Origin of the sequence: Mesorhizobium sp. B2-5-11 (assembly GCF_006440835.1) — a bacterium.
Lineage (GTDB): Bacteria > Pseudomonadota > Alphaproteobacteria > Rhizobiales > Rhizobiaceae > Mesorhizobium.
The window spans coordinates 388,737-445,750 of record NZ_VFUK01000004.1 but is presented as its reverse complement, the minus strand read 5'-3'; the positions used below and the strand labels follow the sequence as shown (position 1 = coordinate 445,750).

The 57,014-nt window shown below is 61.2% G+C and carries 53 protein-coding genes and 1 pseudogene (2 of these 54 cut by a window edge); 25 read left to right on the top strand and 29 right to left on the bottom strand.

The genetic code is table 11. From position 1 onward, the window contains the following. The 7 genes from FJ490_RS16060 to FJ490_RS16030 all read right to left on the bottom strand — a co-directional run. Nucleotides 1–600, bottom strand: the 5' portion of a protein-coding gene (locus FJ490_RS16060) for an alpha/beta fold hydrolase (RefSeq protein WP_140499415.1). The gene continues 582 nt to the left of window position 1, outside the view; the window shows 600 of its 1,182 coding nt (coding positions 1–600); its start codon is at nt 598–600; its stop codon lies off the left edge, out of view. An 18-nt stretch (nt 601–618) separates the two neighbouring features. After that, nucleotides 619–1,326, bottom strand: coding sequence for an META domain-containing protein (locus tag FJ490_RS16055; RefSeq protein ID WP_181171690.1), 708 nt, complete (start codon nt 1,324–1,326; stop codon nt 619–621). A gap of 238 nt (nt 1,327–1,564) precedes the next feature. Next, on the bottom strand, nt 1,565–4,726 hold the full coding sequence (locus FJ490_RS16050) for an efflux RND transporter permease subunit (protein ID WP_140728361.1): 3,162 nt from the start codon (nt 4,724–4,726) through the stop codon (nt 1,565–1,567). Next, nucleotides 4,723–5,796, bottom strand: coding sequence for an efflux RND transporter periplasmic adaptor subunit (locus FJ490_RS16045; protein ID WP_246676713.1), 1,074 nt, complete (start codon nt 5,794–5,796; stop codon nt 4,723–4,725). Before FJ490_RS16045 ends, FJ490_RS16050 begins: the two co-directional genes overlap by 4 nt. A gap of 75 nt (nt 5,797–5,871) precedes the next feature. After that, on the bottom strand, nt 5,872–6,453 hold the full coding sequence (locus FJ490_RS16040) for an HdeD family acid-resistance protein (protein WP_140521317.1): 582 nt from the start codon (nt 6,451–6,453) through the stop codon (nt 5,872–5,874). Between the two features lie 266 nt (nt 6,454–6,719). Beyond that, nucleotides 6,720–8,162, bottom strand: coding sequence for an amidohydrolase family protein (locus FJ490_RS16035; RefSeq protein ID WP_140728363.1), 1,443 nt, complete (start codon nt 8,160–8,162; stop codon nt 6,720–6,722). A gap of 79 nt (nt 8,163–8,241) precedes the next feature. Then, entirely contained in the window at nt 8,242–9,435 is a 1,194-nt protein-coding gene (locus tag FJ490_RS16030; protein ID WP_140728494.1) for a succinylglutamate desuccinylase/aspartoacylase family protein, read from the bottom strand. Between the two features lie 472 nt (nt 9,436–9,907). Between FJ490_RS16030 and FJ490_RS16025 the strand changes: the two genes are divergently transcribed. Continuing rightward, nucleotides 9,908–10,963 (top strand): helix-turn-helix domain-containing protein, encoded by a 1,056-nt coding sequence (locus tag FJ490_RS16025; RefSeq protein ID WP_140499403.1) that lies wholly within the window; start codon nt 9,908–9,910, stop codon nt 10,961–10,963. Here FJ490_RS16025 and FJ490_RS16020 read toward each other — a convergent pair. Beyond that, a complete protein-coding gene (locus FJ490_RS16020; protein ID WP_140556218.1) occupies nt 10,960–12,390 on the bottom strand; it encodes a basic amino acid/polyamine antiporter in 1,431 nt (476 codons plus the stop codon). The two genes, FJ490_RS16025 and FJ490_RS16020, sit on opposite strands and share 4 nt — an antisense overlap. 265 nt (nt 12,391–12,655) lie before the next feature. On the opposite strand from FJ490_RS16020, the gene FJ490_RS16015 reads away from it, so the two are divergent. From FJ490_RS16015 to FJ490_RS16000, 4 genes are all read left to right on the top strand, one after another. Then, nucleotides 12,656–14,089 carry a basic amino acid/polyamine antiporter gene (locus FJ490_RS16015; RefSeq protein WP_140499399.1) on the top strand — a complete coding sequence of 478 codons (1,434 nt, stop codon included), beginning with the start codon at nt 12,656–12,658 and terminating at the stop codon, nt 14,087–14,089. A gap of 18 nt (nt 14,090–14,107) precedes the next feature. Beyond that, on the top strand, nt 14,108–15,352 hold the full coding sequence (arcA, locus tag FJ490_RS16010) for an arginine deiminase (RefSeq protein ID WP_140499398.1): 1,245 nt from the start codon (nt 14,108–14,110) through the stop codon (nt 15,350–15,352). Between the two features lie 198 nt (nt 15,353–15,550). Continuing rightward, a complete protein-coding gene (locus FJ490_RS33625; RefSeq protein WP_348641017.1) occupies nt 15,551–15,865 on the top strand; it encodes a YMGG-like glycine zipper-containing protein in 315 nt (104 codons plus the stop codon). A gap of 57 nt (nt 15,866–15,922) precedes the next feature. Continuing rightward, nucleotides 15,923–17,041, top strand: a complete 1,119-nt coding sequence (locus FJ490_RS16000; RefSeq protein WP_348640076.1) for an AI-2E family transporter — start codon at nt 15,923–15,925, stop codon at nt 17,039–17,041. Nucleotides 17,042–17,072: 31 nt separating this feature from the next. Here FJ490_RS16000 and FJ490_RS15995 read toward each other — a convergent pair whose 3' ends face one another. The 5 genes from FJ490_RS15995 to FJ490_RS33110 all read right to left on the bottom strand — a co-directional run bounded on the left by FJ490_RS15995 (nt 17,073) and on the right by FJ490_RS33110 (nt 20,559). After that, nucleotides 17,073–17,417 carry a hypothetical protein gene (locus FJ490_RS15995; protein WP_140728364.1) on the bottom strand — a complete coding sequence of 115 codons (345 nt, stop codon included), beginning with the start codon at nt 17,415–17,417 and terminating at the stop codon, nt 17,073–17,075. A gap of 85 nt (nt 17,418–17,502) precedes the next feature. Then, nucleotides 17,503–18,024, bottom strand: coding sequence for a DUF1269 domain-containing protein (locus FJ490_RS15990; protein ID WP_140499392.1), 522 nt, complete (start codon nt 18,022–18,024; stop codon nt 17,503–17,505). Nucleotides 18,025–18,438: 414 nt separating this feature from the next. Then, nucleotides 18,439–18,984 carry a DUF308 domain-containing protein gene (locus tag FJ490_RS15985; RefSeq protein WP_181165256.1) on the bottom strand — a complete coding sequence of 182 codons (546 nt, stop codon included), beginning with the start codon at nt 18,982–18,984 and terminating at the stop codon, nt 18,439–18,441. Between the two features lie 807 nt (nt 18,985–19,791). After that, complete coding sequence (locus FJ490_RS33115) at nt 19,792–20,352, bottom strand: hypothetical protein (protein WP_246672648.1); 561 nt, start codon at nt 20,350–20,352, stop codon at nt 19,792–19,794. A gap of 57 nt (nt 20,353–20,409) precedes the next feature. Then, nucleotides 20,410–20,559 carry a BA14K family protein gene (locus FJ490_RS33110; protein WP_224618859.1) on the bottom strand — a complete coding sequence of 50 codons (150 nt, stop codon included), beginning with the start codon at nt 20,557–20,559 and terminating at the stop codon, nt 20,410–20,412. Between the two features lie 166 nt (nt 20,560–20,725). On the opposite strand from FJ490_RS33110, the gene FJ490_RS33105 reads away from it, so the two are divergent. From FJ490_RS33105 to FJ490_RS15960, 3 genes and pseudogenes are all read left to right on the top strand, one after another. Then, a complete protein-coding gene (locus tag FJ490_RS33105) occupies nt 20,726–20,980 on the top strand; it encodes a hypothetical protein (RefSeq protein ID WP_246672650.1) in 255 nt (84 codons plus the stop codon). Between the two features lie 656 nt (nt 20,981–21,636). Continuing rightward, on the top strand, nt 21,637–23,112 hold the full coding sequence (locus tag FJ490_RS15965) for a Do family serine endopeptidase (protein WP_140521321.1): 1,476 nt from the start codon (nt 21,637–21,639) through the stop codon (nt 23,110–23,112). Nucleotides 23,113–23,370: 258 nt separating this feature from the next. Further along, nucleotides 23,371–23,496 (top strand): annotated as a pseudogene (locus FJ490_RS15960) (ionic transporter y4hA); the annotation flags it as partial. Between the two features lie 8 nt (nt 23,497–23,504). On the opposite strand, the gene FJ490_RS15955 reads toward FJ490_RS15960, so the two are convergent. From FJ490_RS15955 to FJ490_RS15945, 3 genes are all read right to left on the bottom strand, one after another. Continuing rightward, complete coding sequence (locus FJ490_RS15955) at nt 23,505–25,127, bottom strand: alpha/beta-hydrolase family protein (protein ID WP_140517423.1); 1,623 nt, start codon at nt 25,125–25,127, stop codon at nt 23,505–23,507. Nucleotides 25,128–25,797: 670 nt separating this feature from the next. Continuing rightward, nucleotides 25,798–26,694 carry an NAD(P)-dependent oxidoreductase gene (locus FJ490_RS15950; protein WP_140521322.1) on the bottom strand — a complete coding sequence of 299 codons (897 nt, stop codon included), beginning with the start codon at nt 26,692–26,694 and terminating at the stop codon, nt 25,798–25,800. Nucleotides 26,695–26,748: 54 nt separating this feature from the next. Continuing rightward, a complete protein-coding gene (locus tag FJ490_RS15945) occupies nt 26,749–27,906 on the bottom strand; it encodes a mandelate racemase/muconate lactonizing enzyme family protein (protein ID WP_140521323.1) in 1,158 nt (385 codons plus the stop codon). A gap of 287 nt (nt 27,907–28,193) precedes the next feature. On the opposite strand from FJ490_RS15945, the gene FJ490_RS15940 reads away from it, so the two are divergent. Beyond that, nucleotides 28,194–29,180: an aldo/keto reductase gene (locus FJ490_RS15940; protein ID WP_140521324.1), complete on the top strand. Its 987-nt coding sequence runs from the start codon at nt 28,194–28,196 to the stop codon at nt 29,178–29,180. Between the two features lie 84 nt (nt 29,181–29,264). On the opposite strand, the gene FJ490_RS15935 is transcribed toward FJ490_RS15940, so the two are convergent. After that, complete coding sequence (locus tag FJ490_RS15935; RefSeq protein WP_224671538.1) at nt 29,265–29,951, bottom strand: FCD domain-containing protein; 687 nt, start codon at nt 29,949–29,951, stop codon at nt 29,265–29,267. A gap of 272 nt (nt 29,952–30,223) precedes the next feature. Here FJ490_RS15935 and FJ490_RS15930 point away from each other — a divergent pair, with 272 nt between their 5' ends. The 6 genes from FJ490_RS15930 to FJ490_RS15905 all read left to right on the top strand — a co-directional run bounded on the left by FJ490_RS15930 (nt 30,224) and on the right by FJ490_RS15905 (nt 35,739). Next, nucleotides 30,224–31,504 carry a sugar ABC transporter substrate-binding protein gene (locus FJ490_RS15930; protein ID WP_181166215.1) on the top strand — a complete coding sequence of 427 codons (1,281 nt, stop codon included), beginning with the start codon at nt 30,224–30,226 and terminating at the stop codon, nt 31,502–31,504. 2 nt (nt 31,505–31,506) lie between these two features. Next, nucleotides 31,507–32,430, top strand: a complete 924-nt coding sequence (locus FJ490_RS15925) for a sugar ABC transporter permease (protein ID WP_224618856.1) — start codon at nt 31,507–31,509, stop codon at nt 32,428–32,430. Beyond that, nucleotides 32,427–33,305 carry a carbohydrate ABC transporter permease gene (locus tag FJ490_RS15920; protein WP_140728365.1) on the top strand — a complete coding sequence of 293 codons (879 nt, stop codon included), beginning with the start codon at nt 32,427–32,429 and terminating at the stop codon, nt 33,303–33,305. Before FJ490_RS15925 ends, FJ490_RS15920 begins: the two co-directional genes overlap by 4 nt. 106 nt (nt 33,306–33,411) lie before the next feature. After that, a complete protein-coding gene (locus tag FJ490_RS15915; protein WP_140521326.1) occupies nt 33,412–34,167 on the top strand; it encodes a ribonuclease activity regulator RraA in 756 nt (251 codons plus the stop codon). 25 nt (nt 34,168–34,192) lie between these two features. Beyond that, nucleotides 34,193–35,248 (top strand): sn-glycerol-3-phosphate ABC transporter ATP-binding protein UgpC, encoded by a 1,056-nt coding sequence (ugpC, locus tag FJ490_RS15910; RefSeq protein ID WP_140630400.1) that lies wholly within the window; start codon nt 34,193–34,195, stop codon nt 35,246–35,248. A 284-nt stretch (nt 35,249–35,532) separates the two neighbouring features. Then, a complete protein-coding gene (locus tag FJ490_RS15905; RefSeq protein WP_140499366.1) occupies nt 35,533–35,739 on the top strand; it encodes a DUF6494 family protein in 207 nt (68 codons plus the stop codon). A gap of 27 nt (nt 35,740–35,766) precedes the next feature. Here FJ490_RS15905 and FJ490_RS15900 read toward each other — a convergent pair whose 3' ends face one another. Beyond that, nucleotides 35,767–36,642, bottom strand: a complete 876-nt coding sequence (locus FJ490_RS15900) for a helix-turn-helix transcriptional regulator (RefSeq protein WP_140728498.1) — start codon at nt 36,640–36,642, stop codon at nt 35,767–35,769. Between the two features lie 95 nt (nt 36,643–36,737). Between FJ490_RS15900 and FJ490_RS15895 the strand changes: the two genes are divergently transcribed. The 5 genes from FJ490_RS15895 (at nt 36,738) to FJ490_RS15875 (ending at nt 42,137) form a co-directional block, all read left to right on the top strand. Further along, nucleotides 36,738–37,430, top strand: a complete 693-nt coding sequence (locus FJ490_RS15895) for an ABC transporter permease (protein WP_140499362.1) — start codon at nt 36,738–36,740, stop codon at nt 37,428–37,430. 2 nt (nt 37,431–37,432) lie between these two features. Next, the gene (locus FJ490_RS15890) at nt 37,433–38,155 is read left to right on the top strand and encodes an ATP-binding cassette domain-containing protein (RefSeq protein WP_140728366.1); all 723 of its coding nucleotides are present in this window, start codon (nt 37,433–37,435) and stop codon (nt 38,153–38,155) included. A gap of 62 nt (nt 38,156–38,217) precedes the next feature. Next, nucleotides 38,218–39,003 carry an extracellular solute-binding protein gene (locus FJ490_RS15885; protein ID WP_224519050.1) on the top strand — a complete coding sequence of 262 codons (786 nt, stop codon included), beginning with the start codon at nt 38,218–38,220 and terminating at the stop codon, nt 39,001–39,003. Nucleotides 39,004–39,045: 42 nt separating this feature from the next. Then, complete coding sequence (locus FJ490_RS15880) at nt 39,046–40,173, top strand: molybdopterin-binding protein (protein WP_140565616.1); 1,128 nt, start codon at nt 39,046–39,048, stop codon at nt 40,171–40,173. 14 nt (nt 40,174–40,187) lie between these two features. Beyond that, nucleotides 40,188–42,137: a molybdopterin biosynthesis protein gene (locus FJ490_RS15875; protein WP_140728367.1), complete on the top strand. Its 1,950-nt coding sequence runs from the start codon at nt 40,188–40,190 to the stop codon at nt 42,135–42,137. On the opposite strand, the gene mobA is transcribed toward FJ490_RS15875, so the two are convergent. Both mobA and FJ490_RS15865 read right to left on the bottom strand, forming a co-directional pair. Continuing rightward, nucleotides 42,121–42,762 carry a molybdenum cofactor guanylyltransferase MobA gene (gene mobA, locus FJ490_RS15870; protein ID WP_181165257.1) on the bottom strand — a complete coding sequence of 214 codons (642 nt, stop codon included), beginning with the start codon at nt 42,760–42,762 and terminating at the stop codon, nt 42,121–42,123. The two genes, FJ490_RS15875 and mobA, sit on opposite strands and share 17 nt — an antisense overlap. After that, the gene (locus tag FJ490_RS15865; protein WP_140499459.1) at nt 42,752–43,636 is read right to left on the bottom strand and encodes a formate dehydrogenase accessory sulfurtransferase FdhD; all 885 of its coding nucleotides are present in this window, start codon (nt 43,634–43,636) and stop codon (nt 42,752–42,754) included. The genes mobA and FJ490_RS15865 overlap by 11 nt, the downstream gene beginning before the upstream one ends. Before the next feature lie 150 nt (nt 43,637–43,786). Between FJ490_RS15865 and glp the strand changes: the two genes are divergently transcribed. The 4 genes from glp to fdhF all read left to right on the top strand — a co-directional run bounded on the left by glp (nt 43,787) and on the right by fdhF (nt 49,986). After that, entirely contained in the window at nt 43,787–45,043 is a 1,257-nt protein-coding gene (gene glp, locus FJ490_RS15860) for a gephyrin-like molybdotransferase Glp (RefSeq protein WP_140728368.1), read from the top strand. Nucleotides 45,044–45,119: 76 nt separating this feature from the next. After that, on the top strand, nt 45,120–45,371 hold the full coding sequence (locus FJ490_RS15855; protein ID WP_224624179.1) for a sulfurtransferase TusA family protein: 252 nt from the start codon (nt 45,120–45,122) through the stop codon (nt 45,369–45,371). A gap of 149 nt (nt 45,372–45,520) precedes the next feature. Then, entirely contained in the window at nt 45,521–47,194 is a 1,674-nt protein-coding gene (locus FJ490_RS15850) for an NAD(P)H-dependent oxidoreductase subunit E (RefSeq protein WP_140728369.1), read from the top strand. After that, nucleotides 47,194–49,986: a formate dehydrogenase subunit alpha gene (gene fdhF / locus FJ490_RS15845; RefSeq protein WP_140728370.1), complete on the top strand. Its 2,793-nt coding sequence runs from the start codon at nt 47,194–47,196 to the stop codon at nt 49,984–49,986. Before FJ490_RS15850 ends, fdhF begins: the two co-directional genes overlap by 1 nt. Before the next feature lie 263 nt (nt 49,987–50,249). Here the strand turns inward: fdhF and FJ490_RS33100 are convergent, their stop codons facing one another. Both FJ490_RS33100 and FJ490_RS15835 read right to left on the bottom strand, forming a co-directional pair. Beyond that, entirely contained in the window at nt 50,250–50,624 is a 375-nt protein-coding gene (locus tag FJ490_RS33100; RefSeq protein ID WP_281405101.1) for an SH3 domain-containing protein, read from the bottom strand. Between the two features lie 327 nt (nt 50,625–50,951). After that, entirely contained in the window at nt 50,952–52,151 is a 1,200-nt protein-coding gene (locus FJ490_RS15835; RefSeq protein WP_246676746.1) for a D-alanyl-D-alanine carboxypeptidase, read from the bottom strand. Between FJ490_RS15835 and FJ490_RS33095 the strand changes: the two genes are divergently transcribed. Beyond that, entirely contained in the window at nt 52,123–52,323 is a 201-nt protein-coding gene (locus FJ490_RS33095) for a hypothetical protein (RefSeq protein WP_246676715.1), read from the top strand. The two genes, FJ490_RS15835 and FJ490_RS33095, sit on opposite strands and share 29 nt — an antisense overlap. A 213-nt stretch (nt 52,324–52,536) precedes the next feature. On the opposite strand, the gene FJ490_RS15830 is transcribed toward FJ490_RS33095, so the two are convergent. The 7 genes from FJ490_RS15830 to FJ490_RS15800 form a co-directional block, all read right to left on the bottom strand. Further along, nucleotides 52,537–53,229: an amino acid ABC transporter permease gene (locus FJ490_RS15830; protein WP_140728373.1), complete on the bottom strand. Its 693-nt coding sequence runs from the start codon at nt 53,227–53,229 to the stop codon at nt 52,537–52,539. A 20-nt stretch (nt 53,230–53,249) separates the two neighbouring features. Then, nucleotides 53,250–53,966, bottom strand: coding sequence for an amino acid ABC transporter permease (locus FJ490_RS15825; RefSeq protein ID WP_140565605.1), 717 nt, complete (start codon nt 53,964–53,966; stop codon nt 53,250–53,252). Between the two features lie 66 nt (nt 53,967–54,032). Next, nucleotides 54,033–54,860 (bottom strand): transporter substrate-binding domain-containing protein, encoded by an 828-nt coding sequence (locus FJ490_RS15820; protein WP_140565603.1) that lies wholly within the window; start codon nt 54,858–54,860, stop codon nt 54,033–54,035. Nucleotides 54,861–54,884: 24 nt separating this feature from the next. Next, entirely contained in the window at nt 54,885–55,625 is a 741-nt protein-coding gene (locus FJ490_RS15815) for an amino acid ABC transporter ATP-binding protein (protein WP_140728374.1), read from the bottom strand. Between the two features lie 57 nt (nt 55,626–55,682). Next, the gene (locus FJ490_RS15810) at nt 55,683–56,246 is read right to left on the bottom strand and encodes a peroxidase-related enzyme (RefSeq protein ID WP_140622763.1); all 564 of its coding nucleotides are present in this window, start codon (nt 56,244–56,246) and stop codon (nt 55,683–55,685) included. Continuing rightward, the gene (locus FJ490_RS15805; RefSeq protein ID WP_140728375.1) at nt 56,243–56,725 is read right to left on the bottom strand and encodes a hypothetical protein; all 483 of its coding nucleotides are present in this window, start codon (nt 56,723–56,725) and stop codon (nt 56,243–56,245) included. Before FJ490_RS15805 ends, FJ490_RS15810 begins: the two co-directional genes overlap by 4 nt. Then, nucleotides 56,722–57,014: the end of an NAD(P)/FAD-dependent oxidoreductase gene (locus FJ490_RS15800; RefSeq protein WP_140728376.1), read on the bottom strand. Its footprint extends 1,177 nt past the window's final position; the window shows 293 of its 1,470 coding nt (coding positions 1,178–1,470); the start codon falls outside the window, past its right edge; its stop codon occupies nt 56,722–56,724. Before FJ490_RS15800 ends, FJ490_RS15805 begins: the two co-directional genes overlap by 4 nt.

Genomic DNA, 57,014 nt, shown 5'->3' with positions numbered 1-57,014 from the left:
TCGAGCTGCGATTTCGATCGTTTCGGCCAAGCCGTCCCGCGCCTGGAGAGCGCTATCGCGATCGAAAAGATAGGCGCCGATAGATCCCGCCGACGCCCAGGAGAAATGAACCGGAACCGAGGAGATGCGGTAGTCGTGGACGACTTGGGCATTACGAAACAGGCCTTCGGCAAAATTGTTGTTGTAGCCGTGCACGAAGATAAACACCTCGCGCTCCGAAGGCGGACGCTTCGCCAGCATCCCGTTCAACCGACCTGCGAAGGATGCTCTGTTCTCGAAGCGGACAAGATCACGAGCGGAAAAATGGCGCTTCGGATCGGGTGATGTCGATGACGTCTCGACGACGCCCGGCCGGTGTGTGGCCGGCACGACGACAGTCAACTGCGAAAAACTCAACGTCGGGGAACGATCCCGCGAATAGGGCGGTTCGGAGGTGGGGAACCTTGTGCGCGTGGTGGCAATCAGGAAGGAAATAGCCGACATTTCGTTGCTAATTTGTACAGGCGAGGCAAGGCCCGTCACGGCTCTTGGACCGGCGCAGCTTTGCACCAGCAACGCCAGCGAGATAACCAACACAAATCGTCCTGCGGGGTTCTGCATGCTGCTGGCCGCGCCGGCTTATCTTCGTAAACTCACCAGCCTTTGGCCATCCTTGTCCAACAGTTGCACTCGTCCTGTCTGTGGGGCTTCAAAGCGACGGACGGACCCGAGTGCCTCCAGAAGATTGCGCTCTTGATCCATGAGGGGCTGATCGCAGATCATCCTGGACGAGCCGGTTTCCGAGATCGTCAGCGCTTCTCCGGTCAAGGCGAAGCCGCCAAAGAACCGATTGCACGAACCATTCCCATGGATGCGTCCATCCGGCTCGAAGGCAAGGGTGGGTTTCGAACTCGCGACCGTGGTTTCTTCTCGAATCTCGTCCACGAGCCAATCTCCGCGAAGGAGGTCGCCCGGCTCTCCGGCGCAGCCTTCAAATTTCCGGTCGCCAAGGATGACGGTCGCGGTTTGGGGGTATGGCATTCCGCTCATCGTATCGACGCATATTTTGGCAGCGATGGTCAGCGCGAGTTGCCGGCCGTCGACCGTCGCCAGATAGGTGTCGGCGTCGCCTTGCCTTGTGGGACGCGGAGCCGGCTGAACTGTGAAGGTCTCGCCCCCTAAGGCGTTAAAGCTGAGCGCGGTGTCCGAGATGCTGATTTGCCAGCCGGGTTCGTTGCCGCGTGCAGCCAACGGGGCAGCCTCCGCATTGCTCGTTGCGGTGGCGTACAGCGACAACACCGCGAGCAAAGCGGCCAACGGCAAGGATGAGCAGGACTCTGGACTCACGGTTGCAGCCTCCAGACGATGCGTCACTGAATTCGAAAGCCGCCCGGAAACCGGCCTCTGGGGGCAACTTCGCCAAATATTGCGCCGAATGTACCTACATCCGGTCGTCAGTCCATCGCCGCGTTTCGGAGAAGGAGTCCGTTCGGCGAAAAAATGGACGCAAAGCCAAGAATTGAGATTCCAAGAATATAAATGGTTGCCGCGGGCCATTTCGACCGCCCTTTGGCGAGGACGAACCTCAATGTGATGGTTCGATCGTATCGAGGCGTTCCGTACGATCTCCCCGACGCCGGGACGACAGATACTCGGTTGCTTTCTGGACGACAAAATAGACGGAGGGGATGATCAACAGGCCAATAGTCGTAGCCGCGGCCATGCCCCCGAAAATTGTGACGCCAACAGCCCGCCGCGCGCCCGCACCGGCACCAGTCGACACGACAAGAGGAATGATCCCGAGGATGAAGGAAACCGCGGTCATCATGACGGCCCGGAAGCGCTGCTCGGCCCCGATCCGCGCCGCCTCCATTATGCTTAGTCCCTCATCGCGCCGCTCCTTGGCGAATTCCACGATCAGGATGGCATTCTTCGCCGCCAGTCCGATCAGCAGCACGATGGCGATCTGCACGTAGAGGCTGTTCTGCAACCCGAAGACCTTCAATGCCGCTATGGCGCCGAAGAGAGCCGCTCCGAGCGAAAGGATGACGATCAACGGAAGCGACCAGCTCTCGTATTGGGCGACAAGGAAGAGATAGGCAAAGAGGAACGCCAGCGCAAAGACCAGCCCCTCCTGGCCACTGCCGCGGCGCTCTTGAAACGACAGGCCTGACCACTCGAAGCCATAGCCATTCGGCAACAGCTGGGCCACTGTCTTCTCCATCGCGTCCATGGCGCCGCCGCTGCTGCTTCCAGGTGCGGTAATGGCGTTTATGGGAGCGGCGACCGAGAGATTGTAACGCTGGATGGCGAATGGCGACAGGATCGTCGTCAACGACGCCAGATTGTTCAAGGGCACCATGGTGCCGTTCCGGCTACGCACATGCAGGTTCAAGATGTCTTCCGCATGGGCACGGAAATCGGCATCGGCCTGCAGATTGACCTGGAACACGCGGCCATTGAGCGTGAAATCATTTACGTAGCGCGATCCGAAGGCCGCGCCGATGGTGGAATAGACGTCCGACACGCTTACCCCAAGCGCTTCGGCGCGCGTTCTGTCGACGTCGACATAGACCTGCGGGACATTGGCGCTGAAGGTGGTGGCGGCCCCGCCGAGCTCCGGCAGATGATTGAAGGCGCCAAGCAGGGCGCCGACGACCTGCGCGATCTCTTGTGGCGGCTGTCCTTCAAGCGCTTGCAGGCGGAAGTCCAGGCCACCGACCGAGCCGATGCCGGCAATCGCCGGCGGCGCGAACACGGCGACGTTCGCGCCCGGAATTTGGGAGAACTTCACCCGCAGCGCCTGCAGGATGCCGGCGAGCTGCAGTTCGCTGGACCTGCGCTCGTCCCAGGGCTTCAGCGCCGCGACCGCCATTGCGCCGCTCGGCGAACTCGTCGACTGAAGGATGCTGAACCCCGCAACCGTGATGACGTCTTGCACGCCTCCGGTGTCGGTCAGAATCTTGCGCACGTCCTCCACGATGGCTTTCGTGCGGTCGAGCGAAGCGGCATTGGGCAACTGGATGTCGACGAACAGCGCGCCTTGGTCCTCGTCGGGCAGGAAAGTCGACGGTAGCCCGGTGAAGATCAGATAGGCGATGGCAAAACAGGCAAGCAATCCCGCCACCGGCACGTACCAATGCCGCACCAGAAACCCGACGAGGCGTCCATAGCCGTCTCGCGTCTCGTTCATGAATGCCGTGAACCAGGCCAACGGGCCACGCTTGAAATGGCCCATATCGCGCCGCAAAAGCAGTGCGGCCAGCGCCGGGCTCAGGGTCAATCCGACAAAGGAAGAAATCACCAGGGCCGAAGACAGCGTCACGGCGAACTGCCGGTAGAGCTGGCCGCCTATGCCGCCGAGAAACGCAGTCGGCGTCACCACGGCAAGCAGCACCAAGGTCGTGGAAATGATCGGCCCAGTGATCTGGTGCATCGCCTTGCGCGTGGCGTCGGCGACCGCGATGTCAGGGGTATCCTCCAGCACATGCTTGACGTTCTCGACGACAAGGATGGCATCGTCCACCACCAGGCCGATCGCCAGCACCAGCGCCAAAAGAGAAATCATGTTCAGCGAATAGCCGGCGGCAAACAGCACCGCCAAGGCGCCGAGCATGGAAACCGGGATGGCAAGCGCCGAGATGAACATGGCGCGCCAATCCTGCAGGAAGACATAGGTGACTGCGAGAACGATCAGGAACGCCTCAAGCAGGGTTCTGGCCGTCAGCGAGATGCTGGCATTCACGAAGCGGGTCGCGTCGTAGACGATGTGATACTGCATGCCTTTGGGAAAGCGTGACGAGAGGCGCTCCAGTTCGGCGCGGACCGACGCCGCGGTCTGGATGGCGTTGGCGCCGGGCGACTGGTTGATCTGCATCATCGCCGAGGCGTGTCCGGCGAAGCTGGCGCTCGAAGCATAGCTTAGCGCGCCAAGCTCGAGCCGCGCGATATCGCGCAGGTAGACCTTGGCCCCCGCCGAGCCCGTGCGCACGACGATGTCCCCGAATTCCTCGACGCTTCTCAGCCGCCCCTGCGCGACCAGAGTGTATTGCAGCTCCGAGCCCTGCGCCTGCGGGGGGGCGCCGGCCTGTCCGAGCGTCGCCTGGATGTTTTGCCGCTGGATGGCGGCCGAGACATCGTCGGGCGTCAGGCCAAGCGCGTCCATGCGCTGCGGGTTGAGCCACACCCTCATCGAGTATTCCGAAGCCCCGGCGACCGAAGCCTCGCCGACGCCCCGCACGCGCGATATCGTGTCGGCGACGGTCGTGGTGATGAAATTCGTGATCGCCAGCGCATCGAGGCTGTCGTCCGGCGAATAGAAAGCGATGCCGAGGATAAAATCCGGCGAGCGGGCACGCACGGAGACACCTTGCTGCGCGACCGCTGCCGGCAGGCGCGAGATCGCCAGCTGAGCGCGGTTCTGCACGTTGATCTGTGCTGTCTCGGGATCGGTTCCGACCTCGAAGGTCACCGATAGCGTGTATTGGCCGGCATTGGAGCTGGTGGACGACATGTACATCATGTGGTCCACGCCATTGATGGCCGTCTCCAGCGGGCCGCCCACCACGTCGGCGATGACTTCCGCGCTTGCTCCCGGATAGGAGGCCGACACCGTCACCGTTGGAGGGGTGATCTGCGGATACTGCTGTATGGGAAGGGAAAACACCGCGATCCCGCCGGCGATCGAAATGATGATCGAGACGACGATCGCGAGCCGGGTGCGGCTGATGAAGAGGTCCGAGATCATGGCGTATCCTCCGCTTCGCGGGGGTTGACCTGCTGACCATCGGAAACGCGTTGCAGGCCCTCGACGACGATCGTTTCGCCGCCTTCCAATCCGCTCGTCGCCGCCCAGCGATTGTCGATGCGCGCACCGGTCGTGATCGCCTGCCTGGTCACGCTATTGTTGTCGTTGAGCACGAAGACGAACTTGCCCTGGCGGTCCTGAAGAACGGACGCCATCGGCACCATCGGCAATTTCCTGGCTTCTTCGTCGACGATTGTTAGCCGGACGAACTGGCCAGGCGCCAAAATGTGGTCGGGGTTGGGGAACAGCGCGCGGACAGCGACGGTACCGGTCTGCTGATTGACCTCGTTGTCGATGAACTGCACCCGCCCCGGCAAAGCAAATTGTGTGCCGTTGGCGAGAGACAGACTCAGGTGGAATTTGTTCGCATCGATCTTCTGGCCACCGGCAAGTTTCTGCCTGATGTCGACCAAAGTGCTGTCAGCGATCGAGAATGCGACGCGGATAGGATCGAGTTGTACGACGCGCGCCAATGATCCGGAGCCGGGCCCCACGAGATTACCGCGCGTCGCCAGGGAGCGGCCGATGGTGCCATTGATGGGAGACCTGATCTGAGCATAGGAAAGATTGAGTTCGGCCGTATTGAGGGCTGCATTGGCGCTTTGAACATCCGCCGCGGCGACATCGAATGCAGCCTGAGCGTCATCCAACGTGGCCTGAGAAATAGTCCTGCGGCTGAGCAGGTCCCTGGCGCGTGAGAGGCTTTGTCGCGCGGCGTTGCGGGTGGCTTCGGTCCTGGCCACTTGCGCCTGTGCGGACATTACCGCCGCCGACAGTTGATCCGGCTCGATTTCGAAAAGCAGATCGCCCTCCTTCACGCGCTGGCCTTCGGAGAACCTGATCTCCTTGAGCAGGCCGGACGCGCGCGCCTGAATGTCGACCGCATCGATCGCCTCGACCTGCGCGTTGTATGTCAGCGGCGCGTTTGCCGGACCGGACTGGACCTTCTGCACGACCACTGGCACCGTCGCCGCGGTCTGCGCACGTGCCGCTCCCGCGAAGCCGCCCACGCCGACTAGCAATGCGGCCGCCACGACCCTGGCTCGAAAGTCAAAATTGCTTTTCATCATCGTCGGATCCTGCTCTCAAGACAAAATCTTCGTCCTGCGCACGCTCAGGGCAATGACGAGATACGCCAGTCCAGCAATCATCATGGAAAATCCGGCCACCAAGCCAGTCGGCATCTCCCTGACGATCGGCCACTTCAGCAGTATGGAGAAAGCAGCGAATATGGCCACGATTCCGGAAACGGCGAACCAATACCAGCCGCCGACTTTCCTGACTTCAGCGGCGATGATTAATTGAAGAACGCCGTGGACAAATAGTACAAACGCTATGAACAGTGATATTGCGGCCGATGCTTTGATAGGATTGAAGTAAATCATGATGCCGCCGATGAGCTCGAAGAAGCCGGTCAGTTCCTGCCACACGAAGCCCACCCAACTTTTGATCCAGAGCGATTGGATGACCTTGATGACGCCGACTGCCATCAGGGCCACGGCGAACACGACGTTGGATGCGAAATTGGAAACGCTGGGAACTGCGACTGAAAACACGCCGCCCGCAAGCAGGAGGAGCCCAAAGAGCAGAAACCTGCGCCACTTGCCCTGCTCGATTTCGGCCCGTTCATATGGCGTTGCAGGTAGGTGATCCGATTTTTCTGGCATGTCCCCGTTCCATGCAGGTTCTAAATATCGATCTCGCACCCTGCGGGCAGAGAAGAGAGCCGAGAGCGCTCAATGGAAAGTATCAGGAAGAAGTCTGCCGGACGGAGCGTCAGGAGCCTGTCTGGTTGCCTCGCGGCGAGATTTCCCGATGACGACGACTGCCTAGTCGAGATTTTCTCGCGGCCTTGCTTCGTCAGGACCATGAGGCCGTGTCGGATTAACTGATTGCTGGGAAGTGAAGGCGGCATACGGTTTTCCGCTGACTCTCAAAGGGTGCTCTTGTGAAGCCGGCCGTCCTTCATGATGACGACGAAGTTCTTATGCGGATCCTCGATCAGCCGGATGTCGTCGAGCGGGTTGCCGTCCACGACTAAGAGGTCCGCGAAAGCTCCTTCTTCGATGACGCCGAGCTTGCCCGGATAAGGGTTGCGCAGATTGGAGAGTGCGAGCAGTTCGGCATTGCCGGAGGTGGCCATCTGCAGGACTTCGGCGTTCTTGTACCAGTTGGCCAAATGCGTGAGCATCATGCTCTGGCGCGGACCCAACGCAGGCGAGAACAGCACGTCGGAACCCCAGGCCGTCTTGATGCCATGCTTGCGAGCAAAGGCATATATCCTCGGCGTCCCTGAGAAAAGCTCCTGGGCGCGGTCGGCGCTAGGTCCCGTCAGCGGGCCGGTGTCCTCCGCCGTCAGGAAGGGCTGGGTGCTTAGCCATGTGCCCTTCTCGGCGATCATCGCCGCCGTGTCCTCGTCCATCAGATGCGCGTGCTCGATCGACTGCACCCCAGCTGCCAGCGCGCGTCGTATCGCGCGAGACGTATAGGCGTGCACGGTAACGTAGGTGCTCCAATCCTGAGCCACCTCGACGCCTGCCCGCAGCTCTTCTTCGCTGAAGGTGACGATGTCCAGCGGACTGCGGGGCGATGATACGCCACCGCCGCCCACCAACTTTATCTGTGACGCGCCTTGGAGAAGCTGCTCCCGGATCCGCATCTTCAGGTCGCCGATATCGTCGACGATGGCCGCTCCCCCCAGGAGTTCACCTTTGCTGAGCTTGCCGCCGTCGCGCGGAATCTCGCTTGGCAGGCGAAGATCGGCGTGGCCCCCGGAGGTCGTGATCATCGCGCCGGAGGGATAGATGCGCGGGCCAGGGATCAGCCCGGTGTCGATAGCCTGCTTGAAGGAGAAGGAGGGACCTCCCAGATCGCGTATGGTGGTGAAGCCGCGACTGAGCGTGCGATCCGCCTCGGCGGTGGACGCTGCGAAGATAATCCCCGGGTCGCCGTTAAGCAGGATGTTGACCGGGACCGCCGCGAAGATCGCATGCCAATGCGCGTCGATGAGCCCTGGCATGAGAACGCCATTGCGGCATTTGATGACGGTGGCGTCCTCCGGGGGAGGGGCGTTCGTCATATCGATTCCGGAAATCCTGCCGCCCTCCACCAGGATTTGCGCTCCGTCCTTCACCGTACCCGACTTGCCGTCGAATAGCCGGACTTCGCGAAACAGGATCTTGGAAGGGGGCGCGACCGTCTGCGCGAAGGACGGCTTTGTCAGCACCCCGGCGATGGCGGCAGCCCCGAAACCGGAGAGAAAACTACGCCTGGAAAAGGCCTCCAGACGACGAGAGACTCGTTGAAGATCGGGATTGAGACAACCGCAACCAGAACTGTGAACGAGGTGACCGTACTTCGAGCCTAGCCGCAGCATGTCTTTTGCTTTCGGTTGAGCGACACTGACACCTGCCGGACGGCGCTTCGTGTCGCGGTTCTTGTCGTTTCAGGTCCCGTTACTCGACCAACACATCGCCGCCGACAGGATTGGCGCTGTCAAAGATGAGGAATACGATCGGAGTCCCCGACTCCGCTGTTGCATCGGTCCGCCTGGCGCCGACTTCGCCGCCGAGAGGCACGGAGTATTCCGCGACGATTTCCCCGAAGGTGTTCCTTTGGACTGCAACTTTCTGTCCGGGCCGAACGGTCTCATTGAGTTCGACCAACAATTCGATGAAACCGCCATGCGTCGCGGTGACGGGAAACATGCCGTCCGCGACGAAAACGCTCGAATCCTTGCTGGTTCTGCCGATAGCGCCTGAAATTATTCCGTGGTGCTTGATGACGTTCATCGTTCCTTCGACGAACAGGGCGATCATGTCGTGATCGAAGATCCGCGGCTTGCCGATCTCGGGCGTGAAGGCGGGAATGCCGGCATCGATGAGGGCATTGGCGAGAAGACCTCGCTCGCCAAAGTTGTCGAAAATCTGATCGACCGGATAGAGTTCCGCCATCGCCCGCACTTCGGGGAGATCCATGCGCGCAAGGTGGAACGCCGTCGCGTCCATGCCCGTGGCGGCTGTATGAAAATCGATCCCGTAGTCGAGGTTTGACCGCAGAAGCCGGTTGAATATCAGGCCGGCGTGGCGCGTCGGCGCGTCGGGAGCGTCCTCGTTGCCAGGGAACAACCGATTGATGTCGATCAGGTCGATCCCGCGCCCCGAATTCGGCCATCTCCGTTCCATGCCTTCCATTGCGGGGCGCGAAATGTCGAGTACCGCCATCACCGATCCCGACATCGCGGCCGGATCGAGCTCACGCATTACGGATTGCACGGTTTGAATGGGGCTCATTTCATCGCCATGCACGCCGCTCATCAGCCCCAGTCGTTTGCCTGGGGCTGCCCCCTTGGCGACCATCACCGAGACGTACCAGTGCTGGCCCGTCGGCATCTGTACGCCCTGGAAATAAAAGCTGTGCTTGCCTGGTTTCAGATCCGAGATGTCAAGCGAACTGATGACCTTCTTTCCGTCGATGACATCGCCGGTATAGACGGTCCCCGACGTCCCTGCGGGAGACGCGCTTGCAGGTGCCGAGCCCGTTTGCGCCTGCGCCGGCCCGGCCATGAGCGCAGCGGCAGCGCCGATGGTAGCGACCGATGCGATCATGAAGTCGCGACGTCCGAGGCCCTCGCTGGTTTCATGCGCCATGGCTGTGTGGTCCCTGCCGATGAGGATCATGCTGCAGATCTCGCGGTGACGCCTGCGAGGGCGGCTAGATCGTCCTTACCGATTCCCGTTGTGCGCGTGGTATCCGGGCATTAGTCCCACAAGACATTTCAGGGAGTACAGCCTCCAACAAGAAAAATGGACTGGTGGTCTATGATTGGGATGCCTTGCATACTGAGTTGAGAGCCACCACAATCGGTCTGATAAGCCTCGGATATCACGCAGCCACCTCCACAACTTCCGTCGGGTACAATTAAGCCCAGTTCACGAATTCCTGGTGGATACCTCAAATGGGCCAGATGGCATGTTAACGATTGATTAACATGCTTCTATGCTGGTAGTAGACAGGGTATTACATCCACCTTCAACATTGCTTGCCGGAGTTGTATATATTAGAATTAACTAATGTTCTTGCAATAACCCCGTGTTGCACCAACAAAGACGGATAGTTGCTATGGATGCTATGGTTCATGCCGCCGGGCTATCTGGAGGAGCAGGTGCCGAGAAGTCCCTGCAATGCGCCGTCGACATCGATACCTCCACGGCACCGCCTGCTAAGCAATTCGACCTGTTTCGAACCTGGTATCAAGGCGTTGCCGACACTGAACTTATGCAAGAACGGAGCCATTCGTTTCCAGCACATGAAACAGTGTGGGATCTGGGAACGTTGGCTGTCATGTTCCTCGAATTGCCTGGCAGTGGCTACCGCTGTCGCTGGCGGCATTTGAAAAACCCTTCGGTGGACAATTGGTATTTGAGCCTGCCCTTGTCCAAGGGCAGGCTTCCTGGAAGTTGGCAGGTCGTGAGAACGACCCTGCAATCTTTTGCAGAGCCCTACGAATGCGTGATGGAGAACGACGCCCTCCTTGCCGTTTTCCTGCCACGCGACCTGCCTTTCATCCAATCGTCCAGGATTGAAATACGTGAGGAGTCGAAAAGACTCCTGGCAGACTACATGCTTCTGCTGCACCGTTCCTTTTCCGATCTGAGGGCCGTGGATGTGTCGCACATTGCCACTGCCACCACCAATCTGCTGGCTGCGTGCGTGTCGCCATCACATGACCGCATCACCGAGGCGAAGCGTGTGATCGACGCCGTGATCGCCGAGCGCGCTGCCAAAATCATTGCACAAAGTTTGAATGATCAGTCCTTGGCATCCGACAGGCTTTGCCGCGAACTCGGTGTGTCCCGCTCTCGCCTCTACCGGATATTCGAACCGGCCGGAGGTGTTTCGAATTATATTCGCCACAAACGCCTGCTCAAGACACGCGATATACTTTCCGACAGCTTGGATGGGCGCCCGATCTCCGCCATTGCCGGGGATTGGGGCTTCACGGATCCGTCGGCGTATAGCCGGATGTTCAGGAAGGAATTCGGCATTACGCCAAAGGAGGCACGCGTGGAAGGCTGGCAAGGCGCCCAGGCCACGAGCTCGCAGCAGATCAGCCAGCCTGACAGCAGGGCGCACACGCTGAGTGGTCTTCTGCTGCGAAACAGCTTTGGGCCCTAGACTGCGATGGCGCCGGCAAGGATGCCGTAGATTGCCGCGACCGCGCCAAGTGCGGCGACGACGAACATCCCCATCTCGGCGGGAGTAAACACCCTCTGCCCCCGCTCCTTCCGAGCCATGACGAAGAGGATCGTGCCCGGTCCGTAGATGACGGCCGAGAGCAGCAGGTGCTTGGCGCTGGCGGCGTAGATGAGACCGGCCGTATAGATCAATGCTATCGCCGCCCTTGCGAAGTCGACACGCCGCGCTACGGGGTCGTTCTCGTAGCTCTCGCCGCCCCATGCGAGCTTGACCCCGTAAGCGGCGACAAGAAGATATGGGATGAGGATCATGGAACTGGTCAGCTCGAGAGCGAGCCTGAAGGCCTGTTGAGCAAAGAGCGTCAGGACCAGAAAAACCTGCACGACCGTATTGGTCAGCCAGAGCGCCCGCGACGGCACGCCATGCTTGTTTTTATACGCAAGAAAACGCGGCATTGTCTGGTGATGTGATGCGGTGAACAGGATTTCAGCGGCCAGCAGCACCCAGGACAGATAGGCACCGGCAACGGAGATCAGCAGGCCGAAGCTGACGAACTTGGCGCCCCATGGCCCGACCACCGCTTCCAATACGCCGGCCATGGAGGGATTGCGCAGCGCTGTCAGTTCAGGACGAAGCATGATCCCGTAGGAGGGAATGGTGACCAGCACAAGCAGACAGAGCACGCCGAGAAAACCAAGGAGCGTCGCGACCCCGACATCCCCGCGGTTGCGTGCGTAACGCGAATAGACGCTCGCGCCTTCGATTCCGACAAAGACGAATACGGTCACCAACATGGTCCCGCGAACCTGGCTCGCGATGCTGCCAACGCTGACTTCTTCCCCGCCCCAGAAATTGGCCGTGAAGACATCGGCGCTGAAGCCGTAGATAACGAAGATGATAAAGAGAAAGATCGGAATGATCTTGGCGTAAGTGACAATGGTGTTGATCGCCGCCGCTTCCTTGACGCCCCGCAGGATCAGCGAATGTACGATCCACAGAAGCATCGAGGAAATGACGATCGCCGTGATCGTATTGCCATCGCCGAACACAGGAAAGAAAAGCCCCAGCGTCGACTTTATCAGCACGAAATAGGAAACGTTGCCGAGAACGGCGGCAGACCAGTAACCGAGGGCCGAGAGGAAGCCGAGATAGTTGCCAAAGCCAGCCTTGGCATAGGCATACACGCCCGCATCGAGGTCCGGCTTGCGAACCGACAAGGTCTGGAAGACGAAGGCCAACATCAGCATTCCGACGCCAGCGATGGCCCAAGCGATCATGGCCCCGAACGGCCCGGTCTCGCGACCAAAAGCCTGCGGCAAAGAGAAGATGCCCGCGCCGACCATCGAACCGACGACCATAGCCGTCAGGGTCCATATCGAGAATTTTTGCTGAACGGTCGAGTTCATTGAATTTGGATCAACAATTCCTTGGCGGACGGCGGTCCAGCGGCCTCATTGTTACGCCTGCAACCTATCTCGAATCTGGCGCCCACGTGATTGGCATAAAATCCCACTAGTATACCTGACGTCCAAAACCTTTGCCTTGGCTCGTTTAACCGGTTGCCGACATTCGCATTTACTGCTTCTGATCAGACCTAACCTTGCTGGACCGAGACGTGTCGGCGAGGCGTCTGATCGCGAACTCTGGTTCGCGCAGCCAGGAGAGCGGTTTATGACTTCAAACGAAAATCAGAAGCTTTCGCTGTTTGCGCTGACCAGCATGGTGGTGGGATCGATGGTCGGCGCGGGCATCTTCAATCTGCCTGGCCGGTTCGCGACTGCGACAGGTCCGTTCGGCGCAATCATTGCCTGGGCAATTGCGGGAACCGGCATGTACATGCTGGCGCGGGTGTTCCAGGCGTTGGCCGAGAAGAGGCCAGACATCGACTCAGGCGTCTTCGCCTATGCCAAGGCCGGCTTCGGCAACTACATGGGCTTCCTGTCCGCCTTCGGCTACTGGCTCGGTAGTTGCCTAGGCAACGTCTTCTATTGGGTGCTCATCGGCTCGACGCTGGGGCGGTTCTTTCCCGGGATCTTTGGGGACGGCAGCAGCGCCATCGCCATCATCGTCTCGTTGATCGGCATCTGGGCTTTCCACTTCATGATCCTGCGCGGCGTCGAGCAGGCGACCTTCATCAATACTGTCGTGACGATCGCCAAGATCGTGCCGATCCTGGTCTTCATCCTGCTCCTGATCTTCTTCTTCCATTTCGGGCAGTTCCGCGAGAATTTCTTTGGCGGCTTGGACATGCCGCCAAAGTCCCTGATCGCCCAGGTGCGCGACACAATGCTGATCACGGTCTTCGTCTTCCTCGGCATCGAGGGCGCCAGCGTCTATTCCCGCTTTGCCAAGGTGCGTTCCGACGTCGGTACGGCGACGATTCTCGGTTTCGTCGGCGTCACAGGCCTGATGGTAGCGGTCACGCTGCTGCCCTACGCGGCTCTGCCGCAATCGGCTGTCGCCGGTGTCCAGCAGCCGTCGATGGCCGGCGTTCTCGAAGCGGTCGTCGGTCACTGGGGTGCGGTCTTCATCTCGATCGGCGTTCTGATCTCGGTGCTCGGCGCCTATCTCGCCTGGTCCCTAATCTGCGCCGAGGTGCTGTTCGCGGCGGCGAAGTCGGAGGACATGCCAAGGCTCTTCGCAGCGCAGAATGGCAACAAGGTTCCCGCTAACGCACTCTGGCTCACCAACATCGTCGTATCGCTCTTCGTGATCTCCACCTACTGGTCGCGGGACGCGTTCAACTTCATGCTCGACATGACGAGCGTCACCGCGTTGCTGCCCTACCTGCTCGTGGCCGGCTACGGCATCCTGCTCGCTCGTAGCGGCGTTGGCTACGAAAAGACGCCGGATCAGCGCGGCCGCGACCAGATCTTCGCCTGGATCGCGGCGATTTACACGGTCTTCATGTTCGTCGCCGCCGGGCTCAAATACGTGCTGCTTGTTGCCGTCCTCTTCGCGCCCGGAACTATCCTCTACGTCTGGGCGCGGCGCGAGCAGAAATTGCAGCTGTTCACGCTCGCCGAACTCTTCGTGTTCGCCGTCACGCTCATCGCTGGCCTGATCGGAGCCTACGGGCTGCTGACGGGCGCCATCGCACCTTGAACAGAAAGAAGGAAGGTCATGACAAACAATACTTCATTCGGCGTTCATTCAGAGGTTGGTCAGTTGCGCAAGGTCATGGTGTGCGCTCCCGGCCGCGCCCACCAGCGGCTGACACCCAGCAATTGTGACGCACTCCTCTTCGACGACGTGCTCTGGGTAGACAATGCCAAGCGCGATCATTTCGACTTCATGACCAAGATGCGCGACAGGGGCGTCGAGGTGGTCGAGATGCACAATCTGCTCGCCGAGACGGTCGCCATTCCGGAAGCCAAGAAGTGGATCCTCGACCAGCAGATCGTACCGAACCAGGTCGGCCTCGGCCTCATCGACGAGGTCCGCTCCTATCTCGACGGCCTCTCTAATCGCGACCTCGCTGAAACACTGATCGGCGGGCTGTCGACCTTCGAATTCCCGGAAAGCATCGGCGGCGAACAACTGGCGCTGATCCGTGACGCGGCCGGCGTCAACGAATATCTGCTGCCGCCTTTGCCCAACACGCTCTACACCCGGGACACCACCTGCTGGATCTATGGCGGCGTGACGCTGAACGCCCTTTATTGGCCTGCGCGCCACGAGGAGACCATCCTCACCACGTCGATATACAAGTTCCACCCGGACTTCGCCGGCAAGGTCAATGTCTGGTGGGGTGACCCGACCAGGGATTGGGGGCTTGCCACATTCGAGGGTGGGGACGTCATGCCTATCGGCAAGGGCAATGTGCTTATCGGCATGAGCGAGCGCACTTCGCGCCAGGCTATCAGCCAAGTGGCGGCGGCCCTGTTTGAGAAAGGAGCTGCCGAACGTGTGATCGTCGCCGCAATGCCTAAGCTGCGCGCGGCGATGCATCTCGACACGGTATTCACGTTTGCCGATCGCGACTGCGTGCTGATGTATCCGGACATCGTCAACGGCATTGACGCATTCTCCTATCGCCCTGACGGCAAGGGGGGCGTCGAACTCCACAAGGACAAAGGCAGTTTCATTGAGACGGTGCGTGACTCGCTTGGTCTCAAGAAGATGCGCGTCGTTGAAACCGGCGGCAACGACTACATGCGCGAGCGCACCCAGTGGGACAGCGGCGCCAACTTGGTTTGCGCCTCGCCTGGTGTCGTCTTTGCCTACGATCGCAACACGTACACAAATACGCTGCTGCGCAAGGAAGGCATAGAAGTCATCACTATCTCAGGCGCGGAGCTCGGCCGTGGCCGAGGCGGGGGTCATTGCATGACATGTCCCATCATTCGTGATGCGGTCGACTATTGATAGCAATCCGGCCAGGCTCGGTACAGGCGGCCGGTCGGCCCCCAAATAGTCTGAAGGCCATGCCTGTCGGACGGCCTCCAGCACATAAAGACCGTCTACCCCAGAATTGCTCATAGAGCGTTGGAGTCGCTCCCAATCCTTTAGGAACAATCGGCACATTGTTTGGACGGAATGCTCGTTGTTGGCGAGCGGATGTAAATGTACCCAGGAGATGAAATCATGAGAAGTATTATATTTGTTTCTGCTTTGGCTCTGATGGCTGCGGGTTGTACTGCCACGGAACAGCGAACAGCAGGCACGGCGCTGGCAGGAGCCGGAACGGGTGCGGTCATCGGCGGCCTTGCAAACGGCAGTCGAGGTGCCCTTGTAGGCGCGGCGGTCGGTGGCGGCACAGGGGCTGTGGTCGGCGCTGCGACGGCACCGCGCGCGCATCATCGCGAATGCTGGGTTCGTGATCGCTGGGGCCACACGGTTCGCGATCGTCAGGGTCGACCCATCACAGAACGTTGCTAGGCGCGATGCGTAAGATCAGCTTTATTCAGCATGAATCGAGCTGGTTGAGCGATATCGATGAACATTGGTCTGGGCGCTGAGCAAGCTTCCGGACCAATTTCGGAGTTGTCTGTAACGTCATCCAGCCGGCCGGGAACAGACTATACCATGGCGAAGCGAACGCTCTTTGCGCCTACGTATATTCTGGCGGTTATCGCCGTCATATGGGCGCTGCAGGCCGCTGCCTCAATTTTCGCGCCAGTCGTGTGCGCTCTTTTCCTCATCGCGCTGGTGTGGCCATTGCAGCGCAGCCTGCAGCGGCTTCTTCCAAAGCTGATCGCACTGGCGATAGTCGTCTGTGTCGTCGTCCTGGCATTCTTCGCCTTTGCATCGATCGCCAGTTGGGGTTTTGGCCGCATTGGCCGATCGGTCCTCGCCGACAGCGCCCGCTTTCAAGGACTCTACAGTCAACTCGCCGAGTGGTTGGAAGGGCACGGTGTCGTGATGGCCGGCGCCTGGGCCGAGCATTTCAATGTCGGCTGGTTCGTGCGGATAGCTCAGGGCGTGACCGCAAGGCTGAATACCGTGATCTCGTTCTGGATCGTTGTCGTCGTTTACGTGCTTCTGGGTCTTCTCGACGCTGAAGCGGCGGCTCGCAATGCTCGTGTAGCGCTGAGCGCCCAGGCGGCGGCCGCACTGATCAATGGCAGCAGTCAGACAGCATCGAAATGGCGACGTTACATGCTGGTTCGGACATTGATGAGGCTTGCGACCGGTTCGATGGTGTGCGCGCTTTCGGCGGCTTTCGGACTGCGGTTTGCCGCCGAGTGGGGCGTTATCGCCTTCACCTTGAACTATATTCCGTTTATCGGGCCGTTCGTCGCGACATTCTTGCCGACGCTTTACGCGCTCGCGCAGTTCGGATCGCCACAGGCCGCCGTCTCGATTTTTGCCGGCCTCAACATCATTCAGTTCGTCATCGGCAGCTACATAGAACCGCGGGTTGCCGGTTACGTGTTGGCGATGTCGCCTTTTGTGGTGCTGTTTTCGGTCTTCTTCTGGTCGTTTCTTTGGGGTGTGTTCGGCGCGTTCATAGGTGTGCCCATCACCATCGCGCTGGTTACTTTTTGCTCGCAATCGCCGGCGACCCTTTGGATCGCTCAGTTGCTTGGGTCCGCCGATCGGCGGAACGCGTGATTGCCGCCAGGAAATTCGATTGGCCGGGCCCCTAGCGACGTCCGGATCCCGCGCCCCGGACGAGGCCGATGATACAAACCGACAGGATGCCGCCAAGAAGGCCGGCAATGCCGACGCCAATCAGCACGCCGGGCGTGAGGGTGCCGACACCACGAGCGGTGGCATCGACAGCATTTTCGACGTTGCCGAGGAAGTTTGCCAAGGCGGGAATCCGACCGGCCAGCCCTGTCAGGGTCAGTCCTCCCACGACGCCAGCCGCCGCGACAGATTTCCAACCCAGCGCAGCCATGCGCCAAAACCAGGCCGTAGCGAAAGCTCCGCCCGCGCCGCAGATGGCTTCAATCAAAAGCAGGGCCGCTGTCTCAAGGCCGGACATGCTTGCATCGCCCACTTGCTATCCGGCCATCCATCGCCCTTGCCGACCAGCAGAGTTCCGATTCCGGGATGTTCCGCGACCGCGGTCAGGCGGTCGCGGCCGCGCCTTGGCCGGCCATCGCCGAAGCGCGTTGAAGCGCATCGCGCAGAACCTGCTCCTTCGTCTCATCCAGCGACGTCTTAAGCACCACACCGCCAAAGGCCTGGATCTCCTTGAGCACCTTGTCCGCTGTCATCTCGTGCGCGAGCACGAACAGGGCAGCGTCCCCAGGCTGGATGCTGGCTGACAGATCGCGCATGAACGCATCGTTGATGCCCACGTCCGTCAAAGCGCCGCCAAGGGCTCCGGAGGTGGCGCCGACCGCAAGCCCGATCAGCGGATTCAGGAAGAGAACACCGATAAGCAAGCCCCAGAAGCTACCGGATACAGCGCCTGCCGCCGTCGTATTCACAAGTTGATTGAGCTTAATCGCACCCGCCTCGGTCTTCGTGGCAATAACCGCGTCGCCAAGTTTAATAACGTATTCCTTTTGAAGTCCTATGAGCCGTTGACGTACCTCTTCAGCCTTGGCCTCGTTTGGATAGACGATGACGATCAAATCGGACATGGGGCCCTCCTAGGCTAAGACTTTCCAAGGGCACGTAATACACATCCTAGAAGGTGAAAGATTGAGCCGGAAATCCGAATAGTGTGCAGCACGTCTCATTTTGCTTGCCTGTCCGACTGGCAAGCCTGCGGTCTCGACATTGGTTGTCGGCCGCTTCGTCCGTTGCGCTCGGCTTTGTCGCGACGAATTCTCGTCCGGGCCGCCCGAACTTCTCCTATGTGATCAGAGGCGCGCTGCTGGTCGCGAGGGGTGGCTGATCCCGATCATGCGGCATCGTGCGCATCGACGGGCCGTTCGCGACGTCCAGGACAAAATGAAACCCTACGCAAAAAGCTTGCCGCGCTTGAGAACCGTCGCGGCAGGACAGGAGCCAATGCCGCAAAGCGGGTAACGGTCACGGTGAAAATGGTTGGATCATCGGGTCGTATCCGTTGGCCGAAAGCCTGTAACGAGCCAGCCCAGGCCGTGAAGAACTAGGTCGATACCCACGAACGCCCCAATCACCCAAACCCCGGTCGATGGCCATCCGATGAGTATCAAGAAGCCAGCCGCGAGACCGAACAGGCCGGAAACAAGCATCATCCATCGGTCGGTGGACAGGTAGCGCAGGCTCAAAGACATTCTTCCGAGCCCAGATATCACGAGCACGACACCGAGCACCCATGTGAGGATGATAGATCCCAGCACCGGCAAGCTGATGAGCAGGCAGCCAAAAACGACGTACAGGATGCCGAGCATCGTCTGCCAGAGAAAACCACGCCACCCGCCGGCCCAGATGGCGAGGGCGATCTCGACAAAGCCGGCGCATACGATCGCAATTCCCAGGACAAGTGCGCTGATGGTCGTGGCCAGCGCCAGATCGCCCAACACGAAGATCCCTGCCAGGATAAAGACGATTCCGATCGCCGAGTTCGTCCACGCAGATCGTCTGGGTTGCTGGGTCTCGGACAACTGCGTCATTCCCTTGCCTCCCTGAGTCATCTACGAATGCGGTGGAAATCCACCACGCGGCCAGTACGGGCATTCAGCACTATTTCGAAAGTGCTGCCGCCAATGCGACGCGCGTGATAAACAAAATTGCGTCCCCGGCAGTCCACGCGACGCACGTCCCTGAAGCCTCTGCTCTGAATCAATCGCTGGCCTTGAGCGCAAGTAATCGCGCGGCCGTTGTTAAGGTTTGATCCGATATTTATATTTACGGTCACAGCTCCCGCTGGGGACACAGCGGCAAGAGGAATACCAAAGCCGAGTGCGGCACTTAACAGGGCAGCTAGTGCATATCTCCGCATATCTTTCGTCCTCTTTGGTGAATTAAGCCGACATCACGCGCATGCGAACACGTTGTCAATAATTCTGCATGGTGGCTCGGATATTTGGAGACACAATGCCTAGTTTCTGGATTCTTTGCATTTTATGCACTGCCGTCAGAGCGCGTGCGTTTTCGGTATTATTGTCGAAGCGCATCTCTTGGGATTAAAGCGTGTCGCGTCGAAACAGATTCAGGCGACGCGCTTTAAGTCTTTGTTTTGATGCATATCGTTGTCCCAGAACCGCTGCGCACTTCTGGGCGACATGCATTAACCGCTGGTTTGACGGATGGAGATTGTCATGGGTGCCATTGTTCCTGCCGCCGGCCGCGCCGAGGCACCAGGCGTCCAGAAACACTGCAATGCACGAGGAGCCGACGCGTATCTGGAATCTCGAAAGCTGCGATGAAATGCGCGACCGAACTGAATAGTCTTCATCAGTTTTCCTGAGGTGGGAGGCTCAACCGCCGGCGCATAGAGATGGCACAGCTCGGCCAACACCCCAGGACAGGCGTCCCTGTATGATGGTCAGCGTCCACTGACCGTTCGAATACGTCGTTCCTTCCGGTCCCTTGGAGGGCAGATCGACCTCGGCCGCGTCGTTGACGGATACAGAAGCGCGATCCCCGAGGAGACGCACTGCCAGACGCGTGCCGTCCTGGCACTCGTAGTGACTGACCGGGTAGGAATTGCCCACGCCGATCGACGTGCCAAACGCGGAATGCTTGAAGCTTACAATCATCATGGCGCTGATTGCCGCGATCGATAGATTTTTTAGCACAATAGTCCTCCCAACTGGCGCATCGACGTGGATGAAAACAGAGAACCATGTCTTCCCTGCGGACCTGCGACTTTCGGACCGAGATTCGTCGCATCGACCAGAACGCCGGACATGTATCAATTGATCGGCAAACGCCTTCGCGGAGATGCTCTTTGAACAGGCGGGATACTTCCGCTGGCTCACGCCAATGGCCCCGCCGGCCTTTACCAGGCTCGCTTTTGCTCCCGTCCAAGCTTGCATTCAGCCGTTTCAACAAATCCCAGTAGGCTTCCTAGCACCAGCGAGCCCAGAGCGCACTCAGAAGGGCGAGATGCACTGCCGGCGTGGGCCATTGTAGGGCTGCCAGCTATTGTCCGAGACCCGGTAGGAGCGGTACCGCTGCGAGCACCAGTTCACATGGTTGTTCCAAGCGCTGTGATTGTGCTGGCGGGCAGCCGAGATCGCCATCCCGCCGAGCAGCATTCCGCCAACGAGGCCCGCGGCGACGGCGCCGCTATTGTTCCTCGAATGCCGGTGATGGCGTGGCGGACGCGAGGGCCGATAATGGGGTGGCCTGTGGTGCGGTGGCCGTACTCCATGTCCCGGTCGATGGCGGGAAGGCCTCCTTAGGTCGATGTTCGTGACCGTATCGGAAACCGACGGCCTTAGCGCTCCGACGGGCATTGCCCAGGTGGGGGCTGCCATGCTTGCGATGATCGCAGCGACGATGATGCGCTTCATATGCTTCTCCGTGGACTTCATCCCGCCGTGCGACCTGCTGCTGCGGATGGCATCAAAGCCAAGTAATTTAAGGCAGTACCTGGTTTTCTTGGAATATGCGGTGAATCCCAAACGTGGATCGAGCGTTTATTTCTTGCTTGCGGTATGAATGAGGCTAGTCGAACAGCATGTCTTTCCGCCAATGACGCCCGTCGCGACAGGCGCCACCAGTGTTGCTCGAATGCCGGTGGCGATGCGGGACGGAGGGCCAGTGGTATGGTAGCGGTGCGCCGGTCTTTAGCGAGCTAGCGACAGACCCTCTCGACGCCTCGCTTGGACGATAATCACCTCCTGGGGAGGCTCTCACCCTGCGGAAAATCACCGCCCGGAGCGGCCTCTTGGCGTCCCGGCGACAAAGGCGCGCCCAATGCCATGCGCGCTACCTTCAAATGGCCTGCCATGCAATCAACACATAGAGAACTCGCGATGAAATTCGATCTGAAATCGCCGCCCGGCAAGCCCCGGCCCAATGTCGCGTAAACTCCGAATAAATCGGAAGGCACATTCACTTTTTCTAGTGTCGATTTAGATTGTCGTGACATCGCAAATCCACCGAATTCGATGTCACAGAATTGAATAATAATCGAACGTGCAAGTTACAAATTTGCAATATTAGTGAAAATAACTATACATATCGTCTTTATAAATACTATGGAATGAAAATGACAAAACTTTCATGATATGGCAATGATGCCGTAATGTAGGTTCTTCTAACCATCCTGGCCAAGGATGCTCAGTGCATCTCACTCAAAAGGATGGAACCCCATGAATATTGTCCCCAATTCGCATTCCGGAACTCGTCGGCGCCTGGCGGCGGCTGTAGTGTCGCTGAGCGCTGTAGGCGCTGTAGGCGTCGGAGCTGTTGTTTCCGGCACTGCCCCCGTGCTGGCCGACGCGGTGCATGTCCAGGCGCCGCAGATGCCGAGCTTCGCCGATGTCGTCGAGCAGGTTTCGCCGGCGGTCGTCAGCGTCAAGGTCAAGTCCACGGTCCAGCCGGTCGCCGACGACGGTTCCGACGATCAGGATGGTTTCGAGAACCTGCCCGACAACCGGCAGCAGGGCGGCTTCAAACATGGTGACGGCAAGCCGCGCCCGGTGGCACAGGGTTCAGGCTTCTTCATCTCGGAGGACGGATATCTCGTCACCAACAATCACGTCGTCTCGGAAGGCTCGTCCTTCACCATCGTCACCAGTGACGGTAAGGAACTCGACGCCAAGCTGGTCGGCACCGATCCGCGGACGGACCTGGCTGTGCTGAAGGTCGATGGCGGCGGCAAGTTCACCTATGTCGACTTCGCCGACGACTCCAAGATCCGCATCGGTGATTGGGTGGTGGCAGTCGGCAACCCGTTCGGCCTCGGCGGCACCGTCACTTCCGGCATTGTATCCGCTCGGGGCCGCGATATCGGCGCCGGCCCCTATGACGACTTCATCCAGATCGATGCTCCGGTCAATCATGGCAATTCGGGGGGCCCGACTTTCAATCTCAATGGCCAGGTGATCGGTATCAACACAGCCATCTTCTCGCCGTCGGGCGGCAGTGTCGGCATTGGTTTCGACATCCCGGCCTCGACCGCCAAGCAGGTCGTGGAAGACCTGATGAAGGAAGGCTCCATCAAGCGAGGTTGGCTCGGCGTCCAGATCCAGCCGGTCACCGCTGAAATTGCTGAATCCCTTGGTCTGAAATCCGACAAGGGCACACTGGTCTCGAACGCCCAGGACGCTGGTCCCGGCAACAAGGCAGGCATTGCCGCCGGTGACGTCATCACCCAGGTCGACGGCAAGGATGTCGCCTCGCCGAAGGAACTCGCCCGCACGATCGGCGCCTATGCGCCGGGAAAATCGGTCGATCTTACCGTATTTCGTGACGGCAAAAGCCGGACGATCAAGGTCGATCTCGGCACACTGCCGTCCAGCGACAAGCGGGCCTCCGGCGATGACGGCAAGCAGGTCGCGCCTGCCAAGGCCGACGCATTGGCCGATCTTGGCCTGACCATCACCAAGTCAGACGATGGCAAAGGACTGGTCGTCACCGATGTGGATCCCAACAGCGATGCGGCCGATCGTGGCATCCAGCCGGGCGATGTCATCACCGCCGTCAGTTCGGCCAAGGTGAACACCACTGATGACGTCTCCAAGGCCATGGCCGAGGCAGCCAAGGCTGGCCGCAAGGCCGTACTGATGCAGATCACCCGCGACGACTCGAGCCGGTTCGTCGCGCTGCCCGTGGGCAAGGCCTGACAGAAGGCGGCCTGGAGCCTGGCGGTTTCAGGGCGCCCGCCCCAAATGCCGCCGCGATAGCCGCGGAACATCCAGCAATTTCCCGCGGCGATGTCTGCCGCCAAGCCGCTGCGGGAACAAGGAGCCGAGCACGTCAGTCCGTCGTCGTGCCTCGCTCCTGGCGGCAGCGGGCTCCCTTACGCCCGCTGCCGTTTTCCGCCATTTACATCAGTGGCAAATCGACTGCGGCGTGAACCTAAACAGATGTCGGGGCTCGCGGTGTTTCTTCTGCTCACCATGTTCGTCAGCACGCCCACGCTCGGCACGGGCCGCACGACGAGACTCCAGGGAGTGGTCCATCTCGGCATACTCGCCATGTTCCTGCTGATTTCGGCCGTGCCCTGAAGCCCCAGCTAGCCGCCTCTGTCGGCCTGTGCTGCAACCTTGCTGGCAAGATGGGTTTTGAGGGCGGCGAGGTCCTGTCGCGACCAGTCCTTCACGCCCAACACCGCACTCCAGGCTTCCACATAGTCCTGCGGCGCGTAGACATGGCCGTAGCCGATCGGCGTGGTTGTCGCCACGGCCATATCGAGACCGAGCTGCAGCATGGTCACCACCGGGTACCAGCTCAGTTGCGGCGAGACGTCCGGCCCGCGCGGCGCCTTCATCCAATCCGGCTGCCGGTAGGCGTCGCGATAATCGAAGAATACGATCGGGTCGCTGGCATATTGCAGGTAGACGATCCTCAGCGGGCCCCAGGGCGTGTCGGGCGCCACCGCCGGGCCGCTTTGGTTCATGAACCGGACCAGGCTGCTATTGCGGAAGATCGGCAGCCACTGCGGCGAGCCGTTGTTGCGCGTATCGCTCACCGAGCGCCAGATGCGGCTTTCGAAGGGCGGGCCGCTCCAGAGTGCGCCGCTGATCGGATCGCTGAATATCTCGAACAGCCCGGCCGATCTTTCGGAGTTCATGGCGCCAAGGCTGAGCCCGTGCAGGTAAAGCCTCGGCCGCCACTGCTTCGGCAGGGTGGTCCAGTAGCCGTAGATTTCGAGGAACAGCGCCCGGGCCGTCTCGGCGCCGTATTCCGGCTGCGCCAGCAGCGACAGCGGACTGCTCAGATAGGAATATTGCGCGGCGACGCTGGCGACATCGCCGCGGCACAGATATTCGAGCGCATCCATCGAGGCCGGATCGATCCATCCGGTCCCGGTCGGCGTGATGACCACAAGCGTGGATTTGCTGAAGCCGCCCGCCCGCTTCAGCTCCTCCAGCGCGAGTTTCGCGCGGGCTTGCGCACTGTTCGCCGCTCCCAGCCCGACATAGACCCGGACCGGCTGTTGCGCCGGCCGGCCGGTGAAGGTCCCTATCTCGGCGGCGGCGGGACCGTCCGCGATGAACTCGCGGCCGGCGCGGCCGAGCTCGTCCCACCTGACCAGCGAGGCGGGGCTTCCGGTCCTGGAGGGTTCGCTCGGCTGCTGGCGCTCCGGTTCCATGAGTGCGTCGAACTTGGCGAACGAGGAATCGAGCGCGCCGAAGATCGCGCGGATCGCAACGTCGCTCACCAGCAACCAGATGAGCAGCACGGCGACAGCGGCGCCGGCGACATTCGCCAGGCGCCGGGGTATGTAGCGTCTCAGTGCCCCGGCGATGGCGCGCACCAGCCAAGCGACAAGGCGCGCCAGCGCGAGCACGACGATGAAGGTGCAAATGGCCAGGGCGCAGACATTGAGGGGATGAGCGCCATCGACAGCCGGCATGCCCATCACCGCGCGGATGGAGTTCTGCCAGGCACCGGATCGCCACAGCGCCACAACGGCAAGGCCGAGGCACGGGACCAGGATGATCGCCTTGGACAGCAAACGCGGCCGTGGCGGCAGTTCCGGAATCTCGAGATATTTCCACAACCACCGCAAGGCGACGCCAAGGCTGTAGCCGATGGCGAAGCACGCGCCCGCCAGTACGCCTTGCGTCAGGTCGGTGCGGGGAACGAGCGTCGGCGTCAGGGCGGCCGCGAAGAACAGCATGCCGAGGGCCATGCCGACACCGGAGAGCGATCGCCAGATACTAAGGAAACGAGTAGTTGTCACTTGGGTGTTACGCCTCGAGTTGGGCCGCAGGATAACGTTGGCCTATGGTTTTTATATCTTCGGAGTCGCCCGTCCGCTATTGGCCCCCTAACCAGTCAGGCTCATGCCCTGGGTCAACATGCATCGACCCGTTTGCGGGATAAGACAGAGATACCACGCGCATTAAAAACTAGTGCTCCTCCCGGTCCCTAGGTTCGCCAGACCGTACCAGAGAATATGAAGGAAACGGGTTGCCGAACCCTCCGCTAACGTGTTGACTTCCAGTAGAAGACGTCGACCCTCCGGGCCGACCATTGTCGTTATCCGCCATTAGGCTACGAAGCGGTTCGCCAAGGCGATTCGAGGCGATGGTCTAGACACTCGCCGATCGCATCGTCTGCGGATGGCAGCTTTGCGCCTCCAACCCGCCGTTTAGCTCCAAACTGCGTGAGCTAGGAAGCAGACGTTGGACTAGCCCGGCCAAAGGCCCTGAAGCCATGTGGCACCGCAGCGCCGGCAATATTCGTGAACCGAGTGCTACGTTTACCCAGCGCGCTGCTTGAGTTCAGGAAAATCTGGTCTCTGCGCCAACCTTGGCCTCAGGAACATCCCCATCTACCGCCGCCTTCTCCGCCACCAGTCAAGTATCCGCAGGCTGTGTGCGCCAGTCATACTCTTGCCGGAACCCAAGGATGTCGCGCAGCTTCCGATTTGAGATCGGTCCCTCAAATACATCCAGGGCGCGTGTGACTGGTATGTTGGGTGCGTGCTTGCTGAGAAATTCCGCCGTCGGCATCTCGGCCACGATGTTGTCGTTGACTGCGTTGAATATCTGGAACCCCAAGCCGTCCTTCTCGATGCACAGATCGACGATCTGGCCAAGATCGCGCACGTCCATGTAGGTCCAGCCGTCGCGCCGCCGTTTCGAGGCGTCGGCCAGGAATTCCGGGAAGCGGCCATAATCCCGCGGTTCGACGACTCCGCCGATCCGCAGGGCATAGACGTCGGCTCCAGTACGGGAGGCGAAAGAGCGCGCAATCTTCTCGCCCAGCACTTTGGAGAGACCATAGCTGTCGGTCGGATCGACGTCATAGTCCTCGTCCACCGGAAACGATGTGAAATCGCGGTCGCCTTCGGCAAAGCACACACCGTACACCGTTTCGCTGGAAGCAGTGACGATCTTGCGGATGCCAAGCTTGGTGGCGGCTTCGATCACATTGTAGGTCGACTGCACATTGGCGGTGAACATGGCGTTATCCGGTCGCAGGAATATCCGCGGGATCGCCGCGAAATGGACCACTGCGTCGACCGGGCCGCGGCTCCTTCCGCCGAAGTATTCGTTGAACCCGAAATGCAGCGTCAGTGCATTGTAGGTCTCGCCAGCGTCCGCAAGATTGGTGATGACGGTGTCGACGCCCTGCACATCGAGCGGCGTCAGGTCGAGATTCAGAACCTGATGCCCGCGCTCGAGCAGGTAGGGTATGACGTGACGGCCGATCTTGCCGCTGCCGCCGGTGAAGATGATCCGCTTGCCCATGGCTTCCTCACAACGGATTTGTTTGATCGAGCAGTTCAATCCGCCCGGTCCGGCCTATTCAAAGATGCCGAAGCCTGGCACGGCGTGCTTGCGGACGCCTTCCATGTCGAGCTCGACGCCGATGCCGGGCACGTCAGGCACCACGATGTGGCCGTCTTCGACGATCGACTTCGCGCCGTCCGGAAGGCGCACGTAACTGTCCCACGCCTCCCGCTCTTCAAGCGCGTGCCACTCTAGAACGAGGAAGTTCGGAACGCTGGCGCAGACATGGCATGTCGCCATCGTGCCCAGCGGCGTCGACACCAGATGCGGCGCGAACGGCACATAGTACATCTCGGCGAGATTCGCGATCTTGCGGCTTTCCGCAAGGCCGCCGCATTTCGGCACGTCAGGCATGATGACGTCGGCGCCATAGTTCTGGAACAGTTCGCGGAAGCCCCAGCGCAGGTAGAGATTTTCGCCGACGCAGATCGGCGTCTTGGTCCGCATGCGGATCTGCTTCAGGGCCTCGACATTTTCCGCCGGGATCGGCTCTTCCAGCCAGAGAAGGTTGAACCGTTCCATCTCGGCCGCTATGCGGCTGGCGCTGAGCACGTCGTAGCGCGCGTGCAGGTCGATGCAGAGATCGACGTCGGGGCCGATCGCATCGCGGACCGCTGCAACACGCTCGACCATGAAGCGCAACTCGGCGCCGTTGATGGTATGGTTCACCGCGTCGAACTTCGCCGGGTGGCGCAGATTGTCGATGTCGAATTTCAGCGCCGTGAAGCCTTCCGCCACCATGCGGCGCGCGCGTGCCGCGCATCCCTGCGGCGATCCCGATTCCTCATCGCCATCGCCGCAATCTGCATAGAGTCTTATCCGGTCGCGGAACTTGCCGCCGAACAAGCGATAAAGCGGCTGCCCGGCGGCTTTCGCCGCCACGTCCCAGAGCGCCATCTCCAGCCCGGTCAGCGCGATGAGAAAGACGCCGGCTTGCGCACCGGAAAACACATGGTCACGGCGAATCTTGTCCCAGCAATATTCGACATTGCGCGGATCCTGGCCGATCAGTTCCGACTTCAGTTCCGAAATCAGCCCGACGATTGCGGCGGCGCCTGCATCGGGATTTGCCTCGCCATAACCGGAGATGCCGGCGTCCGTATCGATGCGGATCAGGGTCGCCTTGCCGTGATAGGCGACGACCGCTGTCCTGATGTCCGTGATCTTCATCGAACCTCCTCCCCGTGATGGCGCGCGGCGCCTACAAATGCATATGGTCAGTTAGGTCAACTTGTCCAATAAGCATACAAGATGAGAAGATGGAACGTAAACCCCCTTTGAACGATTTTGCGCGAATACACCTTGCAACGGCAGGTATCATTGAATCATTTGGGAAATTCGTGGCTCCGCGCCAAGCGCCATAAATCCGCCGGAACCTACTTGTTAGACGAGTATATAAGCGTATAAATTGGACATCAGCAGGGTGATAGCCCTGCCTGCCAATCAGGAGGAACAGGATGCAACAGCGACAGTTGGGATCGTCGCCGGTCAGGGTATCGGAGATCGGTCTAGGCACTTGGGGTATGTCCGGCGCCTTTTGGGGCGCGGCCGACGACGAGGAATCGATCCGGGTGATCCGACGCGCCGCGGAGCTTGGCATAACGCTGATCGACACGGCCGAAGCCTATGGACATGGCCATGCCGAGGAGATCGTCGGCAAGGCACTGGCCGGCCGTCGCGACAAGGCTGTTATCGCGACCAAGGTTGCGCCCAATCACCTCGAACCCGCCGCGATTGAGGCGGCGCTCGACGGATCGCTGAAGCGGATGCAGACGGACTATGTCGATGTCTATTTTGTCCACTGGCCGAACTCGGATTTTCCGATCGGCCCGACCATGGAGATGATGGAGCGGCTGCGGTCGTCCGGGCGTATCAAGGCAGTCGGCGTCTCGAATTTCAGCACCGCCGACATGGACAGCGCCCGTCAGCATGGCGTCATCGACGTGCTCCAGCCGCCCTACAACATGCTGTGGCGCGAGGTTGAGGCTGAGACGCTGCCCTATTGCCGCAAGCACAATATCGGCGTGATGCCCTATAGCGGTCTCGCCCAGGGATTGCTCACAGGGCTGTTGTCGCCGGACACCAAATTCGTCGAAGGCGATGAGCGCCGCACCACCGTTCTGTTCCAGCCGGGCACCTACGAGCGCGCGGTTGACGCCGTCGACGCCCTGAAGCCGATTGCGGCGCGCTACGGCAAGACGGTTCCGCAGCTTGCGATCCAGTGGCTTACCAGCAGGCCGGGCGTGAGTTCGCCGCTGGTCGGCGCGCGCACGGTCAAGGAACTCGAGGAAAATGCTGAGAGCACAGGCTGGGCGATTTCCGACGCGGACATCGCTGCCATCGACAAGATTACCGGACCGGTATGGGCGGAAATCAAAGACAAGGGCGACATGTTCGGTTTTCGCGCGCGCCAGCGCCAGGAACAGCAAGCAAAAAGCGCCTGATATCGGCCGCGTCCTCCCGGCGCGCAGCGGCGCGGCTAGCCCGATTGCTGGCTGCGCCGCTCGGAAGCATCGGCTGGCGATTTCTTATGGGGGCAGGCCAACGGCCGTGGTGATCTTCAGGTGCCGGCGCATCGCCTCTTCCGCCCGTTTTGCATCACGCGCCACGAGCGCCTCGTAGATCGCTCTGTGCATCTCAGTCGCCGAGGGCAGGGCATGAGGCACCTGGTTGCTGATGCGCCTGCTTGCCATCTGCCACCATCGGGAGGAGTACATGAAGCGGTCGAGGATTCTATTCTTGGCTGCCCGGCAAATCTCCATGTGGAAATCCAGATCGAGTTTCAGATAGGCGTCCGCATTGTCTTCGCTGGCCGACATCGCTGCCAGCAGAGTGCCAAGACGCTCGAGGTTCTCTTTGGTCATATGCTTGGCCGCGATGGCGGTGATGGCCGGTTCGATGATTATCCGCGTTGCGTGTGCTTCCGCCAAGATCTCGCGGGTCTGCTCGGGCGGCAGCCAGTCGATAAGCAATGGACTGAGATAGTCCCATTCGTCTGCGGGACGCAGCACCACGCGTCGTCCCTGCGCGATCTCGATCATGTCGAGAGACGCCAGGATCTTGAGCGCTTCCCGTGCCACCGCGCGCGAAACCCCGAACTCCTGAAGGATCTGCTGCTCCGACGGTCCCTGGCCGCCGGCGACGCCGCTGCTGGCGATGCGGCGCGCGAGCACGCCGGCCACCTGCTTGGGCAAAGTTTGAAGCTTGACCTCCATGGCATCCATCATTAACATCCACTTGTCTGATAAGCTTATAGGCTGATAGCTAGATATGCAGTCAACTTATCTCATGGTGCTCAGTAGCCTATAACTCGGCCTGCGGGAAGGGAGGATCGAACGGTGCCCGGCGGGCTCGCAAGCGTCGTTCGGGACGTAGTCCAGGCAGTCTCGCTGCGGGAGGAGCAAGCCGCCGCGGATTTGCCGGAAAGGTTGAAGTTATCGGCCGACCCTTGGATGGGCCGACCAATCAAACCAAGGAGGAGATTATGATGTCCGCAAACCTATCGAGACGCAAATTCCTGGCCGCGAGTGCGGCAGTGACGGCCGGCTCGCTAGCCGCGCCATGGATCGCCAGGGCAGACGGGAACGAGATCACCGCACTGCTGATCACCGGCGGCCCGCTCTATCCCAAATACTGGGAAAAGATCGTTCAGGATTTCACCGCCAAGACCGGTATCAAGGTTCGCTACGACTTGCTGGAATTCACCCCGCTGACCGCGAAGGTGGTCACGTTGAGCGCAGCGCGATCGAGCCAATACGATGTCTATAGCACCCATACGGCGCAAATCGATTCCTACTTCAACCATTTTGCGCCGCTGAACAGCTATTTCAGCGACAGCGAACTCGCGGAATTCTACCCGGTCGCTGTCAAGTATCTGCGCGATCCCAAGACCGGAAATCTGGCGGCCATTCCGCGCAACATGGATTCGCGCGTCCAGTACTACCGCAGCGATATCTATCAGGAAAAAGGCCTGAAGCCGGCTGAGACCTGGGAGGAGCTCGTCGACGTCGGGCTGAAACTGACCGGCAATGGCCATTATGGGCTGGTCGTGCCGGGGCAGGGCGATCCAGCACAACGCACTTTCAGCGATCTGCTCTGGCAAGCCGGCGGCGATTGGGTGGACCAGGCCAACAAGCCGGCCTTCAATTCCGAAGCCGGCATCAAGGCCCTGACCTTCTATCGCGATCTCATCCAGAAGCACAAAATCGTGCCACCCGATGCGGTCGGCTATCAGTGGAACGAGAATTCGACCGAATTCTCGTCCGGCACGGTCTATGCGAATTTCGATTGGCCGGGCGCCTTCGCGACCCTATCGAATCCGGAGACCTCACGTGTCGTCGGCAAGTGGTCGACTGCGCCCTACGTCAAGGACAAGGCCGCGATTTCATGCGCCATTTCGCATGCCATGGCGCTCAACGGACAATCCGGACGCAAGGACGCCGCCGTCGAATTCATCAAGTATACGGTCGGTCCGGAGGCGCAGCGGTTGCAGTTCGACCAATTCACCAACTTTCCCAGCAGCCAGGCGATCGCCAAGGAAGTAATATCAGCGGCAAAGGGGCCTCAGGCCGTGTGGCTGCAGCAGCTCGAGACGACGATAGCCAACGGCAAGGAATGGCCGAAGCTAGCCGGCTTCTCGAAAGTCTGCACGCTGATGTTTTCGGCCATCGAACAGGCCTTGACCGACCAGGTCTCTCCCGCGGACTCGCTCAACCAGGCGGCGACGGAGGCTGAGGAGATCATGCGTCGGGCCGGAGCTTACGATTGACGATGCCGTCCGTCGCGCAGCATACGGTGTCGAGGCGTCGGCGACGTTCGCCGCTGCCCTACACCTGGCAGAGAGGATACCTTCTGGCCAGCCCGGCGCTCCTCGTCATGCTGGCCATCCTGCTCTATCCGCTCGGATACTCTTTCACCATGAGTTTCTTCCGCTGGGATCTGAGCGGTTCGGCGCCCTTCATCGGGATGGCAAATTACACCGACGAACTCTTCGGCCGCCAGTTCAACCAGGCACTGCGAAATCAGACCATATTCAGCATCATTTCGATCACGATTGAAGTGGTGGCTGGAATGGCGATCGCCGTGCTCGTCAATGGCAAATTGCGCGGCATGCGGCTCGCGCGCACCTTGCTCCTGGTGCCTCCGATGATCGCGCCCGCAGTGGTGGGCCTGAATTTCCGGTGGCTGTTCAACACCCAGTACGGCCTGGTCGACGCGCTGTTGCGCATGTTCAACCTGCCCGACATTCCATGGCTCAACCATCCGACCTGGGCGCTCGTCTCGGTGATCGTCGCCGATGTCTGGCAGAACACGCCGTTGATGGTGCTACTGTTCCTTGCCGGCCTGCAGTCCTTGCCGCAGGAACCGCTCGAGGCGGCCACCGTGGACGGCGCCACGCCATGGCAGCGCTTCTGGCATATCGTGCTGCCGCTGATGCGTCCGATCATCATGATCGCCCTGATGCTTCGCATCATCGACACGTTCCGGACCTTCGACGTCGTCTGGCTGATGACGCAGGGCGGGCCGGGCGGCGCCACCAACCTGCTCACCGTCTATTCCTACCTGCTGGCGTTTCAGGCGGTGGATTTCGGACATGCGGCGGCCGTCTCCTACATTGCTTTGGGGATGTCGCTGTTCGTGCTCGGGCTCCTCTACGGAATACCGTGGCTGATTGCGAAACGGAGAGCGATATGAGCGAAGCCGCAATCGTTAGCGCACGTCCCAGGCCAAAGCGCCGGCGCCGTCGATTTACGGTGGGAACCGCCGGCCAGTATATGGCGCTGGCCCTGACCGTCGCGTTCACCGTCTTTCCGCTGGTATGGCTGTTCCTAACGTCGATCCGCAGTTCGGCCGACATCTTCTCGGTGCCGGTGCACATCATTCCCCAGACCGCGACGCTAACACAATACGTCTCCGTTTTCGCGGAGTACGACACGATGGACTATGTCTGGAACACCGTCATCGTCTCGGCGGCGACGGTCATCCTCGTCCATCTGCTGGCCATTCCTTGCGCCTATGCCTTGTCGCGTTTCAGGATGCCGGGCGCCATGCTGATTTTCGGGCTGCTTTTGATCATGCGCATGATCCCGGTCATAGCGCTTGCCATTCCGCTCTTTGCCGTGTTTGCCGCCATGGGCATGCTCGACACCATCTGGGCGCTGATCCTGAGCCATACGGCGGCCAAACTGCCTGTCGCCATCTGGCTGCTTCTGGGCTTCATCCAGGACGTGCCGAAAGAGATCGAGGAGGCTGCCCAGTCAGACGGCGCCGGCACGGTGCGCACGCTGGTCCAGATCGTGACGCCGCTGATTGCTCCTGGTATTGGCGCCAGCGCGGTCATCACCTTCCTCTTCACCTGGAACGACCTGCTGCTTGCCCTGACCCTGACCTCCAGCAAGGCCGCGCAGACTCTGCCGGTCGGGCTCACCAACTTCGTCTCGCAATTCGGCATCGACTGGGGCGCGATGTCGGCAGCCGGCGTCCTGATGGTCATCCCGACGTTGGTGTTTGTCTGGTTTGCCCAGGGGCTGCTGGTCAAGGGTCTCACCACCGGTGCCGTCCGCGGCTGAATGGCGGACATGCACCCAGAACGCTCGACGGCTTCGACGACGGGATATGCAACTGAGTGACGATCGGTGGGGTCAGGGACCTCGCCGCGCAATCGGAGGATACGGAATGGCAGCTGATCAGATACCGGCGATATCGGACATTTCGCGGCCGCCGAGACAATTGGTCGATGCGCTTGCGGCGATCGGCTCGGCGACGCTGGCCAGCGAACTCTACCACAAGATGGGCATTCGCGACCCGCAGATACGGGGCCCGCGTCCATTGAGGCTGGGCCGCACGGCGGCGGGGCCTGCTCTCACGCTCCAGTGCATGCCGAAGCGCGAGGATCTCTACAACGAGACCGAATATGAGGAGCCGGAGCGGCAGTTGCACCGTCACGTGCTCTATCCCACGCAGCCGGGCGACATGGTGGTGGTCGATGCGCGCGGCGATCTGGGAAGCGGCATCTTCGGCGAGATGATGCTGACCTATTTCGCCGGGCGCGGCGGGGCCGGCGTGGTTGTCGACGGCTGCATCCGCGATTCCGCCCAGGCGGCGGCTTTGGACATCGGCATCTGGGTGAGGGACGTCACGCCGAATTTCCACGCCCAAACCAACATCGTGCCGTTCGCCGTCAACGTTCCCATCGCCTGCTCGAACGTGCTGGTCATCCCTGGCGATATCATCGTCGCCGACGATGACGGCGTGGTCGTCGTGCCGGTCGCCCTTGCTCCAAAATTGGTCGAGCTCGCCGGCGCGCATATTGAGTGGGAAGAGTTTTCGCGCTCGCGCCTGGCGCAAGGGGGAGACCTGCGGAAATACTATCCGTTGAGCCCCGAGGGCGAGGCCGAATACCGAGCATGGCGGCATGCTCAACAAAAATGAGTGGTGCCGGACGGGAGGACAATAGGTGTCTGCAATTGAGATAGAACAGCTCGGCAAGAGCTTCGGCGCCGTGGAAGTTTTGCGCGATGTCAATATCGAGATCGCCAGCGGCGAGTTCGTGGTGCTGGTCGGTCCGTCAGGCTGCGGCAAGTCAACGCTGCTACGCATGATCGCCGGGCTGGAAGAGCAGACGACCGGCGAGATCCGCATCGGCGGGCGTGTCGTCGACGAGATGCCGGCCAAGTCGCGCGACATAGCCATGGTCTTCCAGAGCTACGCGCTCTATCCGCATATGAGCGTGGCCGACAATATGAGCTTCGCGCTTCGGCTGGCGAAGGTCCCTAGGGAAGAGATTGTCTCGAGGGTCAAGGCGGCGGCCGAAATCCTTGGCCTGCAGGATCTGCTTGGCCGCATGCCGCGGCAGTTGTCCGGCGGCCAGCGCCAACGTGTCGCCATGGGCCGCGCCATCGTGCGCGATCCAGCCGCTTTCCTGTTTGATGAGCCGCTCAGCAACCTCGATGCCAAGTTGCGTGTCAAGATGCGCGCCGAAATCAAGAAGCTTCACCAACGGCTCGGCCGAACAAGCATCTATGTCACGCATGACCAGACCGAGGCGATGACGCTCGCCGACCGCATCGTGGTGTTGAACAAAGGCCGGATCGAACAGATCGGCAGCCCCTCCGAGCTCTACGAGAACCCAGCCAATCTGTTCGTCGCAAGCTTTATCGGCTCGCCGGAAATGAACCTGATCGAGGGCCGCATCGACAACGGCGCATTTGTCGCCGATCAGGGCTTGCGCTTACCCTTGCCGGCGGATGCTCGGATGGGCGACAGAGATGGGGTAGTCTACGGGATTCGTCCGCAGCACATTTCGGTTGGTGGCAACCACTCTCAGGCGAGGGTGCAAGTGGTCGAACCGACCGGTGAGGCCCAGGAGCTTACATTAAGTGCAGGTGGAGTGGACCTCGTGGCCGAGGTGCGGGATCAGCCGCCCTTCAAACTTGATCAAGAGGTTGGGTTGGAGATCATGGTATCCAAGGTGCATCTGTTCGATGCTCGTAGTGGCACCAGGATTGCTTAGGGCGCGCTGACGGGCGAAAAAGCAGCCCATTCCATCGCGAAACCACCGGTGATCGCCGTTTACCCATCGGCCGTCACGGCAATCGCCCGCGGCGCTCCGGCATGACCAGGGATCTCGGCACCACGCGTTGTTAGGCCACAGAGGAACGGACCGCATCAGACATAGTGCGGGCGTCGTCCTCGTTGCACCCCGGGCCATTCCGTGCTCCGTTAGCGCAGCGCCGCCGTTGCGGGCACCAAGCTTGCCGGACCGGCCATATCGTCCACACCGTTCGAGGCAATCATATGACCCAGAATATGGAAACCGATCCCTTCAACGTCTCCATGCGCAAGTTCCTGAAGCAGGTCGGCGTGACTTCGCAGCAGGCAATCGAGAAAGCCGTCGCGGAGAAGGGCCTGAAAGGACAGGGCCGACTGACCGTGAGGGCCGTCATCACCTCGGAGCCGGCAGGCTTGCGCCATGTCGTCGAGGGCGAGATCGATCTTGGATGAGAGCTGCGGCTTGATCGGGGTCGGCGGCTATTTGAAGAACCGTATCTGCCCGGCCGGCGATGGATCGTATCCGCAAAGCTCGGCGGCGCGGCTGGCGAAGATTTCCTGCCGCAGGAAACGCCGGAGCGCCTGGATCGGTTGCTGGAAGTAGGTCCGCTGCCGCATCAGGAGATCGAAACTTTCCCAGGCCAATGGAACGAAATCGAGGCCAGCGGCGCGTGCGGCCGCGCGCGTGGCAATTCCGCAATCGGCCCTGCCAATGCGCACGGCAGCCGCGAGATCGGGTCCGGTCAGGCAGGGCGGCTCCAACCGGTTGACGTCGTCTTGTTTCGCGCCGGAGTCTGCCAGCAATTGCGTGAGCAGCATGTCCGCGCCTGCGCCGCGTTGACGAACCGCGATGCGTGCGCCGGTCGCAAGTACGTCGGTCAGGTTGTTGAGCGATTTTGGATTGCCTGGCGCGAGCAGCAGGCCTTGCTCGCGGCGGGCGAATCCGACCAGCACCGCATCGTAAAGCCGCGGCCTAGTCGCAATCGCGGCGACATTCGGGTCCGGGTCGGGGCTGTGGAAATGGATCGCGGCGACAGACACCTCGCCGCGCAGCAGGCGTGTCACGCCGGCTTCCGTGCCTTCCGTCAGAAAGGCCAGGCCGGAGCCTGATTGGCGGAGAGCCCATTCGAGCAGGTCGTCCTGGCTGCCACCGACGATCGGCGGCGGCTCGGATTGCGTCATTCCTGCGGGCCGGACCAACCCCGACATGACCCAACGGTCGAGTTCATGCCGTGGAAACAGCCACTTGCCCGCCACCTTGCTGCACGGGACACGCTCCTCCGCAATCAGCTCATAAAGCTTGCGCTCACCAATGCGCAGATAGTCGGCGGCTTCGGACGTCGTCAGCAAATCCATCCTGCATTGATATGCATATTCCTGTTCAGGTTCAAGGATTTGACAGTGACGGAGGAGTTGCAGGACATTGACACGGGACAGGACTGCGAGGAGCAATGTCGGAAGGGCTGGGCACATGGCAACTGATCGCGAGCGGCGACGCCACGCTGTTTGCCATCGTGCGCCTGTCGCTCGCCGTGAGCCTTTCGGCTGTCGCGATCGCCATGGTCGCAGGCCTGCCGCTGGGCGCAATTATCGCGCTGGCACGTTTTCCCGGTCGTTCGGCGATCGTCGTGCTGCTGAACGGTTTCATGGGCCTGCCGCCGGTGGTGGTCGGGCTGACGGTCTATCTGCTGCTATCGCGATCCGGGCCGCTGGGTGAATTCGGCCTCTTGTTCACACCCGCCGCGATGGTCATCGCGCAGGCGCTATTGGTGCTGCCCATCATTGCCGCTCTGACTCGCCAAACGGTCGAGGATCTGTGGCGCGAGTACCGTGAGGAACTGACTGCGATGCAGGTCGGGCCGGCGGGCTTGGTCGCCACGCTTTTGTGGGACGGCCGCTTCAGCCTCGTCACGGCTCTGCTCGCGGGTTTCGGCAGGGCGGCGGCCGAGGTCGGCACCGTGATGATCGTCGGCGGCAACATTGATGGCTTCACCCGCACCATGACGACGGCAATCGCACTTGAAACCTCGAAGGGAAACCTGCCGCTCGCCATGGGGCTCGGCCTGATGCTGATTTTCCTCATCTTGCTGATCAACGCCGCCGCCTGGGGCGTGCGAGTTTGGTCCGAGCAACGGGCTGGCTAGGGATGCGGGCTGCTCAGAGCGATCTTCCACTTGTCCTCGATGACGTGTCGCTGGTCGCCGGTGCGACGACCATCCTGGACCGGGTGAACCTGACAATCGGGCCGCGCGCGCCGACTCTGGTCGTCGGCCCGAACGGGTCGGGCAAAACCTCCCTGCTGCGGCTCTGCATGGGGCTTGTTGCACCTTCTGCTGGAACCCTGACTTGGGGGGGACGAACGTTTTCCCCGCCGACACGGCGTGCAATCCTGTTCCAGAAGCCGGTGATGCTGCGCCGCTCGACGGCCGCGAATGTCGCCTATGCACTGGCTCAAGCCGGCTGTCCGCGCCGGCTCCGGGCCCCGCGCGTGGAGGAACTGCTCGAGCGCGTCGGTCTTCTCGATCTCGCGGCACGTCCGGCACGGCATCTCTCCGGTGGCGAGCAGCAGCGGCTGGCCCTCGCCCGGGCCCTGGCGCGCCAGCCCGAAATCCTGCTGCTCGACGAGCCGACAGCCAGCCTCGATCCGGCGGCGACGCGTTTTGTCGAGCAGATCATCATCACGGCTGCCCAATCGGGCACGAAAATCATCATGGCGTCGCACCATCTCGGCCAAGTGCGCAGGATCGCGGCAGACGTCGTCTTTCTGCTCCGGGGGCGCGTTTGCGAGCATGCCGACGCCGACGACTTCCTTGACCGCCCCGCGACCCCGCAAGCCGCTGCCTTCGTGCGCGGCGAGCTCGTGCTTTGATCAACTGGACCGAGATTGAGATGCTGACCCGCCGAATATTCTCTGCGCTTGTGGTGCTTCTGATGCTAGCAGGCGGCGCGCCTGCCCAGGACCAGTCGATAGTCGTGGCGTCGACGACCTCGACCCAGGATTCCGGCCTGTTCGATCACATCCTGCCGCTGTTCGAGAAGAAAACCGGCATCGGCGTGAAGATTGTCGCTCAGGGCACCGGCCAGGCGCTCGACACCGGTCGGCGTGGCGATGCCGACGTGGTCTTCGTCCATGCCAAGGCGCAGGAGGAGAAGTTCATCGAGGAAGGCTTCGGGGTGAAGCGCTTCGACGTGATGTACAACGACTTCGTCCTCGTTGGCCCCAAGAGCGACCCGGCGGGCGTCAGCGGGACCAAGGACATCGCAGCCGCGCTGATCGCCATCAAAGCCAAGAAGGCGGCCTTCGTGTCGCGTGGTGACAGGTCCGGCACCCATTCGGCCGAATTGGGTCTGTGGAAGACGGCCGGCATCGACATCGAGGCGGCCAGGGGCCCGTGGTACAAGGAGATCGGGCAGGGCATGGGGGCGGCGCTCAACGCCGCGGCAGCCATGAACGCCTATACGCTTTCCGATCGTGGCACTTGGCTGTCGTTCAAGAATCGTGGCGAGTTGGACATCGCCGTCGAGGGTGACAAGCGGCTGTTCAATCAGTATGGCGTGATGCTGGTGAATCCTCACAAGCATCCAAGCGTCAAAGTGGAGGCCGGCCAGCGCTTCATCGATTGGCTGATTTCTCCGGAAGGCCAGAAGGCGATCGGAGAGTACAAGATCGACGGCCAGCAGCTCTTCTTCCCGAACGCGCAGCGCGGGCGTTCCTGAAGCTGGTTGCAAACAGGCTCGCGTCTGCTTCAATATCGCGCCATGACGAGAACGTTTTCTTCGACGGGCCCGCTGACTCCCCTGGAAGCGGCGCTCGACGCGCTGCTCGATGGTGTAATGCCCGTCACCCCCCGCTTGGTGCCGCCTGAACAAGCCTTGGGCTATGTCGCTGCCGGGATGCCGCCTGTCGTGCCGGCTCAGCCTGTGCGAGACATCGCTGCCGTCGACGGCTGGGCGTGTCGCGCCCTCGACCTCATGGGGGCATCAGCCTATTCGCCCTTAGTTTTGCCGGTCGCGCCGATCTGGGTCGAGACGGGTGAGGCCATGCCTGAAGATCGCGACTGTGTGCTGCAGGCCGGCCTCGTCGATTGCAGTGGACCGATGATCCAAGCAGCAGCTGAAGCGGTGCCCGGTCAGGGTGTGCGCCGGGCGGGCGAGGATATGGCGGCGGCCCGCCCGCCAATGCTTGAGGGAAAGGCGATCGGCGTCGCCGACCTGCTGGTCGCCCGCAAAGTGGGACTGAGCCAGCTTGCCATACGGAGCCCGCGCGTGCGCGTGATCGATGTCGCTGCCGACAGCCACGAGACATTCTCCATGCGGCTCGTGGTCGAGAGCCTGAGTGCCTCGGGCGTTTCGATCGTCGGTATAGAGACCGTAGAGCGCGACGCGGCATCGATCATTGTCGCTCTTGACGGCGAGGCCTGCGATTTTCTGCTCCTGATCGGCGGTACTGGTGACGGCCACGCCGACGTGACCGCCGAGGCTCTGGCGCGGCGCGGGGTGTTGATTGGGCACGGCATTGCCTTACGGCCCGGAGGGACAACGGCAATAGGCCGGCTCGGCAAGACACCGGTGGTCGCATTGGCCGGATCGCCGCACCAAGCTTTCGCCGGGTTCCTTGCGCTTGTCCAGCCAGTCCTGGACCGCCTGTCGGGCAGATCTGAACGGCCCGGCATCATCTTGCCGCTCTCGCGGAAAATCTCATCCGCGGTCGGACTTTACGAGCTCGTTCTGCTCGGGAAGGAAAGGGACATGTGGACGCCGCTCGCGGTCGGCGACTTTTCGCTGGACGCGATGCGGCTTGCCGACGCCTGGCTTGCGGTCCCGGGCGATAGCGAAGGGTATGCCGCCGGTACGCCCGTCTCCGCCTTTCCGCTCCGCAACTTTTGATCGAGTGAGCCGCTATGACGAATTCTCCATCATCGGCCCGGCAGAACAGCGGGCAGGAGCAGTTCCTGACGATATTGTCGCGCGAAGCTGCGCTGGCTCGCTTCGAGGCAGCGCTGTTTCCCCGCCCGTTGCCGACCGAGACGCGGACGCTGGCCGACGCGCTCGGGCTGGTTCTTGCCGAGGACGTGGCGGCGCCGGTCGACGTGCCGCCCTTCGACCGCTCCAATGTCGATGGCTTCGCGGTACGTGCGGCCGATCTGGCTGCCGCCTCTGAAACCCGTCCCGTTCGGCTTGAGCTGAATGCGGAAGCGATTGCCTGCGGCACGGTTCCGCAACTCCCCGTTCTGACCGGAACCGCCACGCCCATCGCAACCGGCGGGCCGCTGCCGCGTGGCGCGGACGCCATCGTCATGGTGGAGCATACGCATCCGGTGGGGTTGAGTGCCATCGAGGTGGGGCGCGGCATCTCGCCCGGCCAGTTTGTCTCCAATGCAGGATCCGACATGGCGCGAGGAGAGGTCGTGCTGCGCACCGGAACGCAAATCGGCTCGCGCGAAATCGGCATGCTCGCCGCGTGCGGAATCGCACAAGTGGCCGTGGCGCGCAGGCCAAGCGTGGCTGTGCTCTCCACTGGCGATGAACTCGTTCAGCCAGGCGAGCCGCTGCGGGCGGCCGGCATCTATGATGCCAACGGGCCGATCATCGCTGCGGCTGTCACTGAAAATGGCGGCGAAGCGCATTTTCTCGGCGCCTTCCCGGACGACGAGGCAACGCTTGAGACGGCTATGCGCGAGGCGCTCGCCGCCCACGACGTAATGATCCTGTCGGGCGGCACGTCCAAAGGGGCAGGGGATGTCACGCATCGCATTATCGGCCGACTGGGCAAACCCGGCATCATCGCCCACGGCGTGGCGCTGAAGCCCGGAAAGCCGCTTTGCCTGGCGGTGTGCAGGGGCAAGCCGGTCATCGTCCTGCCGGGATTTCCCACCTCGGCCATGTTCACCTTCCATGACATGGTGGTACCCGCCCTGCGGCGCATGGCGGGGCTGCCGCCGCGCGTCGATGCTCAGATCACCGCAAGCCTTCCGTTGCGGGTTCCTTCAGAACTCGGACGGACCGAATTCGCGATGGTCTCCCTTGTGCAAGGGCAGGGAGGATTGACGGCCTATCCGACTGGTAAGGGCTCGGGAGCGATAACATCCTTTACCCAGGCGGATGGCTTCATCCGCATCGAGGCCCTGGCCGATCACGTGCCTGCCGGTGCCGACGTAGCGGTGACGCTGTTCACGCCGCGGGTCCGCGTTCCCGACCTCGTCGTCATCGGCAGTCATTGTGTCGGCCTCGATCTGGTCGTTGGCGAACTTTCGCGTCGCGGGATTTCGGTGCGCTCGCTGTCTGTGGGAAGCCTGGGCGGTCTTGCGGCGGCCAAGCGCGGCGAGTGCGATTTCGCTCCCATCCATCTCTTCGACCCGAAGACGCGGAACTACAACGCGCCCTTCCTCGGTGACGGTCTCGAACTCGTGCCAGGCTGGCGCCGCATGCAAGGTTTGGTGTTCCGCCGAGGGGACGAGCGCTTCGAGGGCCTCGGCGCGGAGGATGCGGTCCGTGCCGCGCTCGCCGATCCCGATTGCATGATGGTCAACCGCAACCAAGGCTCGGGAACGCGTATCCTGATCGACCAACTCCTCGGCGCGGAACGCCCGGACGGCTACTGGAACCAACCGCGCACACACAATGCCGTGGCCGCGGCGGTGACGCAGAACCGCGCCGACTGGGGCGTCACCATCGCGCCGGTCGCGCGTGCGGCTGGGCTCGGTCTTATCCCGCTGACCGAAGAGCACTACGACTTCGCGCTGGTTTGCGCGCGAAAGGATCGGCCTGCGGTGCACGCGTTCCTCGAAGTTCTCCAGACCGACGTGGTGCATTCGGCGCTGGAGCATGCGGGGTTCAGCCGGCCGGGTTAGCGTCGAGCAACGCGGCCAGCCGCTCGGCTTCGGCGAGGTCCTCGACCGTGTTGGCGTTGAAGAACGGGTCCACGGGCTCTGCCGGCCAGGATACGGTGGCAAGGCCGTAGCGGGTGGTCCACCGGTCGATCTTGCGCAGGCCCTCGTTGGTCAACGCATGCCGCAATTCGTCCCGCAGGGCGACTTTCCAGAGCCCGATGACCGGATGCGCCTGACCACCGGATGCCGCCACCGCCAAATCCGCCCCCTCGGTCATGCGCGCCCGCTGGAGGCGTGCAACGAGGTCGCGCGGCAGGAAAGGACAATCACCGGCGGCGCTGACCATCCACTCGACGTCGGGCCTGTTGTCCGCCGTCCAATCGAGCGCGGCGAGCATGCCGGCGAGCGGCCCCGGATAACCCTCGATCGTGTCGGCGACGACGGGCAGGCCAAAACGGGCGAAACGAACGGGGTCGCCATTGGCATTAAGCACGAGCCCGTCGCATTGCGGTCCCAGCCGTTCGATGACATGCTCGAGCATCGTGCGTCCGCCGATCACGCGCGTCGGCTTGTCCCCGCCGCCCATGCGCCGACCCAGACCGCCGGCGAGCACGACGCCCAGCGTCATGGGCCGCTCAGTCGTCATGCTCGGCACCCTTGCGGCGGTGGCGCGGCGCTTCCTCATCGACCGAAGCGATATCCTGGTCGAAGACGATCCGCTCCTGGCCTGAAAGTGCGGTGAAGCGCTTGCCGCGCGCCCGACCGACCAGCGTCAGCCCCACTTGGCGGGCCAGCGCCACGCCCCAGGCGGTGAAGCCGGAACGTGAAACCAGGATGGGAATGCCCATCCGAACCGTCTTGATCGTCATCTCGGAGGTCAGCCTCCCGGTCGTGTACATGATCTTGTCCCCCGGATCGATGGCGTGGCGGTACATCCAGCCGGCGATCTTGTCGACAGCGTTATGGCGGCCGACGTCTTCCATATAGCAGATTGGCGTGCCCTTCCTGCAAAGGACGCAGCCATGGATGGCGCCTGCTTCCAGATAGAGCGACGGCGTGGTGTTGATTTTGTGCGTCAGCTCGTAGAGCCAGGAGGTGCGAAGCTCAGCGGGCGGGAGCGTGATGTCCTCGATCGCCTCCAGCACGTCGCCGAAGGCAGTGCCTTGGGCGCAACCCGAAGTCTGCGTTCGCTTTCTGAGCTTCTGCTCGTAGTCGGTGTTGCGCTCGGTGCGAACGACCACGACCTGGAGGTCCTCGTCATACTCGACGTCCGTCACCACATCGGTGGGCAGAAGCATGTTCTGGTTCAGCAGATAGCCGAGCGCAAGATATTCAGGGTAGTCGTTGACCGTCATCATCGTGACGATCTCCTGAGCGTTGAGATAGAGCGTCAGGGCACGTTCGATCGGTACGCGGACCTCTACCGCCGCGCCTGTATGGTCGACGCCCGCAACCAGCTCCGTCAGCCGTTGGTCTTGCGGATCGGGTGTGATGATAGCGTGTTCCGGTTGGCGTAGCATCAAAGGCATGGCAGTCTCCTGACGTCGTATTCTGGCTCGCGCCTGCGCTAGCTTGCCGTATCTTACAGGCTGTTCAACCGAAGCTGATTAAAAAAAGCCGGATTGATGCGATTACGAAGAAGCCGACACGCTCGTAGAGTGGGAATATAAATGGCGCAAATCTCGGATGACTGCTTCGCTTTCGGCGGACAGATGCGGCCCATCGACGAGACTGCCGCGCTGATCGCCTCGAAACTCAGCGCCGTAGAGGAGGTCGAGACGGTCCCGCTCTTGCTGGCGGATGGGCGCGTCCTGGCAAAAGAGATGGTAGCATCGCTGGCGCTGCCGCCCTTCACCAATTCCGCGGTCGACGGCTACGCCGTGCGAGGGGCAGACCTGCCGCAGACCGTCGAGACGGCGTTCGCCGTTGCCGGGAGGGTTCAGGCCGGCATGGCGGCGAATGAACCTGTGCGGCCGGGCCAGACGGTACGCATCTTCACTGGCGCTCCAATGCCCGACGGGGTCGACACGGTGTTCATGCAGGAAGACGTGAGCATCGACGGCTCCGGCAGGATCCTTCTCCCGCCCGGCCTGAAAAAGGGTGCCAATGTACGCCCTGCGGGTGAAGATGTCGCATTGGGCGAGGCCGTCCTCCCGGCGGGCCACCGGATGCGGCCGCAAGATATCGCGCTCGCCGCCGCATTGGGGTTCACCGAACTCCAGGTAAGGCGCAGGATACGCGTCGCAGTGTTCTCGACCGGGGACGAAATCGTCGCGCCGGGAGACATGCGCGGACCGGCGCAGCTTTTCGACTCCAACCGTTTCATGCTGACGGCGATGCTCGCTCGACTCTGCTGCGACATCACCGATCTCGGTATCCTCGTGGATGACAGCAGACTGATCGCTGAAAAGCTGAGCGAAGCGGCATTGAGCCATGACCTGATCCTGACTTCGGGCGGTGTGTCGACGGGCGAGGCAGATTGCGTGAAGGCCGCCGTCGAGAGTGCCGGAACCCTGGTGTTCTGGCGCGTCGCGATCAAGCCTGGCCGGCCGGTCGCCATGGGGGTGATCGATGGAACCCCGCTGATCGGACTTCCTGGCAATCCGGTGGCGAGCTTCGTCACCTTCGCGCATATTGCCCGCCCGGCAATCCTCGCCCTTGCGGGGGCCCTCCAGCCACCGCCGACCCCGATCGCTATGCGGGCCGCCTTTTCCTATAGCAAAAAGCAGGGACGGCGCGAGTATGTGCGAGCAAGCGTACGCGCGGCCGAGGATGGATGCTACGAAGCGACGAAGTTTCCCAGGGAAGGCGCAGGACTGTTGTCATCCCTGGTCGCGACCGACGGTCTCGTCGAGTTGGGAGAGGAGATAGTCCGTGTCGAGCCAGGTCACACGGTCCAGTTCCTCCCCTATTCCAGTCTTATGTGAGCGCCGTCGGATCGCGTCCTCGAAACGAGAGCCGGAACCCAGGCTCGATTGACGCGGCCAGGTCCCGTCGGGCATCATGCCGACCATGATAACCACGACGAAGTTGGATCTGACCGGGCTTAAGTGCCCTTTGCCAGCACTGAAGACTCGTAAGGCGCTGAAAGCCTTGAAGCCAGGCGAGCGGCTCGAGGTTCACTGCACGGACCCGCTGGCGGTCATTGATATCCCCAATCTGCTCAACGAGATGGGCGAGCGACTTGAAGCGACGGAACGCGACGGCGATCGCGTCGTGTTCATGATCGAAAAGACGCAGCCCGCGACGATGTGACGAGTTGCACCCCGTCGGCGGCGGCCCCAAGATTTGCGAGGCAATGCTTGCGCTGGTCGTGCAGGGGACATGTCGTGCCTCATAGTCGACATCCTGGTCCGCGGGGTATCGTTAAGAGGTAAGGGCGTTTCACTCGGGGAGGTGAGCACATGACGATCCAGGAACGACGGCCGCGTGATCGCGGACCAAAGGGCAGGCCGCTGGATGACGCCGCGCTCGCCGAGGTCCAGGCGCTCTTGGGCGCGCGCCAGCGACGGCGCGACTTGCTGATCGAATTCCTTCATCTGATCCAGGACCGATATGGCTGCCTGTCGGCGCGGCATTTGCGGGCGCTGGCGCAAGACATGCGCTTGTCGCAGGCCGAGATCTACGAGGTGGCGACCTTCTATGACCATTTCGACGTTGTGAAGGAAGGCGAGACGCCGCCTGCGCCGTTGACAATCCGCGTGTGCGATTCAGTGAGTTGCATGCTGGCGGGCGCCGACACGCTCCTGGCTGAATTGCAAGCGGGCGCCGATCCAGCGGCGATCAGGGTCATGCGCGCGCCCTGCATGGGCCGTTGCGCTGGCGCGCCTGCCGCGCGTATCGGTCATCGCGAGGTCGACCAGGCAACCGCCGAGGGCCTGAGGCGCATGGCCGCGGCAGCGGAGACCGGTGTGAACGTGCCCGATTATGTCGGGCTGGAGGCGTATCGGCAGGCGGGCGGCTACCAGCTTTTGCAGCGGGTACGGATTGGGGCGCTGACCACGGACGAGCTCATCGCCACCGTGGGCGATGCGGGCTTGAGGGGTCTGGGCGGTGCGGGTTTTCCCGCTGGCAAGAAGTGGCAGTTCGTGCGCTCCTATCCGGGCCCGCGTCTGATGTCGATCAATGGCGACGAGGGTGAGCCCGGCACCTTCAAGGACCGCATCTATCTCGAGCGAGATCCGCACCGTGCCTTTGAGGGTGCATTGATCGCGGCGCACGCCGTCGAGGCGGAACGGATCTATCTTTACATGCGTGACGAATACCCTGCGGTGCTCGCCATTCTTCGTCAGGAGATCGCCGCGCTCGAGGCCACCGGCATCGTCAAGCCGGGCTTCATCGAGCTCCGCCGCGGCGCTGGCGCGTATATCTGCGGCGAGGAGAGTGCGATGCTGGAAAGCATCGAGGGCAAGCGCGGCATGCCGCGCCACCGCCCCCCCTACATCGCCGAGGTCGGCCTGTTCGGACGACCGACGCTCAACCATAATGTCGAGACGCTCTGGTGGATCCGCGACATCGTCGAAAAGGGCGCGCAATGGTTCGCTGCGCAGGGCAGGCCCGGCCACCCTGGCATCCGCTCATGGTCCGTATCCGGCCGGGTGAAAAATCCCGGCGTCAAGCTGGCGCCGGCCGGCGTCACGGTACGCGAATTGATCGACGACTATTGCGGCGGCATGGCGGACGGTCATGAGTTCAAGGCCTATTTGCCGGGTGGCGCCTCAGGCGGCATCCTGCCAGCAGCACTGGGGGACATTCCGCTCGATTTCGGCGGCGATCTGGCCAAGCAGGGCGCCTTCGTCGGCTCCCATGCTATAGTCGTGTTCTCGCGGGCCGACAATATAAAGCAGGTCACGCTCAACCTCATGAAATTCTTCAAACATGAGAGCTGCGGGAAGTGCACGCCTTGTCGCGAGGGAACCGAAAAGTTGGTGGCTATCTTGCAGGAGCAGGGCCCGATGCCGGAAGATAAGATTCGCGACCTCGAAGCCGTGATGCGCGATTCGTCGATCTGCGGCCTGGGCCAGGCGGCGCCCAATCCGATCAACCATCTGCTGACGCATTTCCGGAGTGACCTCTGATGGCCGAGAGCGTGGTATTCACCCTCAATGGGCAAACCGTGAGCGCCGCCCCCGGCGAGACTATCTGGGATGTCGCCAAGCGCCAGGGAACAAAGATTCCGCACCTGTGCCATGTCGACATGCCGGGCTATCGTCCCGACGGCAATTGCCGCGCCTGCATGGTCGACATCGAAGGCGAGCGCGTGCTGGCTGCCTCCTGCGTTCGCCAGCCTTCCGCCGGCATGGTCGTGAAAACCGATACCGAACGCGCCCGCAAATCGCGCGAGATGGTATTCGAGCTCCTCGCAAGCAACATGCGACCGGCGAGCGACGGTCCAGACAACCAGTCGGCATTCTGGCAATGGGCCGGTTCGATGGGGATTTCGGGCGGCCGATACCGTTCCAAGTTCACCGAGGAGGGGCTAGCGCCAGAATTCGACATCACCAATCCGGCCATTGCCGTCAATCTCGACGCGTGCATCACCTGCGGCGCTTGCGTGCGCGCCTGCCGCGAGGTGCAGGTCAACGACGTGATCGGCATGGCCGAGCGCGGCAATCACTCGATTCCTGTCTTCGATATGCACGATCCGATGGGCCTGTCGACCTGCGTCACCTGTGGCGAATGCGTCCAGGCTTGCCCGACTGGTGCGCTCTACGAGAAATCGCTGATGGACGAGACCGGCAAGACGCGTGTCGTCCAGGCGTTCGACAAGGTCGTCGATACGGTTTGCCCGTTTTGCGGCGTTGGCTGCCAGACGCAGGTCGCCGTCAAGGACAATAAAATCGTCCAGGTTGACGGCCGTAACGGTCCGGCGAACGAGAACCGGCTCTGCGTCAAGGGGCGCTTTGGCTTCGACTATGTGATGTCGCCCGAACGGCTGACGAAGCCGCTGATCCGTCGCGACGACGCGCCGAAGGCCGGCGACATTGATCTGCGCAATGTCGACCCGCTGACAGTGTTCCGCGAGGCCAGCTGGGAAGAGGCGCTGGAGCGCGCTGCCAGCGGGCTGAAACGCATCCGCGACCAGCATGGTGGCAAGGCGCTGGCTGGCTTCGGCTCGGCAAAGGGGTCGAATGAGGAGGCCTATCTCTTCCAGAAATTCGTCCGGCAGGGTTTCGGCACCAACAATATCGACCACTGCACCCGGCTCTGCCACGCCTCTTCCGTGGCCGCTCTGATGGAGGGCGTCGGCTCTGGCGCGGTCTCGGCGCCTTTCATGGACGCCATGAAGGCCGAATGCGTGATCATCATCGGGGCGCGGCCGGCGACAAACCATCCAGTGGCCGCCACCTATTTCAAGCAAGCGGCAAAGCGCGGCACCAAGCTGATCGTGATGGATCCGCGCGGCCAGGAACTGATGCGCCACGCCAGCTATGCGCTGCGCTTCAAGCCGGGCAGCGACGTGGCGATGCTCAACGCGCTGCTGCACGTCATCATAGAAGAGAGGCTCTATGACGAGCAGTACATCCAGGCCAATGTCTCCGGCTTCGAGGCATTGAAGGCCAAGGTGAAGGATTTTTCGCCCGAGGCGATGGCTCCCGTCTGCGGCATCGAGGCCGGTGTACTGCGCGAGGTGGCGCGCACCTATGCCAAGGCGGAGCGCTCGATGATTTTTTGGGGCATGGGCATTTCGCAGCACACCCACGGCACGGACAATTCGCGCTGCCTGATCGCGCTGGCGCTGATCACGGGGCATGTCGGGCGCGCCGGCACAGGCCTGCATCCGCTGCGCGGCCAGAACAATGTCCAGGGCGCCTCGGACGCGGGCCTCATCCCGATGTATTTCCCCGACTACAAATCGGTGGAGAATGCCGATATCCGCGGCCAGTACGAGAATTTCTGGGGCCAGACGCTCGACCCCAAACGCGGCTTGACCGTCGTCGAGATCGTCGACGCGATCCATGACGGCGAGATCCGGGGCATGTACATCATGGGCGAGAACCCGGCCATGTCCGATCCCGACCAGAGCCATGCGCGCGCCGCACTCGCCAAGCTAGAGCATCTGGTTGTTCAGGACATCTTCCTGACCGAAACAGCGTGGCATGCCGACGTGGTGCTCCCTGCCTCCGCGCATGCTGAGAAGCTCGGCACTTACACCAATACCAATCGGCAGGTGCAGATCGGCCGGCCGGCCGTCAACCTGCCGGGCGAGGCGCGGCAGGATCTCGATCTCATCATCGAGCTTGCCAGCCGCATGGGGCTGGACTGGAACTACAGGCACGTTTCGGACGTCTTCGGCGAAATGGCGCAAGTAATGCCGTCGCTGAAGCACATTTCCTGGGAGCGCATCGAACGCGAGGAGTCCGTCGTCTATCCTGCCGATGGTCCTGATGTTCCTGGCAACGAGATCGTCTTCACCACCGGGTTTCCGACCGCGGATGGCCGCGGGCGCATCGTGCCCGCCGACCTCCTGCCTCCCGACGAGGTGCCCGACGACGAATATCCTCTGGTGCTAACCACTGGTCGCTTGCTGGAGCACTGGCACACGGGCGCCATGACACGCCGCGCCGGGGTGCTCAACGCGATCGAGCCCTACGGCATTGCTGCAATGAATCCCTACGAGATCAAGCGCCGCGGCCTTGCGCAGGGAGACGTGATCAACGTGGAGACGCGGCGCGGCATTGTCGAAGCCATTCTGCGGGCCGATCGAGAGGTCGCCGATGGCATGGTGTTCATGCCGTTCTGCTTTAACGAGAGCCCGGCCAACATGCTTACCAATCCTATGCTCGATCCTTACGGCAAGATCCCCGAGTTCAAATATTGTGCCGCGCGGATCGTGCCGGCATCGAGATCGGTCGAAGCTGCCGAATGACGTTTGGAAACTGCCCGCGGAGGTGGTGTTGGGCGACGGCTGACTTGAGGAAGTCCATTGTCCGACGGCCGCCGGAATAGTCGGGCAGGCCCTCGCGAAGGCTTGCGACAGGTGGGAGGGGCTCTGTCGGCGGCCAGATGTCAGCCATAGTTGTGCGGAACGCCTTCAACTCGGCGTTTTTCTCGCGAGGTTTGATTTGGCTGAAGGCGACGCGAGATGCGATCACCGGCCGACCAGCAGCAGCCTTCCGACGAGTGCTGCTGTTAGAGTATATCGTTAGGATAGATGCCCCAAAGGCGGGTTTGCCTGACGAAGCCTGCCAGCGAATTGACCGCGACCCTGCACCATTGGCCGTCGCAGCGCACCAGTTCGACAATTACTTCCGGCGCCAGCCATGCGGTGACGAGGCTGGAAACCGAAGGCTTCCCGCGCAGCGCGATCTTGTCCTTGCTCCATGGGGCGGTTACAGCGGTCCTTCGCCCCGAAAGAAGCGGACCGAAGACCCAGCCGGATGTTCCCTGCCAGTCTCGCACGCGCCGCCAGTTTCCATATTCCTGGTAGATTTCAAGCGGAATCCTGGGCCGGACATAAACCCATTCGACGTCATATTGGGTGCCCGGTCCGACCCGCATATTCACAGGAGAACTCTTCAACGACGCGAAGCGCGGCAAGGCAATCCCATTGGCGGCAGCTTGAGGGCCGGCCTTTGTGACAGTTGCAACACATAGTGCAGCGATGAGGCAACAACGAAGGACGCTACCCGTGACGAAAAAACCGCAACCGGTGTCTTGATAAGTCGACGAGACGACGTTGCTCCGAGGCGCACAACCGCGGCGTCTCACAGCGAAGCCCCATGCGAAGGATCGAAGAGGGCTCGAGGACATCTTTCGATATTGCCGCATGGTCCTAGTGAGACGACGTCGGGAGAGGCGAGTTGCAGCGTTCGCATGGGCGTTCGGTCCCACCTACCGAGTGAGCGCGTAGCAATCGATGTTTTTGAGCGCCAGTCGCCCGCAAGCGCGCCACGCTTCCGACTTGTTGTCGAAGCCGGCATATCTGGCGCGGTAGTACACATCGCCACCTTTTTCGAATGCCTCGGTAAAAGCAGAAGTGTTCGAAAGCAGTTTTGGTGCTTCGCGAGCCGCGAGTGAAAGGATTTCACGAGCTGCGGCCTTGCTTGGCATCGATCCAATCTGGATGATCCATTGACCTTCGTGGGTGGAAGCGGTGCTGATCGGATCGATGGCATCGGCAGACAGGGCCTGCTCCCTGGGCACATCGCCCATCGCCTCGGCGGCGATAGCGGCTCGGGAATCGGCCACCTGAGCCGGCTTCCACGTCGGAGTGGGCACCGATGCGTTCGAAACCGCGGAGGCGACCAATGCGCTTTCTCCGCCACGATCGATCCTGAACCGGTCCGGACCGTTGGAAGCCTTAGCCAGATAGCGGCTGATGAGACGCTTCATGCGTGCATCTCGGCTCCTGACCGTATGTCCGCCCATCACCACCGCGACGATGCTGCGGCCCTGCGCCTCGACGGAAGAAACCAGGTTGAAGCCCGAGGCATTCGTGTATCCCGTTTTGATCCCATCCACGCCCTTCACCCGGCCGAGCAGATGGTTGTGATTGCCGAAGCGCCGACCTTTGTATTTGAAGGATCGGGTGTTGAAGTAGGAATAATAGCCAGGGTGATGATCCCTGAGCGCCAGGCCAAGGCGTGCCATGTCGCGCGCCGTGGTCTTCTGGGCTGTGTCGGGCAGTCCGTTAGCGTTCCTGAACGTGGTGGAGGTCATTCCTAACTGTCGTGCTTTTTGCGTCATGAGACGTGCGAAGCCGGCCTCCGACCCGACGAGGAACTCGCCAATGGCCGTCGCGGCATCGTTGGCGGACTTCGTTACCAGGGCCAATATGACCTGTTCGACGGTGATCGTTTGACCCTGCTTCAGTCCGAGCTTGGAGGGCGCCTCGTTGGCGGCATTGGCCGATACCGGTATTGCCGTGCCTTTCGAGATCCTGCCGCTCTCGAGGGCGTCGAAGATGAGGTAGAGCGTCATCATCTTGGTGAGAGATGCTGGATAGCGCGGAGCATCCGCATGATCCCTGTAGAGGGTCTTGCCGGTCTTGGCATCGATGACAATGGCTGAAAATCTGGAATTGGCCTGCACGGCGGAAGCAAAGGCGGCGCAAAACACGATGACGACCGAGATCCTCAAGGCGAATTTCAACAATGACGCCGGCAAGGCGACAAGCTTCTCCAATATCAGATACATCCGCCCGCCCGTCGCCGCTCCGTGTAAAATGTGGCCGGGCGAGCCGGCCATCGGATCACGAAGCTAGGCAGGCACCGTTACCAATTGGTTATCGCATTCTTAACGAGAGGCCTCAAATTGTCTCGGCTCTATCCCTCGATTCCGCACCAGATAAGGTCGGCCGCCGTGACGGTTCGCGGAACGCCGCACGGCTCGAGGCGCGCATCGATTGCGGCATCGACTACCAGGATGCTTCTGCGGAAGACAAGTCGATCTTGCTAGAACATTCTATTCCACATCCTCAGGTCCGTACCCTAAGCGCTTGCTCCATCCTGTCGGCGATCTGTGTGACGATATAGGCAATCACCATGTAGATCACGACGGCAATCACGAAGGCTTCGAGATAGTAGAAATTCAACGCGGCGGTCAGTTGTGATTGCGCGAAGATATCGACAACCTCGATGGCGAATCCGAGTGAAAGCGCCTTCATGATAACCATCATCGAGGTTGTCAGATCGGGAATTGCTGTCAGGGCGACCTGGGGAGATAGCACCCGTCGAAACAGTTGGCCCCTCGTATAGCCAAGCGAATAGGCTGCGTCTGCCTGACCGGTGTCAAAGGCGTTGAGGGCTCCCTTGATAATCTCGGCCTGGAACGCCGCGACACAGCCGGTCACCGCAATGACAAGGATAACCCAATTGGGCGTTTGGTGGGCGTTGAAGTCTATGCCAACCAATGAAAACAGAAACTGAAGCGCGGGGGGAAGACCGAAATAGGCGAGGAAGATCACGATCACCATCGGAACGCCCTTGAAGACGACCTTGTAGGCCATGACGAGCTCTCGCAGTGCGGGAATCCGTCTATATTCCACAAGCGCAAACAGGCTGCCGACCATCGTCGAGAGCACGAAGATCGTGAGGGCCATTGCAAGCGTTACGGGTACGGCGCCCAGAATTTCCCGCGAGTCCTGGAGCAGGATATCGGTCTCAAACATGGTCAAATACCCTTGTTAGGTCACACGCTCGCGATCAGTGTGTTCTTGATCTGAGCAGATGTCGTAGCCTCCGGTGCCTGCATCGGGGAACGAAGCTCGAAGAAGCGGACGATGAGCCATGCGATCAGGCACATCACCGAATAGATGACCGCCAGCACGAGATAGGTTTCGAACTGGTACTGATTATAGTCGCGCTCCATGATCAAATGCGCGGTCGCCATGACATCCGCCGCCCCGATGTACATCACCAGCGCAACGTTATGGATCAGGTAGATGACGGAGTTCCCGTAGCCCGGCAATGCGAAGTGCACTGCTTGTGGCCCGATGACGCGCGTGATTTTCTGGCGAAAGGTATATCCAAGACTGTCTGCCGCATCATGCTGGCCGCGATCGACGGCCAGATATGCAGGTCGCAGGACTTCTGACAGGTAGCCGCCGTGATAAAAACTCAACGCCACCATCGCGGCGATCGTCGGCGAGAAAAAATCTTCGGAGCCGAACAGGATTACCAGCAAGGGAAGCCCGTAAAACGCAACGAACAATTGGAGGACGACGGGAACACTCCGGGCATAGGATACGTAGAGATCCGCCAGGTGACTGATCACTGGCACCCTGCGGACCCGGAGTGTTGTCGCAAGGAGAGCTAGGCAGAGCCCAGCAATGAGGGCCGTAAAAGTGATGGCCAGCGTCAGCGGCAACGCCGAGAGCAACTCGGGAATCATAGCAGAAACGTCCACTTGGAACACTCCTTCTTGCAGTTCTGCCTCAACGCCGGCTATCCAGATGCAGCTAAGGACGCCTTGTTACTTCATGTACTTCACGATGTCCTCGCCGAACCACTTCTGCGAGAGCTTGTCGATCGTGCCGTCGTCCTTCAGTTCCTTGAGCACCTTGTTGACGTCCTCGGCCAGGATCTTGTTTTCCGCTGACCGGTGAATCAGCATGTACGTGTTGTTGCTGTAGACCGGATCCGATGCGACGATATCGAGCTTCTTGTTGTCGATGACCGCCTGCTCACCGAGGTTAGACGGTAGAACCAATGCGTCGAACTTGCCGTTCTGAACTTCATCCAGGCGGTTCGGGTAGGGGATCCCGGCGCTCGATGCCGTGACGTCGAGCTTGTATTGCGGATTCTCTTTCTGCCAGTTCATGATGAACTTGTAGGTTCCGCCACCGGCCGTGGTCGGAACGATCCTCTTGCCGACCAGGTCCTTCATTTCCTTTATGCCGCTGTCTTTCTTGCTATAGATTTTCATCAGACTGGCGCCCATCGGGTTCTCTGGAATGATGAATTGCTTCTCTCGCTCGGGCGACTTGTAGTAGCCACCTACGGCGATGTCGTACTTCCCGGTGGCAAGGCCGGTTTCCTGGGCGATATCAGAGACACCTTCCATTTCGAACTTGTATTGCGGCAGCTTCGCATTGATCGCCCTCAGAAGATCGGGCTCATAGCCTTGCGGTTCGACGCCGATGGCCCCCCAGGCCAGCGGCTTGGATTCGGCAGACGTCGCGATCTTGATCGTCCGGACGGCCTGACCATAGCTGGTCCCCGCGGTTGCAAGGGCAATTGCGATGCCACCAGCGACGGCCAGGACATAGCGGCGGGAAAAACCGGATGTGATTGCAGACATTTCTTGGGTTCCCTTCTTGTTGAGCTATTGAAAAGCGAGTTCTGACTGCAGGAATTGAGCCAGTCGTGGACTGGAAGGCGCGTCGAAGATTTCAGCCGGATTGCCGTCGGCGGCAACCACGCCACGGTCCATGAAAACGATCCGGTTCGAGATGTTCTTTGCGAATTGCATCTCGTGGGTCACAAGCAGCGACGTGATCCCTGACGACGTGACATCCTTGATCACCTTCAAAACTTCACCGACAAGTTCAGGGTCCAGCGATGACGTAGGCTCATCGAAGAGGATGACGTCAGGACGCACCGCCAGCGCGCGTGCGATGCCGGTGCGCTGGAGCTGGCCGCCCGAGAGCTGGGATGGATAGCTGTCTCGCTTCGACGAGAGACCGACCCGATCGAGCTCTCTGAGCGCGATTTCCCGCGCCTCTTCCCTGGATTTGCGCTGCACCACAACGAGCGGATCCATCACGTTCTGGAGGACCGTCATGTTCTTGAAGACGTTGAACTGCTGAAAGACCATCGCCGTCCTCAACCGGATCGCCTGGACAGCGGCCTTGTCGGAACGCTGGTAGTCCATCCGAATCTGATCGAACGCGATGGTTCCTGACGACGGCTTGGCCAGGTAGTTGATGCATTTCAGCAGCGTGGTCTTGCCGGTGCCACTGGGGCCGATGATCGACACCACGTCACCCCGCTTTACCGAGAGATTGACGCCGTTCAGGACCTGCGTGCTTCCGTAAGACAGCTTTATATCTTTGAGTTCAAGCATTGCTGGTTGGCCCTTCGGAAAGTGTGGGACGGACTGGCTTGACCGGATGCAACGTCATCACCCGCTCTCCGCATGGCCCAAGACGTGCATCAGCCGGTTTGCCCAGCCGAAGATCGCTATGGCGTGGACGAGGTCGATGATCTCGGCATCATTCATGCCGACTGATCGCAGCGAGGCGACGTCGTCTGCCGTCGCTTCCGACGGCGCCGCCGACAGGCGGCGGGCAAAGTTGTAGACTGCCGCATCGCGCGACCCAAGCTTTTCAGGTTTGTCGAGATACAGCGCCGTGACCACTTCATCGCTCTTGGTCAGCTCTGCATGCCGGCGGGCGTGAACGACGGCACAGAATTTGCAGCCATTGACGATCGAGGCACCCAGTGCGCCAAGCTCGCGGTCGGGACGGGCAAGCCCGCCCTCGACGTACATGATCGCGTTGAACAACACCGTGCGGGCAAGATAGCTCTCGGGATCATGCACAAGGGTGCGCACATATTCCGAAACTTTCTTGGCCGACGGCGTAACCTTCATTGCTTCGAGCTGTTCCGGCGTTGCCTCCGATAGCTCGACCGGTGCGATATAGGGATGCCAATTCAGCGGCTTCAGGCGCACCGAGGAAATCATGCCCGCCTCATCAATCGCAAGCCGGTCGCGACCCGGGTCTGGAAGTTGATGAAGGCAATCAATTCGGAGAGTGCAACAATCTGGGGGTTGTCCAATCCGGCTTGGGCGAGCAGGGCAATGTGGCTCGCCTCCGCCTTTTTCGGCGTCAGGGTGATCAGGTCAACATGTCGGGCGATGGTCGCCAGGGGTTCATTCAAACCCGTTTCTCCCCAGGCCAAGGACAGAAGCTGCTCCGTGGGACCAAGCTGAGCCAGTTGCACGTCATATTCGGCCATCAGGACGGGATCGGCGTTCAGAGCTGCCATGCGACGGGCCAGAGCGACCCGCAAATTCGGTGCCAGCCCCTGATCGTTTGCCGGCTGCAGGACGGAGAGGCGACATTCCTCGGCCCCTCGCACAAATTCGGGCCGAAACCGCCGTGCAGCGAAAAGGGCATCGTCCGGTGAAAGACCTGCAGCCTTGTCCATTGCGTCGATCACAGTGCGGCCTCCTTATGCAACAAGGGTGTTGAATCGACCCATTCGTCGCCCAGAAGTTCCGGGGTGTCATAGGCGATCAGATTGGCGAAGTGGGTTTCGACGTCTTCGGCGAACAGCGACGCGGCAATGCCGCGGACCAGACGGTCGGCACCGGCGCTGACGGCCGGGATATCGCCGGAGACCTTACCATGGGTCAGCATGGCGGCGTCGTTGAAGCAGTGGACATGCGCCAGCATCGGGCAGGAACCGGGGACGCGCTCGCGGAATTCGAAGGCGGGGCCGAGATCCG

Excerpts from the sequence above, each read along its gene's own strand:
- FJ490_RS16050 (WP_140728361.1), bottom strand. The coding sequence starts at position 4,726 with ATGATCTCGGACCTCTTCATCAGCCGCACCCGGCTCGCGATCGTCGTC.
- FJ490_RS16040 (WP_140521317.1), bottom strand. The coding sequence starts at position 6,453 with ATGCCAGAAAAATCGGATCACCTACCTGCAACGCCATATGAACGGGCC.
- FJ490_RS16035 (WP_140728363.1), bottom strand. The coding sequence starts at position 8,162 with ATGCTGCGGCTAGGCTCGAAGTACGGTCACCTCGTTCACAGTTCTGGT.
- FJ490_RS16030 (WP_140728494.1), bottom strand. The coding sequence starts at position 9,435 with ATGGCGCATGAAACCAGCGAGGGCCTCGGACGTCGCGACTTCATGATC.
- FJ490_RS16025 (WP_140499403.1), top strand. The coding sequence starts at position 9,908 with ATGGATGCTATGGTTCATGCCGCCGGGCTATCTGGAGGAGCAGGTGCC.
- FJ490_RS16020 (WP_140556218.1), bottom strand. The coding sequence starts at position 12,390 with ATGAACTCGACCGTTCAGCAAAAATTCTCGATATGGACCCTGACGGCT.
- FJ490_RS16015 (WP_140499399.1), top strand. The coding sequence starts at position 12,656 with ATGACTTCAAACGAAAATCAGAAGCTTTCGCTGTTTGCGCTGACCAGC.
- arcA (WP_140499398.1), top strand. The coding sequence starts at position 14,108 with ATGACAAACAATACTTCATTCGGCGTTCATTCAGAGGTTGGTCAGTTG.
- FJ490_RS33625 (WP_348641017.1), top strand. The coding sequence starts at position 15,551 with ATGTACCCAGGAGATGAAATCATGAGAAGTATTATATTTGTTTCTGCT.
- FJ490_RS16000 (WP_348640076.1), top strand. The coding sequence starts at position 15,923 with ATGAACATTGGTCTGGGCGCTGAGCAAGCTTCCGGACCAATTTCGGAG.
- FJ490_RS15995 (WP_140728364.1), bottom strand. The coding sequence starts at position 17,417 with ATGTCCGGCCTTGAGACAGCGGCCCTGCTTTTGATTGAAGCCATCTGC.
- FJ490_RS15990 (WP_140499392.1), bottom strand. The coding sequence starts at position 18,024 with ATGTCCGATTTGATCGTCATCGTCTATCCAAACGAGGCCAAGGCTGAA.
- FJ490_RS15985 (WP_181165256.1), bottom strand. The coding sequence starts at position 18,984 with ATGACGCAGTTGTCCGAGACCCAGCAACCCAGACGATCTGCGTGGACG.
- FJ490_RS33115 (WP_246672648.1), bottom strand. The coding sequence starts at position 20,352 with ATGCAAGCTTGGACGGGAGCAAAAGCGAGCCTGGTAAAGGCCGGCGGG.
- FJ490_RS33110 (WP_224618859.1), bottom strand. The coding sequence starts at position 20,559 with ATGGCGATCTCGGCTGCCCGCCAGCACAATCACAGCGCTTGGAACAAC.
- FJ490_RS33105 (WP_246672650.1), top strand. The coding sequence starts at position 20,726 with ATGTTCGTGACCGTATCGGAAACCGACGGCCTTAGCGCTCCGACGGGC.
- FJ490_RS15965 (WP_140521321.1), top strand. The coding sequence starts at position 21,637 with ATGAATATTGTCCCCAATTCGCATTCCGGAACTCGTCGGCGCCTGGCG.
- FJ490_RS15955 (WP_140517423.1), bottom strand. The coding sequence starts at position 25,127 with ATGGCCCTCGGCATGCTGTTCTTCGCGGCCGCCCTGACGCCGACGCTC.
- FJ490_RS15950 (WP_140521322.1), bottom strand. The coding sequence starts at position 26,694 with ATGGGCAAGCGGATCATCTTCACCGGCGGCAGCGGCAAGATCGGCCGT.
- FJ490_RS15945 (WP_140521323.1), bottom strand. The coding sequence starts at position 27,906 with ATGAAGATCACGGACATCAGGACAGCGGTCGTCGCCTATCACGGCAAG.
- FJ490_RS15940 (WP_140521324.1), top strand. The coding sequence starts at position 28,194 with ATGCAACAGCGACAGTTGGGATCGTCGCCGGTCAGGGTATCGGAGATC.
- FJ490_RS15935 (WP_224671538.1), bottom strand. The coding sequence starts at position 29,951 with ATGGAGGTCAAGCTTCAAACTTTGCCCAAGCAGGTGGCCGGCGTGCTC.
- FJ490_RS15930 (WP_181166215.1), top strand. The coding sequence starts at position 30,224 with ATGTCCGCAAACCTATCGAGACGCAAATTCCTGGCCGCGAGTGCGGCA.
- FJ490_RS15925 (WP_224618856.1), top strand. The coding sequence starts at position 31,507 with ATGCCGTCCGTCGCGCAGCATACGGTGTCGAGGCGTCGGCGACGTTCG.
- FJ490_RS15920 (WP_140728365.1), top strand. The coding sequence starts at position 32,427 with ATGAGCGAAGCCGCAATCGTTAGCGCACGTCCCAGGCCAAAGCGCCGG.
- FJ490_RS15915 (WP_140521326.1), top strand. The coding sequence starts at position 33,412 with ATGGCAGCTGATCAGATACCGGCGATATCGGACATTTCGCGGCCGCCG.
- FJ490_RS15905 (WP_140499366.1), top strand. The coding sequence starts at position 35,533 with ATGACCCAGAATATGGAAACCGATCCCTTCAACGTCTCCATGCGCAAG.
- FJ490_RS15900 (WP_140728498.1), bottom strand. The coding sequence starts at position 36,642 with ATGGATTTGCTGACGACGTCCGAAGCCGCCGACTATCTGCGCATTGGT.
- FJ490_RS15895 (WP_140499362.1), top strand. The coding sequence starts at position 36,738 with ATGTCGGAAGGGCTGGGCACATGGCAACTGATCGCGAGCGGCGACGCC.
- FJ490_RS15890 (WP_140728366.1), top strand. The coding sequence starts at position 37,433 with ATGCGGGCTGCTCAGAGCGATCTTCCACTTGTCCTCGATGACGTGTCG.
- FJ490_RS15885 (WP_224519050.1), top strand. The coding sequence starts at position 38,218 with ATGCTAGCAGGCGGCGCGCCTGCCCAGGACCAGTCGATAGTCGTGGCG.
- FJ490_RS15880 (WP_140565616.1), top strand. The coding sequence starts at position 39,046 with ATGACGAGAACGTTTTCTTCGACGGGCCCGCTGACTCCCCTGGAAGCG.
- FJ490_RS15875 (WP_140728367.1), top strand. The coding sequence starts at position 40,188 with ATGACGAATTCTCCATCATCGGCCCGGCAGAACAGCGGGCAGGAGCAG.
- mobA (WP_181165257.1), bottom strand. The coding sequence starts at position 42,762 with ATGACGACTGAGCGGCCCATGACGCTGGGCGTCGTGCTCGCCGGCGGT.
- FJ490_RS15865 (WP_140499459.1), bottom strand. The coding sequence starts at position 43,636 with ATGCTACGCCAACCGGAACACGCTATCATCACACCCGATCCGCAAGAC.
- glp (WP_140728368.1), top strand. The coding sequence starts at position 43,787 with ATGGCGCAAATCTCGGATGACTGCTTCGCTTTCGGCGGACAGATGCGG.
- FJ490_RS15855 (WP_224624179.1), top strand. The coding sequence starts at position 45,120 with ATGCCGACCATGATAACCACGACGAAGTTGGATCTGACCGGGCTTAAG.
- FJ490_RS15850 (WP_140728369.1), top strand. The coding sequence starts at position 45,521 with ATGACGATCCAGGAACGACGGCCGCGTGATCGCGGACCAAAGGGCAGG.
- fdhF (WP_140728370.1), top strand. The coding sequence starts at position 47,194 with ATGGCCGAGAGCGTGGTATTCACCCTCAATGGGCAAACCGTGAGCGCC.
- FJ490_RS33095 (WP_246676715.1), top strand. The coding sequence starts at position 52,123 with ATGGCTGAAAATCTGGAATTGGCCTGCACGGCGGAAGCAAAGGCGGCG.
- FJ490_RS15830 (WP_140728373.1), bottom strand. The coding sequence starts at position 53,229 with ATGTTTGAGACCGATATCCTGCTCCAGGACTCGCGGGAAATTCTGGGC.
- FJ490_RS15820 (WP_140565603.1), bottom strand. The coding sequence starts at position 54,860 with ATGTCTGCAATCACATCCGGTTTTTCCCGCCGCTATGTCCTGGCCGTC.
- FJ490_RS15815 (WP_140728374.1), bottom strand. The coding sequence starts at position 55,625 with ATGCTTGAACTCAAAGATATAAAGCTGTCTTACGGAAGCACGCAGGTC.
- FJ490_RS15810 (WP_140622763.1), bottom strand. The coding sequence starts at position 56,246 with ATGATTTCCTCGGTGCGCCTGAAGCCGCTGAATTGGCATCCCTATATC.